The following is a 57,671-nucleotide window of genomic DNA, read 5'->3' on the forward strand; positions in this document are numbered from 1 at the left end:
GAATAACAATATTGCATATCCTTGTTCACCAAACTTACTTAATCCCATCCCAATCAAACCTCTTCGCCTTTCACATCCAAATACGGCTTTGCACCTTAAAATTGGGCACTGTTACCGAATCAGGCGTCGTTTTTTGTCCTTAAATAATATTCTTGATTTTGCAGTGCTTATAAAAATTATGATAAGGGCCCTCATCTTTCAAAATGGAATAAACGTAAACTGAAAAAATTATTATTATTCGTAATCCAAAGTGGAATAAACATTATTTTTTATCTAATTTAATATTTTCGAAAACCTTATTTAATTGGATGTGTTATTTAGTTTATACTAAATTAAATATATATGAATTCTTTAGATTTAAAAGGAAAATGGAACATCCTCAAAGGTAAGGTTAAACAGAAGTATGCAGATTTAACGGATGACGATCTTCTTTATGTTGAAGGAAAAGAAGATGAACTCTATGGAAGGCTGCAGGAAAAAACGGGCAAGACCCGTGAAGAGGTAAGATCATGGTTAAACGATTTGGATAAGGAAGCATAGATAACAGTTTAGAATCTGGGAGCCTAACCTTATCAGTTAGGCTCTCTTCATTAAAACTACTTGATTTGGTTCAAGATTTAATAATATTCCTAGATTTCTTAAATCGATATCCTGCCACTAATGACAGATGCTCGATGGATACATTTTTTCCATAGAATTGGATTTCTTGAAAATTTCAAGAGTAAAATAGATTCTATCGTCAAACCCAAAGGGTAACTACATCATGGAAAATTATTTGAGAGCATTCCTAACGTATTTTTTCGATTAAAATATTTTGTGGTATTAGTGACAGGATATAATGGTACATCTAATAGAATAATTACTGGCACCCTTGTTAATTATAGAAATTTGATGTAAAATTTCATCAATTATCCTGATCAAGATCATTTTTCAATCAGGCCCAGTGCTTTAGCTTTGGGTTTGTTTTTTAAATGCCCAGTGAACCAATTCAGTTTATGATGAGAAATCAATTTATCTTAGTTTGCCTAAAGTCAATGCTGGATGGTATTTTTGACTATTATGACATCAGCCTAACTAAAGTAGATACTAGACTCCATGCTGAAGAGAGCTGGCCAATAGGAACTGATGTTTATGTACTTTGCGGAATTTATGCCTCGCAGATCTATGTTCAAAGACTCTACATTGTCAGAGAAGCAACCGAAAACATGATCAAATTGCAGATTGAAAAACTAGCTGTTCGATTGAAAACAGAAATATCTAAGTCAAATAATCAACTCTCCCAAGGATAATTGGGAAAAGTTTGCCTTTTCCGGTCAAAGAAAAGGAAATTCCTACCTGATCCTTCTATTGGCATTGCTGCTGATGAACATTTCATTTTTTCCCTCAGAGATTATGGCCACAAATCTTTCATAATGCTTAAGGATATCAGCGATCAGTTCTTCCCTTGTGAAAAATCTCACATCATATCCCTGCCGGGCGTCCCCAAAATATGCCAAAGGAAAGTAGGCCTCCCCTTCCCCACTATCCGTAAGGTTTTCTTCACTCTGGAAATATTCAGGGACTTCCCTGGATTCACGCCTGATGCCGTAGAGGAAATTGTTGACAAGGTCATACTGAATCTCGATCTCTACGAACTTTGGTTCTGAACCCTGGGTAACCTTAGCTTCGACACCATTCTTCATGAATTCTTGCTGTAGCTCATGGATAGCTTCAGCAGCTATTTGGTTGATAAATTCATCTACATCGCTCCGGGCGTCAGCATTTACGATTTGTTTTAGCCGTTCTTTCCAGAATTTCCCCGACCACGGAACAGTCGATACCGAGAACTCTTGTTCGTAATACTTCTTATCGATCGATAGGGCCTTAACAAGGCAAACTATCATCATCAGTATGATTAACGAAAAGGGAAGTGCTGTGATCAGGGTCATGCTCTGCAGTGCCTCCAACCCTCCGGCATTCAATAAGAATAGTGCCAAAACGGCCAACAGCCCGCCCCATCCTGCAATCTGCCATTTAGGGGAAATCTTTGCATTCTTGGTTGCGATGCTGTTCATCACGAACATTCCTGAATCTGCCGAGGTTACAAAAAAAATCATGATGATCCCTATCACCATAAAGCTGATCAATTTGGTTAATGGCAGGTATTCCAAAAACCTGAACATAAGGGAATCTGGATCAGTTGCCAGTGCGCTCAATGCACCTTCCGCAACATGGCTGTCCAGCCATATGGCACTATTGCCGAACACTGACATCCACATAAAATTGAAGATAGAAGGAAGGATAAGCACCGCAGCGATAAATTCGCGAATGGTTCTTCCTTTTGATATCTTGGCGATGAATAGGCCGACAAAAGGGGACCATGAGATCCACCAAGCCCAGTACAGGATTGTCCAATTGTAGAACCATGGCAAGGATTCTTCTTCATAAACATGGGTATTGAACGTTAGGCTGAAGAAATTATTGATGTAATTTCCAATCCCTTCCGTGAAGCTCCCTATCAGATAGACGGTCGGACCAAGAAAGAGCACGAAAACCATCAGCAAAATAACCACCCCTATATTGATGTTACTCAAGATCCTTACCCCTTTATCAACTCCTGTAGTAGCTGAAAAAACTGAAATCGATACCAGGATAACGACAATGAAAACCTGGTAGATGAAATCGGTACTAGGAACGATACCAAGGATCTCCAATCCTGAATTTACCTGGACCACCCCAAAGCCTAGGGTTGTCGTTATGCCAAAGAAAGTACTGCATAGGGCAAAAACATCGATTGCATTGCCCCAATTACCCTGGATCCTATCCTTCAATAATGGATACAGACAACTTCTTAGCGATAGGGGGAGTTTATACCTATAGGCAAAATAGGACAGTGCTAGACCGACAAGCCCATATATTGCCCAGGCGTGGATACCCCAATGGAAAAATGTATACAGTTGGGCATTTTTAGCCGCATTGACATAACTCTTCTTGGCAAAAATCTCATTGGTATAATGTTGCATGGGTTCTGAAACACTAAAATACATCAAGCCTATTCCCATGCCTGCAGCAAAGAGCATAGATATCCATGAAAAAAATGAATAATCCGGAGAGCTGTCGTTCCTGCCCAGTTTGATGTCGCCAAATTTACTGACCATCAAAAATAAAAGGAAAAGTACAAAAATGGTTACCGACCAGACGTATACCCAATTCAGGTTTACAAAAATAAAGGCCTTAATATCATTTAGGATCTTGTTCACTGCCTCAGGGAAAATAGCTGATGCCAAACATACCCCTACAATAAATATCAAGCTTGGAATGGTGACTCCCATGCTGAAGGATGATCTGAAATTTTTCGTTTTTGACATAGACTGGTTCTATTTTTTAATCAAATTAAATTTATGCCTTTTCAGGCAATATTATCTGTTTTTTTTCTAGATCACACCATTGGTATTTTGACAAGGTTTTGAAACATGCAAATCAACCATTTTTCAAAAAACAGTACCTATTCTTCTGACACCAATGAAAAGTTAACAATAGGAGCATTCGCAATTGCACCATCATTAATTGCTCGATTTCCCTTATTACATTTTCAAATTGATCTACATTCTTTTGTTTTGATCCTTTACTTGGTTAGTGTAATTGCTCGTTTCAAGTTCCCTGACAAAATCCTCTCCCCAGTAATGAACATCATAATGTTTAATTTGTTGTAAGGACCTCTTGATCCGCAAAAGGGCTTCCTCTTCCGGCATGGTAAGGGCTTGGTGTAAGGACTCGATCATGCTTCGGCGATCATAGGGATTTGTTGGGACACAATATGGGAGTTCGACAGACGCACCAGCAAATTCAGAAAGTACCAGAACTCCCGATTGGTTCAAGATCCCCTGCGTTGCGACAAATTCCTTGGAAACAAGGTTCAGACCATCTCGCAAAGGTGTTATCCAAGCCACATCTGCCAGAGCATATTGGACAAGGACTTCTTCGAATGGAAGCGCTTGGAAGAAATATTGAATTGGAGTCCAGTCCAGAGTAGCGTACCTACCATTGATTTCTCCCACAGCCTGATTGACCTGATCCCTGATCTTGTCATAGATGCGCATGCCTTTCGATGGTGGGGTACAGACGTTTATCAGTTCGACCTTTCCCCGAAATTCGGGATATTCCTTCAGAAACTCCCCGAATGCCAATATCTTTTCCAAAGGTCCCTTCACATAATCCATCCGCTCAATTGACACAATTCGTTTCATATCTTTATTTTCTGCCTCCGCTCTGTATTTTTCGATCCGCTGCGCAATCCCTTCCTTAGTTATCAAGTTCTCAATCAACTCATAATTAACTCCAACCGGTTGTGCACCTAATCGAATAGTTCGTCCATCAACAGAGATTATTTTGGTCATCTCTTCAACACCCAACGCCATACTATAGGTAAGAAACTGCTTGGAAACATTCACCGATCTCATCCGCTTAAAAGGAGTGTGACTGCGCAGGACATCAATAAAATTCTCCACATACCTGGGGATATGGAAACTGATAAAATCACACATTAACAAGCTCCCTATGATCTCCCTTCGCCATGGAATCGTATTGAAAATATCTGCTGCGGGGAAAGCAGTGTGGTGAAAAAAACCAATTTTAAGATCTGGACGCATCATTTTTAGGAATGAAGGGACCATCCAAAGATTATACTCGTGAATCCATACCAATGCTTCAGGTTCGGCTTCTTTCGCTATCCGCTGGGCGAAAAGCTTATTTATTTTTAAATAATGAGCCCAGTCCAGGTGATTAAATTTAGCCTTATCGACAAAAGAAAAAATTGTTGGCCAAAATGCTTCCTTGGAAAACACCCTATAGAATTTATCAATGTCTTTCTGGGAAAGTGAGATAGCTGAGACATCAAGGTTAGGGTATTTATCGATATCAACCTTTTGCCTTACATCCTGATTTCCTTCCCCAAGATCCACTTCCTCACCAATCCAAATGCCGGGTCTCCCCTTTTCAAAGAGTCCTAATAAAGAAGGAATTATTCCATTGGGGCTTTGCGGGGGAACATTTTTCATGCTCCCTTCAACCATGATCCTTTCGAAAGGCAGTCGATGGTAAACCATTACCAACTGGCGATCTTTGGAAGATTGCCGAAGCAGGGGTTCTTCAATGAAATTATCAACGAAGGGGGCAAAAGATTCGATTTTTTCCATACATTCAAGAATCCCCCCAGCTCCCGGAAGACGTGCCTGATATACATTCAACAGATCTTCAGTAGCATCAAGAAGTGCGGTTTCAGACTCCCCAACAGCAACACCTAAAAATCCAGTATGGAACATGGAGAGGTCGTTCAATGTATCACCCGCAACCAAAACCTTGTTTTCTGGCACACCCAAATGAGCCACCAATTTTTTCAGTGAACTCCCTTTATTGACGCCTTTAGGAAGAATATCCAAATATTTTCCCAAGGATGTGACCACATCACAATTTCTCCCTTCAGCAATAGCGCGAACCTTAACTAAATCCGTACTTGCATCGTAATAATATGAGCAGCGTCGCTGCTGGGGGACTCTTTGATATACCAAACCGGGAATCTCTGAAAAATCCCCCTGAAGTTCATATACCGAAGGCCAATTACTTTCGATTTCATGTTGAATGGAGTCTATCGTAGTGAGTGTAGCACCCTCGCAAATAGTAGCCCCCACATCGGCAATTATAAAATGTGGTGTTGGGATCGTTGGATCGTTCAACAAAGGGATAACAGATTCCAATCCTCGCCCCGTAACGAAGACCAATTGAATATCCCTATTTCCCTTGATAATCTGATAGAGTTTTAGGCGATCTTCCATTGACCCCCCTAAAAATGTTCCATCCAAGTCAGTCGCTAATAGCATCATTTTAATTTCCCTTCCAATTCCTTAAATTTTGATCTTACGGAATGGTTTCCGTATAATATTTCATAAATAGATTCAAGGATGGGTAAACCCAATCCCTGTTCTTTCGCATAGCAAAAAAGCCCTTTAGTTGCCCAGTAGCCCTCAGCTACCATCCCTAATTTATCCATTGCTCCTTCTGCCGAATGCCCTTGGGCAACAAATTCTCCAAAACGACGATTTCGGCTGTTGTTCGAGTATGCCGTCACCAGCAAATCTCCAGCATAGGAAGAATTCAAGATCTCTCTTTGCGCATCCCTTTCAGTCCCTAGGATACATTGCATTTCGAAAAGAGCATTGCTAACGAGAACAGCCAGGAAATTATCGCCATAACCTAAACCTTTGGCCATACCGCTAGCTATACCTAATACGTTTTTATAGATAGAACCATAACCAACTCCAATTGGATCAATGTTGCTGCGCACTTTAACATAAGGTCTTTTAAACAAAACAGCTAACTTATCAGCCGTATCTGGGTTTGAGCAGGATAAGGTCAGGCAAGTTTGTTTGTTTTCTGCAATTTCTTCTGAATGGCAAGGTCCCGCAATGGTCACGATATGGGACTCTGGTAATTTCAAAGTTTGGCTCAGAAAACTGCTGGGGACTTCACAATTAGCTCCAACAGTACCTTTCATTGCGGCTAGTACAATCTTGTTTTCAAAAAGTGAACAATCTAGGTCATAACAGACCTGCTTAAGGGTGGCACTTGGAACGGCAAAAATGATAATCCTTGATTGAGCAACCACATGCCGCAGGTTTCCACTGGGAAAAACAAATATAGGATTGAGTTGAACTTGCGGAAGGTAACTAGGATTGTTTCCATTTTCCTTGACATGGTTTACCTGTTCTTTCCTTCGCAGGTACCAATATGTTGGGATCTTGTTTTCGGTTAATATTTTTACTAAAGCAGTAGCCCAACTTCCACCACCAACAACACTTATTTCAATCAAACTTTGGGGATTAATTTGCAGAATATTGGCTTAGAATTCTGCAGTTAAATAATTAATGAGCAACAAATGTATGAAATAATAAACTAATAAGCAATTTTTTTGGCAAAATACTGGGATTACATAGTTATTTATACCCAATTTAAGTTAATTGGAGGAGTTAAAAATGATACTTACTGCCCTAATTAGTTGAGGCTTCAAAATAAGCGTTTAAAATTCAATCCCAACTGAATTGCTTAAACTTCCTCATAACTTCCGCTGGATACCTTTCTAGTTTGGACAAGCTTTTTCCTTGACCGTTCTTACCTGGATAAGATCACCCCCAATTGGAACATCCTTCTGGCATTATGCTTCGCCTTCATGGAATTGATGGACTTTTCAATGAAACTCAAGCTATTCGGTCTGATGCCCTGACCTTTGAGTTCAGTTGAGATTTCCCCCTGATTCATACTTTGCATAAGGAATTCTATTATTTTATATTGGATTTCCATTATTCCATAAAGATAGAACAAGTGCTGCTATTATAGATATGATAAAAAAAATCCGGAGTAGACTTACTCCGGATACGCTTAACAAATTTATTGGCCGTGAGGTTGCCACTATAGTATTTTGGAGTTCCTAAATATATAAAAAAACAAGCTCTTCCAGCCACTCGAGGCGTTTTTTTTGCCAATTGACCTCACAATGTAGATACGTCTTAATTCAATCAATCGAACATTTCTTACATCCAGGGTTTTCAAATGACTTCATCTTCTCCATCCACGAGGATAACCCACTGAACAAAATTCAGGGAACTAAAGATTCCGTTTGCAATATAGATATCTGTTCATATTGACCAGTTCTGCTCAGAATTAAATTATTTATATAAATATCAGTTTATTGGGATTTTATCAACACTCCCAACTCCTCACTGATATGTTACCATCAGCATGGACCTCCCCTTTTAATCTTTACCCGAACAAGGGAATGAACCGCCTTCGGATATCTTCACAATTCTTAGGGTTGAATTTCTCGATCAGAGAAAGAATATTAAAAACCAAATCGAAACTGGGTAAGAAGGAAAGATTACCAAAAAAAGCCCACGGTTTGAATCTTTTCGATCATAACCATATATAGCATAGGTTAGAGAAACAAATCCGATAGTTCATTTTCTCGCCAACTTACTCCATTGCCCGTAGAGTAGATTATTCGGTTATGTTATTTCTGGAATTTCCGGATCAATGCAAAAAACATTTGGGAAATTTCAATCTTTTCTCACTCGTTCCTATATTTGACCCTAAAGCGTTTGAACTCTAACTAACGGGCCTAATGGATAGTAGCTATTGGGTTTTTTTGTGAAGAATCTTTTCATTAACTTTACTAGTCAATCATAGAGAGTTTATTCAATAATTCCCAATGGATAGGGTGAATCCATTGGGTTTTTATTTAAATCCTTAGATTTAATTCTATAGAAATTGCTCCAATTTGCTTTTCTAGCAAGAAGTCTTTGTTTTAGTCACAGTTGTCCTTATCATTCTCCATAATATCTATGGAAAAATTTGAAATGCAATTTTAAAGAATCTTAAAGGATGTAGGGTTAATGATGGTTTTAGCCAAATATTCCTGTGATAATTCATATTTGGAGAATTTTAGGTTCTGGAGATGTTTTTACCATTAGATAATTTGAAAGAAGGTTTATCAGTTATTGAAATTAACTAAAGTTTATATAAAGAATAGGAAAAAGCAATCACTTCTTAGTGAATCTAATTTTTTAAGCAGGGATGATAAATAAAAAATGCCAATCTTTCTTGATTGGCATTTTGTTAAGCACTCTAATACTATATTCTTTATTCGGCTTTGGAATTTAAGTTGGTATCGGCAATAGAGGTTAATTTTTCATCACAGGATTTTTCCTCCTTTAGGGTTGCCAAAAGCAGTTTTAACGCATCCTTATGCTGAAGGACCTTTGCGAAAGCTGCCAATGTTCCGTAAGTAGCGATTTCGTAATGCTCAACCTTCTGCGAAGCGGCAATTATTCCTGCATCACGGACAGCACCAGGCTCAGTTTCTTCCATTATGCCTTTTCCCTCTTCTAACAATCCTGCCATCGCATCACATTTCTCTGCTTTAGCTTTAACCCCGATTGACTTAAATACTTCTTCAAGCCTACTAACATGTTCCTTGGTTTCTTCCAAATGTGAAGAAATGGCAGTTTTTAGTTTTTGCGAGGTTGCATTTTTCTCCATTTTAGGTAACGCCTTTACCAATTCCTTTTCGGCCCAGTAAATATCTTTTAGACCGTCTTCAAATAGATCCTTTAAATCTTTAGCAGCATTACTTTTTGCTTTAATTTTAGTTTCTGTACTTGCTGATTTTGTTGTTGCCATAATGAAAATTTTTAGATTGTTTTAAATAAGAACAACCCTTATTTATAATAGTTCTATATTTTTTTATCTTCATTCCAAATAGAAATCCGAGCCCTAATCGAATACCTTAATCTTAGGATGAAATTGGCGTGATGGTTGTTCACGTACTCTAAAATTTTTAAGATATTTTATGACTTGGTTCAGTTTATTAAATTTGGGAAACGCTTTCGAAGTTCTCCTATTCACTATCAATTTCTGGCCTTTTGCCTGCTTGTATTTTTGTTTCCATTTTAATCCTTTCATTCATTTTTTCAATTTCGCGTTTGATAATGGCAATAGCAACATTCATTAGTTTAAAGCCTTAGAAAAATAATCATTTGATACCAACTGTTCCCAACTCCAACATTAGCTGTTAACTGGGCAATTTAGATACACCTCTGTTTTCTATTTTCCCCAGGAATTAATAAATAACAGAAAAAAACTTGGCTGAAACCAAAATTGAGTTATAAGATTATATTTTTGAACGTCACGGAAGTTATCTATAGTTTCTTTATTACATTCTTTAATTGGCTATCGTTATCCTTTAGGACTTCTTCAACATATTTAATGGCCAATTCCAATGACTTATGATCTCTTATCCATTCAGCGTGTGTCAGCACGAATTTTTCAATGTCCAATTTCAAGAGCTTTTCCATAAAATTTGCTTTTTTTACTGGACAAATGGTAGGATGAATAGGTTCTGTCTAATTTCAAAAAACCTTATCAAGCTGCAGTCCTCCCAATTGGAATTCTAGGAAATTTTTAATCTGTTCTAAGGAGCCCTTTTATTAAAATTAATGGAAAACCAAATAATTGACGGATAAAGGTCTTAAGGTATATTTGATTTTTTATTCATAATCTATATAATTATAATTCCTGGTCTTTTTTAAAACCATTATTAAAGACATTTGTTACTGACAGAGAGATATAAACATATGAAAATTATGTTTTTGTTTAATTAGGCTCCCCAGATCGTCAAGGTTTTGGGGATTTTTTTGTATATTGGATAATCATCTTTTAGCATGATGATTATCGTTTAGAGCCTCAATTGTATTTCAGCATTCGATTGGGGCTTTTTTTTCCGAAAAAACACCTGATTGGAAGGGTTTAAGGACTAAATTAATTTATCTTCACCACATGATTCTTGAATTTTTGATTTTGTTAAGGAAACTTTCCCATAGTACCAAGAATCCCTTTAGTAGAAAGTTAATGCATATTTGTATGAGATTCATCAACAACTCATCATAAAGGCTTTTATTTTGAGAAATTACTGTAGAATGAATTTATAAAATTTATTCATCAAATATTACAAGGAAAATAGTAGATTGAAATCCTTTAACATAACTTGGACAATTAGGGAAACACTGATCCTTTCCCTTATCTCATAATAGTTTTTTTAGGGCTTTGTCCAAAGCAAGTTTCATCCCAATTATTACCAATGCTACCATTAAATCACATAAAAGGTATTATGTTTGACAAAGATTTCAAGTTGTAATGCGTGAAAGTTAAAACTCACTTTATCCTAATGTATATTAACGATATCAAAAATGCACTTCTATGGATTACCATGGCCTTAATTAAATTAAATCGTCCTTAGAAAATCTAAGGACGATTTAATTTCAATTGTACAGTTAGGTGGATTACCATCCGGGATTTTGGCCAAGATCCGGATTTACAACTAAATCCGCATTTGATATTGGCTTCAAATATTTTTTATCATCAAACCTCCGATTCTCGTCTGCTCGCCAGATAATATGCCCTTTGGTTCCTTCAGTCAATTTCGCCGCTTTTCCATCAACAACAAAATAGGACACTCCTTGTTTTGGACTTGATGGTGTTTTGGTCACAAAGGATACATCAGGCGTTCCATTGCCATCTAGATCCATTTCTTGATCCATTCCCGGCACATAAATACCTTTCCATGGCATTTCTAATAAGGTTCCTTTTTTCCAACGCATCAGGTCATCATAACGTAAACCCTCATAAACCAATTCAATCCCTCTTTCTCTACGGACCTCCAACAAGTATTTATCAGAAATTTCCGGAAAATAAACCTGTTGCAAATAACGATCAACATCAGCAGGTGGTTTTGAACTGATTCCCGCACGCGCCCGCAACGCTCCAATGGTCTCATTCCACAGGGCAGCATCACCCGATAATTTACCCAATTCTGCTGATGCTTCCGCATAATTCAGTAAGATCTCCGCAAATCGCATCATCGTAATGGAATTGTACCCCTCCGTTACACCATCTAATCGCTTGTCATCCAAACTGAATTTCATAATATGGTAACCCGTAAAGGTATACCCAAAATTCGCCGGTGCTGCAGATCCATCTGAACGTTTATAACCCAATCCGCGAACCGTCTGTGATAATCGTGGATCGCGATTCTTCATCTCATCTACGAATAATAGCTCGTCATATCCTACTTGATCTGTAAAACGGCTTCCATCCACATTCAAATAGGTGTTGACAAATTGTTTGTTCAATCCCCATCTCGCACCAAATGTCGCTGAATTAAATTTCCAGGTAATTTCATGCCATCTCTTTAAAGCATTGTTATAAACATTGGACCACATGACCTCTCCTGAAACGGGATTCTCACTCGTAAATAGGGTTCGGTAATCCTTGCTTGGATTGCCGGTACTGTATAAGGTATATTGCTTTGAATCCACAAGCTCCTTGGAAGCATTCAAGGACTCTGTCAACCATTTTTCTGCCGTATTGGTCAACTTGATCTCTGGATGATATTTGCGATAGGTCCCTTCGAATAGACAAATCCTGGATTTCATCCCCAAGGCTACCCATTTTGTCATCATGGAAGAGGTATTGTCTTTCTTATCACGAATATTGGCTACCGCATAATTCAAATCCGCAAGAACAGAATCCATTACCGCATGTCTGGGATCGCGACCCTTATATAATAACTCTTTATCTTCTGTTGCCAATGGCTTTGAATACCAAGGCACATCCCCATAGTCTTTGACCATATCAAAATAAAACATGGCTCTGAACAACCGGGCAACCCCTGAATAATGCTTCCTTGCTTCTTCTGGAATGGATGGGTTATCGTATTTACTTAAGAAATAATTGATATTCCGAAGTTTCGTCCAACTCCATGCCCCTTGATCAACAGCTGAGAAATTTCCCGAGATAAATTTCGGAGAATTATTCTTGGAGGTATATTCACCCATTTCATCCGCCTGTACAATGGATAAACCAGATGGGATAAATTGTTGATAGAAGGAATTTGCATAAAGCTGTAAATCAGCCTCTGTTGTGAAATAAGTGTTTGGAACTAATTTATCAAATGGCTCACGGTCCAAGAAATCCTTGCTACATGAAGTAAATGCCAGCGCAGCCAATCCTAATATACTATATTTAATTTTTGAGTTCATGATGGTAGAATTAGAATGTTAAGTTAAGACCAAAAGTTGTTGTTTTTAATTGTGGATAGGCGTATCCCTCCCCTGATCCATTGGTTAATTCACCAATTGGCTTCTCTATAACTTCTGGGTCAAAATTCTCGGTATGTTTAAACAATCCTGAGAAAGTGAATAAGTTTTGCGCACTTGCAAAGACTTGTACATTGGCTAACTTAGTTTTCTGTAACCATTTTTGTGGCACATTATAATCAATGGTCAATGATTTTAATCGTAAATAAGAAGCATCTTGTAAATAACGAGTTTGAGGTGCTCCCAATGAACGGTCAGTACCCAAGGCGGTATAACCTCTATATCTAGGGAAATAAGCATCTGGATTTTCTTCTGACCACATATCCTCCATCATTTTGGTTGGCTGATATCCATAGGGTCTATTGTAAGGACCCCAGAACAACCCTGCTTCTGGTGAGAAATAATAATCACGCTTTGCAATCCCTTGGAAAAATGCCGATAATCCTATCCCATTCCATTTTCCGGATAAGGTAAACCCAAATTGGTAGCGCGGAGAATTATTACCAATAATGCGACGGTCTCCCGGATTATCTACTGTATTATCGCCTGAGTTTATGACACCATCCACTTCTCCGTTTTGATTTGGTAAGTCTGCAAATTTCAAATCTCCAGGTAACCAAACATTATTGTTCGAGTTACGGATAAAACTTTGATCCGCATGGTTGGCAACATCTTCTTCTGAAGTAAAGAAACCTAAGGTTTCATAACCCCAAATCTCACCAATCTCCTGACCTACATAATAGTTGTTCAATAATTTTTTTGGATTGTTGAAGCGAGTAATATGGGATCTACTATCCCATAAAGATCCATTGATTCCCCAGTTAAAGGGTTTTCCGGCTAATTCAAATTGATTATTGTAATTCACCGTCAATTCCCATCCTTTTGTCGATAAGTCCGCAAAGTTTCCATAAGGAACAGCGGCACCAAAAACATTTGGCAATGGCTCACCCACGGTAAACATATCGTAGGTCATCCGGTTATACCAATCGAAGGTAAAGTTCAAGGCATTATCGAAGAACCCTAAATCTGCACCCACATTAAACGTTGTGGATCTCTCCCAGGTTAATCCAGATGGAATAACTCCTGGAATGGAAGTATAACTTGGTTGAACACCCCCTAGGATTACTCCGGTTTTGGCCACCGACATCTGTTCAAGATAACGGTATGGTGCTACGTTTCCATTTCCTAATGAACCATAGGAAGCTCTGAACTTCAAATTACTAACCAATGGTTTTGCATCTTGGAAAAACGATTCATTGGAAACAACCCATCCCGCTGATACCGAAGGGAAGAAACCAAATCGTTGGTCTTCAGGGAACTTCGAGGATCCATCATAACGACCGTTCAACTCAATCAGGTATTTGCTATCGTAGGCATAATTGAAACGGTAGAATACACCCAAATATGCCCATTCATTTCCACCTCCTGTAATATTAAAATTCAAGCCATCCATTAAATTGAAATCCGGTTTGTTCGATAAAATTATACCATCACGTTGTGAATTCAAGCTTTTTAAAGTTTGAGTTTCTACGTTGTAACCTAATAAGGCATTGATATCATGCTTATCTGCAAATTTCTTGGTATAATTTGCCGTTAAGTTTCCACCTAGATATTTTTTACGCTCGCTCAATTGTCTCAATAAGCTACGTCCAAAACGATCTATTACGCCCGGTGAATTACTATAGTTGATATAATTATTGGTTCTTTGCTCATCTTCCCAAGTTCTGGAATAGGTGAAATCGCCCTTAAGAGTCAATCCGTTAACTGGTTTGATTATCACTCCTGCAGTATTTCTCAATACAGTATTATTCAGGTCTGAAGCATTGTTCCCTTCAATAAAGGATGCTATTCCGGTATAAGCAGCAGAATGCGTAAAGGTGCCATCTGGATTATAAATTACCGCCATGGGATATCCTTGGTGCTCAAACTGCCTCCAGATATTGCCATCGCCATCAGCAAACATAGGATAGTGATAATCATAACTGCTGATTTCTGTATTGTTCTGGAAAGTCAACCAATCGGTAACTTTGATATCTCCTTTTCCACGAATATTGTACTTGTTGAACTTATCTGGATTAAAATTGAATAATCCTCCTTGGTGAAAGTATCGGCCAGATAGAAAATACGATGCTTTTTCTCCCCCTCCAGATACGCTCATAGCTTGTTCGGTACTCGGCATATTTTCTCTATACACCATATTGTACCAATCGGTATTTCCAAAATACTCATAACGATTGGTCGCCTTATTGAAAACAACTTCCTCGCCTCCAGGATTCTCGGAATGCTGTTTCAAAGCTTCCAAATACTCCAATGAGAATGGATAAATGTTATTTACCGAAATTGGAGTTGATTTATAATCATACCAGGCATTAAAAGCTTCATTAAAGTTTTTTGCCCATTCATAACCATTGGTCACTAATTTTGGTTCAACTACCCGGTTATTCATCGAGAAGTTAGAGTTTAAGGTTACGGTTGCTTTTCCGGCTTTCGGGTTTTTCGTGGTAATCAATACCACCCCAAATGCGGCTCTAGATCCGTAAATTGCTGCCGATGAGGCATCTTTCAATACCGTTACACTTTCGATATCATTCGGGTTGATCATATTGGGGTCTCCTTCTACTCCATCAATCAACACCAATGCACTTCCCCCAGCACCAATCGAGGTTGATCCACGCACATTGAAAGTTGCTCCGCGCGTCGGACTTCCATCCACCATCTTTAGGTTTAAGTTGGGAAGTGCTCCTTGCAACATCCTACTTAAACTTGCCGCAGGACGGTTTTCAAGGACCTCTGAGGTTACCTGTGAAACGGCCCCGGTCAAATTGATCTTCTTTTGGGTTCCGTACCCGACAACTACGATCTCTTCAAGATCGTTCTTGTTGTCCAGCTGTATAACCACATTGTTCAAATCACCAGAAACCTGTTGGGTTTTGGTGGTAAACCCGACAAATGAGACAACCAAAGTCACATTGGATTTACTACTTTCCAAGGTAAATTGACCATTCTTATCCGTCGCTGTAGCACGATTGCTGCCTTGAATAGCAACCGTCGCGCTTTCAATTGGATTTCCACTCCCATCAACTACCCTCCCCGAAATAGTTTGCTGAAAATCAACTGAATTCATTAACTCAGTCCTCAATTTTGAAGCCGAGCTTTGGATTGGTAAGGACAAAACAGTCCCCGCCAATAGAAATATTGGTATGTAAGATTTCATAAAATTAGAATTCGCTTTTTACTTTAAATTGATGTCAAATTGTAAATGCTTATCGCTCCGAATAAATGTTGATATTATTTCATAGGTTAAATTCGATTGCCCTGCTTCGGCAGTCAAGATTTGAGTGGATTCTGGATATAAAACCAATCTCTTGGTGCCAGTCCCTCCTTTTAATTCCAACTCAAAATATAGATCACTATTGTTCTTAACTTCGTAATATTTGGTTCTTACCTTGGTTTTTACATTGGTTTTCTCATGGTAGGCTGGAGAAACTGAAATCGATGCTTTTACTAGATCTCTAACATTTTCTTCCTTTCCAAACAGGTAATTACTTGACCAGACTACCGTCCTACCAGCTTCCAATGCTTCGCGGATTCCGGCAGCTGTACGATCTTTCGCCATGACCAGTGTCATCGTTCTATGCACCCCCTGTTTCTCGATGTTATAATCATGAGCAATTAGGTTATGGATATCCGTATTTCCAATAATGGTTAAATTACGGTCCAAAGCCCAATCCAATGCTTTCTTATGAAAACCTAAGCCATTCACCACCTCAATTCCATGCAGCTTTTTCTCCTGATACATCTTTTCTACAAAATCAATCCATTCATAGGATCCAGGAATTGCTGTAGCTTTCCATCCAGGGTGATTCCAGAAAATAAATGCTTTTTGGACGTAAGCCTTGTAGATTGCTTCCTGATCTAAATTGGAATTGTTATCTGATACTAATTCGTTTGCATCTTGAATAAACAAAGCGTTAAAATGTCCTGGAGGCGTTTGTCTTGTCACTTCCGTTCCTTTGACCAAAACAATATTATTCTCCTTAGCCAGTTCAACAGCTAAGTCATGCGAACGATTGTGGTCTACCTTTACATCCGCACTGTGGGGGTTATATTCCATATGCTCGGTATATGAAATAGCATCCAACCCTTCACGCCAGGCTTCTTGAATTCTCACATTTGGCCATACATGACCATCGGTAAATACCGTATGCATGTGAAAATCACATTTCAATACTTGATAGCCATTGACATCGGGAATAGTTAGATTTTGCCGTTTTACTGGATATGCGAATTCTGTTAAACGCATAATGCCATCATCAGTCTGTGCTTGTAATAAGCTAACCGAAAAAAAGAAGATTCCAATTAAGGATAATTTCATTTTCATAGTACACACTATTAGGTTGATTTATAACGGCAAAAGTAATTACGGTTTATTAATACAATATTAAGAACATGTTTACGATTGATTAATAAAAAAAGATTTTTTAAACAAAAAAGTGAATTTTTAAAGCATTTAATCAATAAATAAAAATAAAACTTAATTGTTTTTTATTTACAATCATAAATTGAATTTAACTATTACCGATAAATCGAAATAATCAGCATTAAGGAAGAAAAAGAATTAGGACATTTTTCCGTACAGATAAATTATATCTGTTAGAATTTTAGGAGGAGTTAAATATGGTTTTTAATAAATACCAATCCATAGGGATTTATTAACCCAAATAAAAGAAAGATACTCTTTCCAATATTTTATATCAATATAGCTTGGTAAATGCAAGCCAACTCCTTGAAAATATCTATTTAATTATGCTATTTTTTTTGTAGTAATGAGATAGTTCAAAATAGGTTGAATCCACAACTACCGTTGTGTCATATTCAAGAAAAATACTAAACATATTTCCGAGAGTTATGTTCAAGAGTTCATTGGTATCTTCAATATAGTCTGGAGTGGTGATTTTCCTAACGGATTTATGCAGTACATTCAAATTTATAAGCTTTAAAAAATACTTTAAATAATTATTTAACTGAGCTAAAGCAAATATTATTTCACAACAAGGGGATATTTTTAAAAATTTATTCTAAAAAAAGAGTATTTTATCCGATATTGTTCAGGATTTGTTAAACCGAATAACTTTAAGATATACAGTATTTTAACCAACATCGATTAATTGATACTGTAATTGCTATAATACTTATATAATGGGATGTATTAATGACGTTAAAGTAACTTGGTTTGAAAAATAATTAAATTTTGCGTTAAATATAGATTGTGGAACCATCTTACTGGAAAAAGATAATTGAGGAATTAAAAACTTCCTACAAGAAATTTGAAAGGGTTTATATTGATGAAATTGAAGAGGAGGATTATAAAGATCCGCTCACATCAATCATATTTGATTTTTTCAAAATATCCTTTACGGTTATGTTGATGATTCTAGCATTTTTATTGTCATAGGAAGGAATAAAGCATGAGTACCAAACCAACTATTGATTTCTTAACCAGGGTTAAGGAAATGTTAAAAAAGATTAAGGAAACACTGTTAAAAGAGGCAGCTAATTTAGAGCCAGAAAGTAGGTTTATTAGAAGATTATTTTACCTTTTTGAAATAGTTACCATTTTTGCGATGTTTTCTTGCTTTTTTCTTCTATTTAAATGTAGTATTTAGAGCTGAATATGATTGATTATCATAAATATGATATTTTATCAATGAGTAATTGGAAATCCTAAAATTGCTAACAATTTAAAGCACATTTGATTGCAAATAAAATCCCCCATTAATGAAATGCTAAAAATCACTGTTTGATTCCACCAGTTAACGCCAAATACTTGGTACCTTTCTCTAAAACTTACTGCATACAATGATAGTTCCTTTTACGTTTTAAAGAAGATATTCAAATTTAACTTCAAGATAAAAACACAAAGTCTTCAGGCTTATTGGAAAAAGTGAATTGGTTAACATAAAAAAGTGACAACCTTTATTCAAGATTAAAAATCCGATAGTAAAAAATAACGGTTGGTCCCTGGTCATGCGCCGCCCAGAAACATTTTTATCTTCTCCTCGCCTACTTGGATTAATGCCTAGCTCCGTGAAGATAACACATATAGTTTTTTTGAAATGGAAAATTTCCCAGCAATTCAGCCTTGTGTGCCGAACTCAAAAATCAACATTTCATTTTAATTGTCTTCATCATTATATACTTTATGAATAATCAACAATCGAAAGGGCCTGAAGGACCATTCCTTCCAGTACTAAATATTAAGATACACTATAAATCTTAATGTTCGGCTTGCCCTTTATGTATGGTTTCAGGGAGGTAACCACATTTTTTTTAAAAAGGTTGCTCATCAGGTATTCCTGTCTTCTACACACTCAAAACCGTGCAACAGCAGCACATCGTCGATATGGTATAATAGTTCTTTCGACAGAGCACCTTTTATTGTCTCTAGAAAGGGATGTTTATACAGGCAATAAACTGCCGCTGCACCCGCTAAATCCATACCGACAATCGTAAGTGTAATCTCTAAATATGCCGTTGCCATAGGTGTAAAATTTTGGTTAACAAAAGTCTTTGATTTACAACTTTTAAACAATGAGCAAATAGAAAAACAAATGGTAATTTTAAGAAATGGACTTTCTAAAATCTTTCGGTGAAACACCTGTATATTTTTTAAAATATTTTACAAAATAAGAGGCATCTTCAAAGCCTAAACGGTAAGCCACCTGATTGACATTGGAGTTGGAATACAATAATAGACGCTGAGCTTCCAAAATAATTCGCTCCTGAACCATTTGGGAAGGAGTTTTATGGAGCTGTTGGTGGGTGAGGTCGGACAGACTCCTCGAAGAGATATGCAATGAACTGGCATACTCGGCAATGGTATATCCTTTTTTATAGTTTTCGTCTATCAGATTGATGAACCTCATAAGCACCAATCTTTTGTCGTTGAAAGTTGGAGACCAGACCTCAGAGCCCTGTTCAAAAATGTTCATCTTGCGCTGTACCTGAATAAGGAATGATTTGAGGTAGCTGCCCAAAATCAATTCCTTGCCAAATGTTTCTTCATTGTTCAATTCATCCTTTATCTGTGAAACATACCTATCCAAGGTATCGACGATCCCCGTACTGACGTTTAAAGAGGATTGATGGAGGGAATTATTAAATAAATTGAAATGCAGGAAAAAATCTAATGGGCTTTGTTCCTGTAACAGGAATAACCGGTTAAAATGAAATAGCACACCTTCATAATCGTAATTTTCATCAAAGTGATGCACCTGATTGGGTCCAACGAAAAAAATCGAATTATCAAAAACATCGTAGGTCTTGAAATCGACAGAATGTTTCCCTTTTCCTTTTTTAAACCATATGACCTGATAAAAGCTGTGAATGTGCGGTCTTACTACTTGGCATTGATTTTCCATTAAATGTGTCTTCAGATCATATAAAGCAAACTGTAGACATTCAGGCTTGTGCCTATTTAGATGATATTCATTGATTATGTTCGACTTTTCTTTTGCCATAGACACTCAACTGAGAACACTGTACCTTTTTGCTAATTTACAAATTTGGTGTATACTCCAAATCCACCAGTATATAGATTCGCTTTTTTTTCCTATATGTCCCATTATTTTTCCGATTTGTCCACTGATATCAAAGGGATAAAAATGGAAATTTGAAGGTTAAAATCAAAAACGGTTCCATAAGATGAATGAAAAGCAACGTATTGTTATCATAGGAGGTGGATTAAGTGGGTTAACTTTGGCTTACCTGCTAACAAAAAGGAATATAGATTTCATTATTTTGGAAGCATCTTCCAGACTTGGCGGAAGGATACAGACCGTCACAGGAACCTTACAGACTCCTTTGGAATTGGGCGCAACCTGGTTCTCCGACCTGCATTCGAATCTTCTGTTTTTAATAAATGAATTGGGACTCCGAAAATACCCACAGTTCTCAAAAGGTTTAACATTGTTTCAGACCAAATCGTTTGAACAACCACAGAAATTCTATATCCCCGAGGCTGAAAAACCATCTTACCGTTTAACCGGGGGCACGCAAATGTTGATCGATACTTTGGAAGCTAAGCTACCCCAAGACCGTATTTTTTTGAATTGTAAGATCAGATCGATAAAACAAACAGGAGAAGGTATGATGCTTGAAAATGATATGGGCAAAGAAATAGAGGCTGACAAAGTCATCCTGTGCATTCCTCCACAGTTAGTATCTAATATAATGTTTTCACCATTGTTACCTGAAGAACTCACTGCCCTTCTTCCCAACGTACAAACCTGGATGGCAGGATCAATAAAGTTCACATTGGAATATGACCAACCTTTTTGGCGGAACCAGGGATATTCAGGAATGCTGTACAGCCATGCAGGTATCATTACTGAAATGTACGACCATACCAATTTTGAAGAGGATAGATTTGGCTTTACGGGTTTTCTAAACACAGGGGCTTCAGCTTACATGCCCAAAGTGAGAAAAGGGCTTGTTTTACAACAATTAGGCGAATTGATTGGGAAAAAGGCTCTCACCCCAACTGCTTATTTTGATAAGGTCTGGTCAGATGAATTTATATTGACTGGTAATCTGACAATCCAACGTCCGCATCAAGATAACGGGCATCCGCTGTTACATCACAGTTATATGAAGGGTAATTTGTACCTCGCAGCAAGTGAAACGGCAACCCAATATCCCGGTTATATGGAGGGGGCGGTTATTGCGGCTCGATCAGTATCCGAAAAACTGATTGAATTTATAACCTAGCGATTTTTGATCATTAATTAAAATATCTATTCAAAGTTTCAGTGGAACGTTTGATAGGGAACTCTTTTCAGTAATCAACCAAATTACACCATTAAATTTAATGTGAATCCGCACAGCAAAGTTTTATAGAAAATAATATCCTTATCAAAAAATGTCTTGGTTCATTAATTGGTGGTTATATCAAGTATCGTCCTCCGAAAATCATATCGTTTTATTTTTATTTGAAGAAATCTGGTCATGAAAGAAAAAAACTCCTAAATGTTTTATGTATTGAAAGAATTTATCCTAGGGATGAATAATGTTACAGCAGAAATGTTGTTCGCCAGCCAACAAACATTCTGCTATTTTTTGCTTTAAGTAGCAATTAAACAAAAATATAACCAAAGAATTATACAGTCATATTTGCCTTTAACCAAATTACTATATATTTGCGAACCATACTTAAATCATTATATGAAACTTCTATTAGTTCATTTATTTATTCTATATCCCATTGTGGTTTTGGGCCAATCCGAAACCTCAAACATTATTATGAAAACGGAGTACGGTTCAAAGAATAAAGAATTGAGAGAACTCTTGCGTTTTGAAAATATTGACCATTATAATGTGGTTTTCTCTGGGAAGGAGCTAAAGGGAAGAAATTTTTCCTTGATTTCAAAAACATATTTGGATGGTGTTAACACAAATATAGATACGATCGTGAACTCTAAGCAGACCGGAGATCCGAGGATCGCCTCTGATAGTCTCAGTTTTTCAGTTACCGGAAAGAAGATGGAGGGAAGGCTTAAGGTATTTTTTAAATTCCAAGGCCAAGGAAATGAAAGGTATTTTGAGGCTATTCAGTCTGATGATTATTCTATGCGTGACATTGGCGTGGATTGGAAAATAAAAGTAGGTGATCCATTCCCTGCTTTTGCATATATTTTACCCTATGAAAGAAATGGCCAAAAGATGTACTGTGAAGTGGATAAACACGGAAAAGATATAAACTCATGGGGAGCAAAATTTGGTATTAAGCATTATATAATCTTTGAGATTAAATTTGATTAAAATTTCTAAAAAGTATAACCTCATTAGCAAGATCTAGCAAGCTACAGAATTCAATAATGTTTATTTCGCAATTCATCAGTATTACCACTGAACTGAATTCTTACTTACATAAGGAATAACATGTGAAATTTAACGATATAAAACATCTCCTCAACCCAAGGTCTTGTTTTCCTGTTCATATGCTTAGATTTTATGAGTAAACCTTTTCAGTTCGATTTTGAACTCTATTTAGACCGTGGTGGCAGTGGTAATTTTACAAATCGCTTCAATCAATACTTTTCTCTTTTAAACCTGATGGACACGCAAAGAATGGTCCTAATCCCTATTCATTTCCAATCTCCTTCAAATGATTGATCTATTAGACCTTAACCAATGATAAGCGATTGTAGAAAGATCAATCAAAGGAAAATAGTATGCCAAACAAAATAAAATTTGAACTTTTTTCATACATAGTACAGAAACTTTAGTCTTTAAATTTCTTTAATACAATTAATACATTCGAATATGAATAAAGTTATTGATGGATCATGGCCGTGGATGATTCCAGATTTCAAAAACTTAATAATATCACATATTATAATAGTTTCACTTTGATAAAAAAATAAGTAAAAACTTATTTATATTTAAATGTTCATAAAGTAACATTGTTCAAATATTAAAAGCCCTGATTTGAATTTTCAGGGCTTTTACTTATATTTAAGTTCTCTTTGTACAACCATTAAAGGAAAATCAAAAAAAACCTAACGGATTAGCCTCATGTTAGGTTTTTTTATTTTCCGATCTAAATTACCAAAAATGATTCCACTGTTTCATTTTAAAACTTATATTAAACGGATGTGGGAATAAATGGTTTTGTATTTTTCAAGGATTTGCTTATCCGACCGCGATCAATACACTGTATTATTAAATATTGGTTTTGAATTGTAATCCTAATAAAATTCCTAAAATATCATCATTTACCTCTTGAATTGATTTGCTGGAAGCGAATTTTTGATATGCACAAATAATTCTATTCCTTACTCTTCAGATTGGTTTAATTTTCTTTCCTTTTTAGGGTAATTTGAAAATGATTTTTTTCGTATCCAATATAAAATATTCCCGATTTTCCTGTTTTTTTAATCTCAAAATTGAAATTTTGAATATTCCCAATACCTTTTTGGGAATAGGTTATCCAAGAGATGTTCGCTCGTAATTTTCTTGAATTGAATTGCAGGATTTTATACAATCATTAATTATGAATAAACCATAATATTCCAAAAGACAAGTCATATACAATAAGAATCCTGTGATTATTCCTATTAGTTTTCAAAAATCACAGAATTGTATTTGAGATATATTTACCTGAGAGAAATTATCCTTTAAAAACAACTTATCCTAGTATTCAGCTTGTTCAATATATTGGATTGGTATTATTAAGGTTTTCTAATATTATTTTTGATTTTTCAAATGCTTGATCCATCAGAGAGTCTCTCATATCAATTTCCTTTCTCAATTGATCTGTTTTTTTTATCAGAAATACATTTAGTCCAATGGAAATCAGTAGAAAGAGTAAAAGTGCAAAGGCAGCAAAAATGAGGTTTTGTTTCATCCTAATATGCCACCAAATTAATATTTTTTCACTACTTGTCCAAAATAGTTATCGACATAGGCTCTCTTGATCAAAGACAAAAGTTAAAACTTTCCTTTCCATGTCCTCATAAGAATTAAATTTTTTCAACAGAAGCTAGAAAAAACAATAATTATTTTCAAGGCTAATGGTGGTGACTCCACTTTACCACAATTTATTAAGTTTAAATGGATATGGAAACAAACGTCATTCTCATTCATTCACTAATTTGGAAAAATTGTTCAGGAAGGATTTTCCCACATTTGCTAACTTTATAATTTACAGATAACAAAATAAATGCCTTCCTTATCACGAAATTTCATTGCTCGGAATTCTGTATGCCGTGAAATTTCAATGATCATATTTTCAAGAACATTAGGATCCAAAATGCTATTTAGTTCATTTGACCTGAACCTGAAATTTCTTTCTGCATATCTCTTCTCGTAGAATTCTGTAAGGAATTCTATTTTATCTTTTTTTTGTTCCATTGACAAACATTTGGATGAAATTTAATTCAATTTTAAATAATAAAAACGATAATTACGCGCTTAATATTTGCTTAATTGTAAGATTAAATCCATTAGAAGTATCCCCTATATTTTAAAGAAAAATTTTCACTCGAAGATGAAATACGTGAGAAAAGAAATATTGTATTTAACAATAATCATAACGACTAAAAGCCAAAAAATGAACTTCAAGGAATTTCCCAATGGACATTAAAATCAAATCCTATGTTAATCTTCATAATTTGTGACCAATTTTCTTGTAATTTATAAAACCTGTCGACAAATGGACAGAACTTGGTAAAAATTGATAAAAATTTAGAAATTAACCTCGTCACATTGCATAGAAGGTGTGTATACCGTCTGTTAGTTTCGGGTCTTTCCAAAGCGTCCATAAATAACTGCTCCGTTTGGATTCTATCAGTTTATTTCAATTTTACCTTCGAAATTCTTTTCCTAAAATTTAATTGATATCTATTATTTTTTCTTTTCAAGGTCAATTTCTGAATAATTCACCCAATGGACCTCAATTGTTGAGATTTTTCTATTTGCAACATTCACATTACCGTGATTTATTTCCCATATTATTTGATACATTTATAAAAATGCTTTAAAAAGCGAATATTAAAATAAATTAGGTCCGGATCTTCTGCCGGAATGTTCTGGTTTTAAATTTATTCCATAATTTATGCTCTTTTAATGTATCATAAAATGTAGTTTGTTTTTTAGTTTGGCCCATTGGGAAAATTTCAATGGGCTTTTTTAGTTTCATTGCCTAATTTGATCTCTATTAAGGTTTTGTCCAGAAGCCTCCACAATGTACAATATATATTATTGGACTCTTTGATCTCTATTGTTTTTGCTTCTCTTAAATTGTCTTCCAAAAAATAGCTTGTTGATAATCATTCCCAATGAATTGGATGAATCCATTGGGATTTTTATGTGTACATCTGATCAGGGATCCCTTTTATTTTTAATCTTACAACAGACCCCTCTACTATATTCTAAAAGCTCAATGCCGTGGATACGGTTGTTTTTTTTCATTGGATGATTATTTCCGGTAACTTTTTATTTTTAATTCTATTTACTCCAAATCTCTTCTATCATTTTGTTCTTAATATTTCCGTCGAAAATTTCAAGAAGGAATGAAAGAGAAAAATTCGTATTCTATATACTATTCGATAATGACAACAAAGTATTCGTCCAAATATTAATTCACATTTCTATATGCCATTCATCAAATTTTAATTTAGATAAAGGTTAATTAGATTTAAACAGACTGTCTTTTTTATTTTCCAGATTGGACAATCGGTATTTACTTTCTTTTAGTCTATTATTATATTTCAACCAGCTGAATAATTACCTATACGGACCATTCTTACGTAATATTCAACTTCTGCAAAGCCGAATTATTAAAATCTCTTTATCAAGCCTAATTATTATATTACATATCGGTTTATTTACAATCCTGACTAGAACAAACGTTATTGCATGGGATATATATAATTGGTACCTTTAAGCTCCTTAATTCTAGAATAATTGGTTTGTGCCCAATGGCGTCCCCCGCTATTGGGCATTGTTTTATTTATAAGTTAATTAGTAATTTTAAGTAACTCATAAAAGTCAGCACCTAATCTTCACAGTGGAGAGGGATCACCGCTGGTTTTTTGTTTCACCAAGATTTTTTTCAAGAAAAAAAAACAGGTTACAGATTATCTCATAATATCACAGATAGTAAAATTAGATTTTTACCCAATAGCATTTCCCGCTATTGAATTTTATTTTTATTTGTTATCTTTAAGTATTAATTCTACAATAGATCGGTTTGTGCCCAACTGCTTTTGCTTTTGGGCTTTTTTATTCAAATTATTTCTCCTAGCTTTATTGTATAATCATAAATACATTTTATTATCAATCTTACCCAATGGAAAGGGACGTTCATTGGGTAAGATTGTTATATTTGACAAGTTCAATTTTTTACATTTGATCAAATAAGGCTAACCAATAACTTTTTCGTTATTGGTTTTTTTAATTATTATCCTTAACTTAACCTTTGCAATATGCAAACCTCTCATAGGTTTTTAATCTCAGGTGGCTCAGTGATTTTATTGCTGAGCTTTTTATTGCACTTAGGTCATGTAGGCTTTCTTCTCCCCTAACTTTATCCATATTCAAATGGTCATGAAAAAATTCTTGATTTCTAGTTCCAAACTATATGTGTTTATTGGCCTTTAATAAAGAAAATTAATAAAATTCATCTTTCTCCCTGCATTACACTTTCACAAATGTCCAGCTTATTCACAAAGAAAAAACACATATATTCTTAGTTAGGTAGAATCATGCGATAGTACATGCCGAGCACACCTAGCTATGGACTCCTCAAAAATGCTCTACTCCAAGGCTAACTTAAATTGCCCCATACTGAACTTGGCTGAAAAAAGAATTTTGCTTGGGCTGCTTGGCCGAAGGACGCCAACATTCATATTATTATTGATGATTTGAGATTCTATCTTTAACAACCACTAAGACCACAACCTATTGACGCTCCTTTTAATTGACTAAAATGATAATTTTAATTCGCGACAATGAAGATATAATTTTTATCTAAATCAAATCTTTAATTGCAATTTTCAACGTTTTTTAGTAAATTATGATAAATCCTCTATACAACCATTTAAAGGAAAATCAAGAAACCTGATGGGATATTTCCTATCAGGTTTTTTTGAGGTTAAGAAATCAAATGTCAATAGATTATTGGATAAATTTTACATTAGTTTCGCAAATTACCCTAATTAATAGGATGTGTTAATTATCAATTTGCTATAACCTCCTGAATAAGAAATTCGTTTGGGTATATTTCTGCTTGCAAAACATAATAAATTGTTCAACACGTATCCAATGTTAGACTAAAGTGAAAATAACTGCTTATCAATGACTGATATTATATAAGATTATCAAAATACTTAATAATCCCTATTTCCTCTAAGAAATAAACCTCTGGAACGACCTAAAGATTAAATCTACTATAAGCCGATCTATAGGTTAAAAGTCGAGCACCAGAATCCAATCATTTCCACGTCCTCTTGAAGGAGCAGAGAATTTGGCAATGTCATTTCCTTTCAACTTCTTTTTAGTCAACCAATTACCATTGCGTGGGTTATACCAGACAGTCTCAATCTCAATTCGATCAAGTACGGGTAAATTCAAGATCACATCCGTACCATTGGGTAGATAAACCATAGCGAAATCATTTCCCGTTGAAGCAACTGTCCAATCAGTATCTGCTCCATCAGTATTCAGAATCAATTCTGGAAACGGTTTCATTTGGTTAGCTTTTCTCGAACCTAGGAGATTACGTGCATGGATGATATCCCAAGCCCCTTCTAGATCTAAATCGTCAGTCCAAAAACTTCTTGCAAAACCAACGGGTTCATTGGACTCATCACGCATTTGCCAGATCGAATGGCATCCGTATGTATAACCAAACCCACCAGAAAATATTGACCAGTATAGCGACTGCCTCACATCCACATCATCGAACCAACCTAATTCATTAGGGTTCCAGTTAACAGGATGATTTTCATACCGAGGTTCTGCATCCATGATAGGTTTTACAGGTACGCGATGATAATCAGGCACTAAGATACGCCTATAAATTTCTGATGTGCGTTTGGCATGGCCAGTCTGAACCATATTAAAATCCAACCAATCCTCATTATGAAACCATTCAGCAGAACTTCGTTCACCTATTGGGTGATAGGTCATTAAATGTTCGTTATCCATCGATTTAATACCTTCCGCCATGGAGCACCAAATATCAAAGTTTTTCCCGCCTCCAGACCTATCACCTCCCATTATCCATATAATGTTAGGGTGACTTTTGTATCTCTGGCCCAAAAATTCCCCATATTCAAAGGCATTTTTTTCAGTGAATATTTCTGGACCTATCCCCCATTTTTTATCAACCTTATCACCCCAAGTTGGTAGCAGACCAATAAAAAGCCCCTTTTCACATGCACGTTCCACAACCCAATCAATATGTTTAAAATAATTCTCGTTGGGGTGACTAGGATCTCTTCCTAAAAGAGGTACATTCCCCTCACTATTTGGAACAACCAATCCATCTAATTCCGCAAGAATTACCGCTTGAATTACCGTAAATCCTTTCTGTCGCCGATTTTCTAAATACGTTTCCGTACTTTTCTTATCAAGTCGATGAAATAATTCCCATGCAGTATCACCAAAATAGGGAAAATGGTCCCCATCTTCAAAGGCCAAAAATCTCCGGCTAGAATCTACTACTAATTTACCATGTGAGAAATCAACGGAAGGTCCATTCCATTTAATTTCTTGAGCGAAGATGGAAGGTAGTATCGATAAAGTTGATATAATGAAGACAAAATAGGTTTTCATGGTTTTCAAAATATATGTTTAATTCTAGCGGAAAAACTTTCTAATTCAAATAACGGTAAGATTCGTTTAAACACAACGTTGTTAATATTTATTATCTAAAGATTTTCTGAAGACTGTTAATGAAAATCCTTTGTGATTCGCACGAGGGTCATAAGTAAGCTAAATGCTGAAATCCTAAAAAAGTAGTTGGTTCAATTCCTCCATTTGACCAATTTTAAGAAATGAGCTTGAATTAAGACCATACAAGGGGGCTTCTTTTTTAGATATGTTACTTATATTAAATACCAGGAAAGTATTTGGAATCTGTCCCAGTACATTCAATTATCCCTTGCAATAGGCTTTTCCAAACCACCTTGAAAAAGGGATGATTTGGATTTCGATCATAATCCACCTGAGCTACATGGAGTTTACCATTTGCATCAGGGTTACTGTCGTTGATAAAGAATTTATTGGCAATAAATGATAAGATCCCTTTTTTACCTCTACCCTTACCTGGATCCTTAAGTAATTCAACTTTCAGATGGTCATATTCAAAATTGAATTCCCCCCAATTCTTGGTGTCATTTCCTTCCATGTCAAAGGTAATTGCTTTTAAATTGCCTTCCGTCAAACGAATGTTGAGAAGTGGTTCTAAGATTCTGTTATACCCTGAAACCTTCATGGCAGATAATTTGCCTGCATAAGAATAATTACCGATATCGCTTAGCATGTCAAAGGAAAATTGGACTTTCAGCTGACCTTGACCATAAACACTTCCTTGCAAATCGACATTCATATTTCTATTTTTACGTAGGACAGATCCTACATTACTAACATTCTGAAATGTCCCGCTGATATTCTTGAAATCAATTTTCCCCTCTCTGAAATATTTGTCACTAATTTGCGCATAACTCAGATCAATGTGGCTAACCTTGACGCCTTTAATGGAAATGGGAACGCCGACCTCAAGTAATTGCTGAGCAGGAGATTGACCAATTTTAGAGACATTTTCCTTTTGGTATCGTTTATCTTTTGCTAGTTCAAATAGGCCCCCTTTAACATGCATACTGTCAGCCTCAAAAATCTTTCCCAACAAAAGCTTTTGGCTATTTACACCAGTAATATGGATAGAATCGATTTTCATATCGATCCTTGGCTTATTGAGTTTATCCTGCTTGGCAAAATTCTCCAAATTTAAAGTAGGCTGAAGCGCTAAATTACCAATATTCATCATTCCGTCCTGAGAACTAAACCTGAAATCTTCTATTCTAAATTTATAGGGAGCTCTCTTCAAATCGGTAGTGAATTCTGGAATATGAATTGCAATGTCCTTAGCATATAAAATACGCATGCTGTCTTTGAGAGATTGTTCATCAAGCAAAAATTTCGTCACGGTCAGATTTGCCCCATTGACAGTAATTGAATTTCTCTTTTCATTATTTAGATTCACAAACTCCAAATCAATGGAATTCACCCGGAATTCATCTAAAGCAATGGACTTAAAACGATTTTTTATCCTATCATAAAGATTTTTCTCTGATTTATCCATGTTGTACGAACGACTCCTTAAAATAGCTTTACACTTTAATGAATCCAGCTCAATAGAACTTATTTGGATTCTCTTCTTTACCAAAATATCCCAAAGATTCAAGCCGCTTACTCTCAAACTATTTGTTCTTCCTTGAAATCTGGTGTTTGGAGCTTGCTTGGAGATGTCCAGATTCTTGTATATAATACTGTCGTGGACAAGCCTTACATCCTTCAAAGACAAATAACCACCAGCAATGTTTAGATCCAGATCGCTATATTTTATGCTGTAAAGACCTTTCGAATATTCGGCGATAGTATCCTCCAACCTTTTACCTAGCAAAGGTTTTAACTTATGAGAAACAAAATATGATCCGACCAACAACAATAAAACCAGAGTCGATAGAATAACGATGCTGATTTTCCAAATTTGCACTTTTTTTTTGTTCCTCATCAGATAAATAACAAGCTAAATGAGGATTTTGTTTGTGTTGCAAGTTGAGAGGTGCCTGTTTTTACAGAATTGGTACAGTTCTACCAAAATAATAATCCATGATTAGACGGTTGAAAATTTTCATCGTTATATTCATCAGCAGTAACCTCCTTGGTAAAACTATGGAGCCCCTAGAAAATGCGGAAAATGTCGGAGGTTGAACAATTCCGGATCTATTGGATAGCGAACCTAATTCAAAAAACCCAGACTCAATTAAAGAGCCTGGGGAGGTACTAATTATGTTTCCAAGGATAGAATAAAATGTTAAGTGTTATCAAAAAAGGCAAGGGGATTAGGAATTAAAACATTCTCCTAATGCAAAAGCTCCCTGTTACTAGAAATCAAACAGCAACTTATCAATTGGCGTAAATTCCGGTTTTGTCCAGATAAATTTCTTTTCTTCCATTTTGGAAAACCTCATTAATTGGAACGAAAACATCAATAAGATCCTCTCGATAACCTTCCAATAATAATTCTATACTTTCTGGACTAACCTTATACATCGTATAAATTGCATCATTGTCCAGAAAACTGATGTCAGATTTGAGCATGTTGACCTGAAAACTATTAAATAATTCATTTGCTGAATCCCTATCAACTTTGACAAGGTTTTGTGCTGCAAGATCATACCTCTCCATTTCTTTCTCTAATTTATCAGCATATTTTTCTGTTAGATATTTTAAATACAAATTTCTATCCCCACTTCGCAAAGCTTCATTTCTATAGGCAATTTTCTCCGGTGAGATTTCAAACTCGTATAGTTCAGGACGTTCTTTATAATGAAAATATTCGTTAAAAATTTTCAATCTTTCATCTAAGGTCATATGTTTTTCATTAATTTCTTGCTGCAAATTAAATAATATTAAATCAATATTGTTGAAAATTATAGGATTGGAATAAGAAAACTTAATGAATTGTTCAAATTGGATCCCAAGAACCCATATAATCATTCATTTCGCTTTGATTAATGGTTGTTTTTCATTACAGAAGATTGGACGTTACTATATATAACGAAAGAAGGGGGATGATTTTTAGCGTTAATTTCCCGCTATCTGTGATCGATAATAATTTTGATTTCTACTAATTCCATGCATTAGCGTTTATTAAAAGTTATTAGTCTATATTTCATTTTAATAACTATTTATGATTTAATAAACTGTAGCCCAAATTGAAACTCTAAATAAAAATTTGACTTATCTTTTATTTCAATAAGCGTTCAATATTTTTATTCTAGGGTTAGGTTAAATATGAACCGCTTTAAAAAAAAGTCAGATTGACCTTTTCCCATTTCAATGGTTTCTGGTAATTTATAAAATTTAGATAGAGTAAGATCAAGCACTTTAAAGTTACTACATAGTACCAGAAAAATGAAGGGATGATTTTTAGCATTTCAACAAAACTATAAGAATGCGTAAAATATCAATCAACTATCAGCTAGGTAGTCAACCGAAGGCCCCTCAATAAATATTATGTTATTTCTCAAACGACACTGGACTCTTAAAGATTCATGGAAACCAAAAATAAGGCAAAATCCCCCATAAAACCTCCATTTGAAATTTAAAAATAATTTGCCCCCATATGACTTATTTTATCAACAACATTTACTATTCCTAACCCAGAAAGGTTCTCAATCTTTCCAATTCATTGAGCCTTACAGGTTTTGTTAAATACTCCAGGACCATTCCATTTTCCATGGCCATTTTCCTATCCGATGGACTTAGGGACGAACTGACCATAATTACAGAAACCCTTTTGCATAATCTATGCCTTTTAAGCCGTTCCATCACTTCCCATCCATCCATAATCGGCATCATGATGTCCAAGAAAACAAGGTAGCTATGGTCATGGTCTTGTTGAAGGTCTAACCAGTTTAGGAACTCTGACCCATTGAGAAATTTTTCGAAAACATTTCCCATCTTTAGGTATTCCAACATCTTTTCCAAGAGAAAGGATGAGATTTTGTCGTCATCAACCAAAATGATCCTAAACATCTTTCTCTCCTTTTTGCTCTTCTCGATCAACTATTTGACGTATTATCCTATCCAGTTCATTTGCTGAATCTAATAAAGCCTCAAGTAAAAATTCGGATCGCTGATCATGGCTACCTTCTCTCCTGAGGTGTTCAGCCAGGCCGATGATGCGGGCAAGGGGAGCCCTAAGTTCATGGTTATGGAGAAAGTACATTTCCTTTAGTATATTTTGGTCCTCATGCTGCTTGGTAACATCTATTGCAGTACCATGGATACCGATGCACGCGTCACCCAAATGATCTGGTTTTCCCACCACCTTAAGCCGCCTCAATTTTCCACTCCGGGTCCTTACGGAAACAAAAGTCTTAAGTATCCTCTTGTTTCTAATTGCTTCAAAGAGCTGTGCCATGAATAAAACTTCATCGTCAGCATGGAGATAAAATTGTTTCACGTTTTCAAAATTTGGCAGAAACTCTTTTCCTGTCTCAAACAGCTCATTCATACCAACCGACCACTTGATTGTTCGTTTCTCGATATTGATCCACCAATTTCCAAACCTTACGTCAAACTGCGCCTCGCTCAGGAGTCTCCTGTCTATAATATAGTCAGTTACATCAATTAATGAACGAACAATAACCAATGCTTCTCCATCCTGATCAAAAACAGGGAAATGGGTTATTTCGAAGTATTTCACATTTTCAATTGATGTCTTCTTTTCATGGGGATCTAACCAGGTCTTAATTCCCCTGGAAACAAACCGTTTCTCCTTGAGGACTTCATCAAAAAGTGTTTCCCATTCCAATTCGTCTATAAATTCTGAGATAGGGAATACAGAAAAAAAACCTTTTGAAATCACATGCTGACTATTAAGATCGACCAAGTCGAGGTACGCCTCATTGGCGTCAATGATGGTGAATTCAGGTACATTGGGAAGAATGATCACGCAGGGCACTCCCAGCCATTTGAACAAGTTCGAATACTCAAAATTCAATATATTGCTTAGTTATGTTAATGGATATATATCTTAAAAAATCATTAGAAAGCATATCTTCTAAAACTAAGGGAAACAATTCCTAAGGAAGTTCCTCCAAGCCTTATTTGTAAATTAATATTGATAAAACCGCTATTTGACCGCGACAAAGAAAATATTTACAAATAATAATCAACAAAAATTAAACCTCTGTGGTTAAAAAGGCAAAGCAGCCATAAAATCGCAGATATCAAAGGGTTTTTCAATAAATGCATTGGCTCCCGCTAACATGGATGCTTCTTTTCCATTGTGCGATGCCGAAATACCGAGAACAAATACATTGTTTAAAATCTCAGATTTCCGGATTAATCTTATTAATTCAGAACCTGAGACAATTGGCATCTCAATGTCACAAATTAGAACATCAGGACGGATAGTAATCATTCTCTCCAATGCCCTTGTACTATCCAATTCAGCGATTAACTCAGCTCCTGTCACCGAAAGAACATCCATAATTGCATTAAGGACATGAATATTGTCCTCACAGATAAATATTTTCTTGTTCATATCCGTATGAATAATAAAAAATAAAATGACGCATGGCGATTATTTGTTATCATATATGCACCTAATAATTAATTATAGTTTTTGAAGTATTTTTCAATTTTACTTTTCTAAACCATCAATCGCGTAAATTAGTTAAATCTCAAATTAACCATTACCTAATAACTATTGATAATAACAAATTGCTTAAATCAAAATCTGCGTCAAAAATTACTTTTCAAGAAAACAAAATTAAATTGCTTATCAATGTATTTATATTCAATTTTCCAGAATAGTTAATTGATTTTCCGAAATCTGTACGCCCTAAGAGTCTTTTCATGAGCTCGGGAATTCAATTTGAAATTTTTTGTACGATCCGCAATATAAACTTTTAACCTATATCAACTCATATAAGCCCCTTAATTACCTTAACTAGAAAATACTTTACTTCTCTAAATACCTAATTGATTTCAAGACAACATTGCAATTTTATTTGAGAATTGTCGACAATTAGATCTAAATTATTTCACCTATTAATAGAAGATGAAAAGTTAGGTGGCATTTTTCATACAAAATTTTGGCCAGAACGGGATGTTAAAGCCAAATAAAATAAGTATTTAGAAAAACAATAAACATATTTCACATAAAAAATATGATATCGTAAAATAAATCTATCAGGCTAGATTTTATAAATGGGGCTGGTCTCCTAGCATCCATTTTCTATATGTAGAAGGTGGATTTCCATATATTTTTTTAAAGTACATGCAGAATCCGTTGGGTGAGATGAAACCCAATTTCTGCGAAATTTCCTTAATAGATAATAATGGATCTTCGAGCATTTTTTTTCCTAGATCCATGATAAATCCATCTATTATTTCTTTAGGAGTACAATTAAGGACTTTTTTCGTAACGGATGACAATGTCCTAACGGTAATGTTAAGAGACTCTGCATAGAAATGAATTCCTTTATGCCTTGTTGAGTGGAGAGAAACGAGTTTTTTAAATTTATCGGCAATATTTACGTACGTCACTGAGACCATATTGACTTCAGTATCGTCCATCCTCCAACTTTTTTGCTTTTCAAATGTATGCTTCAAATGAAGAACGTTGTTTTTTAATAGGTTAGATATAATCAAATACCTGGATTCCTCATCACTTCGCTGATAGGTTTTGATCATATCATTCATAGCCCTTAAGTGTTGGAACTCCTTTTTGGATATTCGGAAATAATGGACATCACTTTCCCTGCCTTTAAAAATCGCTTCTATATGACTGTCTTGGAATAATGCAATATCAAAAAAGAAATACTCGGAAATAGGACAGATACTTTCCCTTTCAAGAATGGGTGGACAAAAGATCCTAGAGTCGAGCACATATTGGGACGGAGCAGTTTCCAAAATTTTTGAAACCTCAAGAATATCATATGTAAGGAAAGTAGCTAGATTACTGTCCTCCATTTCAATCAGGTCTTTTCCATTTACCAGAAAACATAGGTTCTTTTTACTCATAAACAGGCTAAACTTAATTGCTAACAAAAATTTAACCAAAATTGATCTTTAATATAAAAGTCCAGTCAATCCTCCGTATAACATATCACCAAGACATGATAACTTTACCAATAGTTTGAATAGATTTCTAAGTTGAAAAATAGAATGCAGTTAAGATTTTTAATTGATTATGGGGTTTAAAATTTATCCAACATTAAAAATTGCACCAGGATATTATCATGGAATTAGAATTTTATTTAGATTTATTATAAGCATTTTTTAAGTAGGACAATATTAAGATATTTTAAAAGAATGAACCTGGACGTATGGCTCAAAAAATTAAATAATCAATAAACCCAAATTGATAATGGTTATTAGTTTTGGAAATCAACTATGACTTGAGTATTTAAATAACGTCAAATATTTGCTGAGATTTAAAGAATCCGACCTAAATTGAAATCATATTAAATGAAATCAGAAATTTATATGTTTAGGCTTGGCTATTAGACTATAGAAGTATAAACTATGGTTATGTTTAGATATAGCTAATTACACTACCAGAGTTCTTTTAAAGAAAATCCAAAACCATTTCATTAAAAATGCTGTTTTATTTAGAAATAATGATGTATTTGACTCCAATGCCACCTAAAACCCCAAAAATAGGTGGCATTTTTATAGAACTTGCACATGGTGTTAGTTTTTTTTATTCTTAGTCCCATAAATTAAGATAAATATATAATCGTAAGGTTTTGTCTGATTTATGCGATATGGCAGAAATATTAAATTTCAATCCAATGAGAAACTATTAATTTAGTTAAACCAAATTATCAAAAATTATAGAGACATACCTGCAGCGACCTATTTCCCGTCTTGACTAAGTGATATTAAGTTTGCCTGTAACTTTTTAACCTCTGCTTCAAAAGTTTCCGAGCAGTGTGTATTCGAGTCTTTATAGTTCCTTCCGGCAATCCTAGGTGGTCGGCGATTTCATAGTATTTATACCCTTCAAAAAACATCATAAATGGTATGTAGTATTTTTCTGGAATCGATCTTAAAACCAAATTCAAATCTTCTCTCATAAAATTATCTAAGCATTTGTTATTGCTTTGTTGCTTTAATGTTTCTCCAATAGATTGAACTTTTGACAAGTAATTTTTTTCTAAAACCTTTTTTCGACACCCATTAATAAAAATGTTCTTCATAATAGTATAAACCCACCCTAACAGGTTAGTATTCTTTTCAAAGCTATCCTGGTATTTCAAAACTTTAATCAAGGTTTCCTGGAGTAGATCTTCAGCTTCTTCTTGATCTTTGGTAAATTTGTTCGCATATTGTAATAGGGTGTCTGTATGAATCAACACCTCATTTTTAATAAAATTTTTGTTCATGATAAAAAAGATTATTTAAACCTGATGCAAAACATCCCTTGACAGGGATGGTTTTGATTATTCAACACTAAAATTAAACTGCACGTACAAATTCCAGTCAAAAAAAGTTTTTAATGGTTGTATAGTAAATACTTTTGCAATCTATGTGCCAAAAGAAAAAAACCTGCAGTTCAATCCCTTCTTAATCTTTGATAATATGAATAACATTATTCATATTATCATTTGTTAACAAAGAATATTGCCAAGGAAGAAAGAGGGTAAAATGAGCAATCTTATTAACTTGATAAACGATTATCCCTTCAATGATAAAAAAAGGTATGAAACAAGTCTGATTTTGATATTGGTCGAAGTTAGGAATTAAGACGATTATTATTAATTGACCACTTAATTTTTTTAATAATTAGGCCTTGGGCAAATTCCACCACCAGGGTAAATAAAAGATCGCAAGAGGATAGAGTCAAAAAACAAGCAGGAAATGGAGTAATCATGGCACTTTCCTAAGCTTCAAATAAATCTCCCTGGACAAAATTTTATCCGATTTTAGACTACTTACCCTATCAAATTACACCTTACAAAAGTATTGAAAATACAAATATCAACAATTTTTTGTTCAGGAATTCCCGAATTCCAATTATAAACTTCGTTACCCTAAATAAATAGATTTAGTATTTCCCGTTTTTCGATGAATTATTAACAATATTAAGGAAATAGTAGCCATTGGACTACACGGTTAAAATACTATTTAGGCTTGTATAGAGTATTCTCTTATCTTTCTTAAATTAATAAAGCTTGAATTCACTATAAACATAATTTAGTAACTCTTTGAAACTCCATCCCAAATGGTGTGTTTCAAGGTTTCTTCAGCCCAACAATGGTCCAGGTGTTGGGCTTCTTTGTATATTTTTATTAACTTTAATGACTTAATCGTTTATCTGATTAAGCTCTGTTTCGACCCAATGGATAGGAACTCCATTGGGTTTTGTTATTTATTTCCTATATTTAATAACGTTAATTATATTATAATTGTTGGGAAACCAATAGCGTCCCCTGCTGTTGGTTTCTTTATTTGAATAATAATTTATATCTCATATTTTCTTTGATAATATATGATTCTTAAAATGCAAGCATAATGTTATGCTAACTTACAATAGATCTGATTATCTTAATTCATTGAAAACCTTCCATCATTTTTTTTTCTGATACCTTTAAATGACATTCATATTTATAGTTTATTGTAAGTCATGCCCAATGGAACAGGGTGATCCATTGGGTTGATATTTGTTATATGTATCCTTGCCATTTCCCCAAGGTTTTTTATCTTTGAAAAAGATAAGGCAGATAATATGCCGATATTCGGTTTGAATTCCCAGTGGAGAGGGAAAACCACTGGGTTTTTTATTTTATGTTGATACCTCTCAAAGGTCGAGCTCTTAATCACCTTACCCTCTGCTCTTTATGAACACAATCGTTTTCACCAAGTAGCCTCATGATACTGTCCAATAATTTAAAGCGTATATTATTTCATAATGGAATTAGTAGGCTTAAGTTTATGATTAGGCTAGGACTCATCTTAATATGATCATAGTACTTTTGTTATTTCATTTATTTGCCTTATCTTACTTCCATATAAGATTATTCCATAGTCTCATAAGTACCAGAATTGTTTTTATTAACCCAATAGATATATTTCTATTGGGTTTTTGTAATTTATCTACATCTTTTTCATTTAATCCCCCATCAATTGATAAGATTTAACTAGAAACATTTTCAATAGTTAGAAACTTAACAACCCTTCACCTACAATAGGACATTTTGAAAGTATATTTTTTGCATCTAGATAGGGCAAAAACCCCAGATTATCATATTGAAATTTGACAATAAAAATACTTTTTAATATTAATGGAGTAATGGAAAAGATTGGATTTGAACTTATTTCACATGCCAAAAATTTCATAGGTAAATTTCCCTTGAACAGATTAAATGATCCTTGTACATTCAAAAAGATTTTTTAAACAGGAACTATTACTATTGATACCATATTTAAGTATTTCTTTAAGAATGTTTATATTGACCGCTAGTTAATGCTTGGTAGCTCCTATCGCAGGAAAAATCCAAAAAATATCCCAAAAGCTTATGAGATGCAAGATGATTACCTGATTTTTAAATGATTTTTCGGTTTGATTTAATTAACCCAATTATACACATATTCCTCTTAAATCCTCGTATAGTTTAAAACTTAAATTGAAATTGGTGAAATCCTATATGTACACTCAATTTATTAATTTTGACAAAAAAAATATGATTCCTAATCGATCTGATCAATTCTTAAAATTGTTCAAGCCTTGTTATGTCTATTTCTGTACTGTTTCTTAAAATACACTTCAATTTGGGGATTCAGTTGATTTAAATTATCTTTTTATACAAGTTTAAGGTTTATAAAAAAAATGGAAAAACTATAAAAACCAAATAAATCAATAAAAATTCATCTGATTGCTCAATTTTAGAAATATCATGAGACGTTAAGGTTAATACCTCTTTTCCTTCGGGAGTAAAGGATTCGAATTCATCAAACTATTTGCGATATATTGAGAATTTCTCTAGATTAAAACGTGATGATTTATTACAGTCGCCAACAATCTCACTCATATAAAATCAAAAAAGAAATATGTGGAAATCCTTCTCACCATTTACTCTTGGAAAAATATGTAAAGAAATATCCTATCCCGTTTATGGACCTTATAATTTACAGATCACAAAATAGACTCCTTCTTTATCATAAAATTTCATCGCTCTAAATTCTGTATACCGAGAAATATCATGAATCATTTCCTCAAGAAGAATAGAGTTAACATTTGAGTTAATTTCTACCGGTCTAAATTTAAAATTTCTTTCCTCGTATCTTGTTTTGTAAAAATCATTAAGGAAATCTATTTTTTGTTTCTTTGAACCATTTACAAACATCTCAGTATATTTTGATGCAATTTTATAAAATAATTATCGATTTTTTCTTCGTTAACAATTACTTAATGTACTGATGTTTAAACATGTAACCTAGATTGTTGATTATCAATATTATTATTTTTCAATTAAATCACTTTAAAAAAATCACGTAAGCTACACTTTATCATCAAGAGATAAAAATTCGAATTTTCTAAAACCTATTTGGATTTCTGATTGTTATATCTATTAAATTAATTTTAAATAAGCAGTACAAAATCACATATTAGCCCAATCAATTTCCCCGGCTAGGTCATAGAGCTGGGGCTTTTTTGTATATTAATTTTAGAGTTTTCGGACATGATCAATTTTTCGTTGACTGCCATAGGTTGTTTAAAAACAATTTAACTGCTTTTTTATTCCTAGAAATAGTCAAATTCCTCAAATCCAAATTTAACCCGAAAATTGGTAAGGATAATATTCTATTATCTTTTTTAGTAGTTTCATTAAAAACCCTTAAAAAAATATCATAACAGAATTCTAGCAAAAGCTGGCAATAAGCATATATTAAATTTTGGATTCTCAATTAACTTTTTTAGCTGTTTTAATTGTAGGAGAATGGAATTTCGAGCGCAAGTTATTAGCTAATAATCTGTAAGGTAAAATAGTTTTTTTGCCTTATTTTGCCTTCCGACTTAAATTGTATTGAACTGGATGCGAAACATCTCCAACCCTTTTCGAGGACAGTAAATACATGAATACAGATAAACTTACTATTCCCAACAATAACCATAGAAAATCTACAATGAACAAATCCATCTTTCCACTTATGAAATTATCCCAAAACCAACATCCGGTTTTTATTCCATTAACAATGGGTACTAGTATGGCTGCGACAGCCCCTAGAAACAAGGTTTCTCTATTCGTCCGGTTCAAATTCCTGCGAATGATATAGTATAGAGAAATTATTAGCCACGATCGAAAATAAAATGCATATATAAATTCCTGTGTAACAGGAGAGGCTATTTTTATGGCAATAAAAGTAAAAGCCGTGACAGGCAGCATACTCAAACAAATGGACAAAAATACATTAGCGGTCCAAAAATTAAATTTTCTCTTCCTTGGGATCACATTATTTTTATCCCGGGCTACTAACCATATCAATATCCCGGATACTATCACTAAGCACCCCAAGACACCCAATATAAAATAGACAGCTTTTACAGGATATCCTCCAAAATCCCCAAAATGTAAACGATAAATCAAACTACGGACTCGATTGATGTAGTTAACATCTGTATATGGAGATTTTTCTTCCAAAACCTTATTATTGAGAACCTGAATAGCCAGAATGCCTGAGCCAGCAAAACTCCGGTTATAATGCGGTTCAACCTCAATTACTAGGTACATATTTTCATCTCCAAAATTCTTGATGCTTATACGTTTATATTCACTCAGGGGCCATTTTTTCTTGGCTTTTTCCAAATAATCCGACAGCCTAAACTCTTTTTCCAATTTTTTATAGCTGTATTCTAATGGATAAGTATGGATGGTTTCTAAATCCTCATACAATTTATCGGTTTTCTCTTCATATAAAACGTTGGCAAAAGGGGTAATTAATACTGTATTTATGATCAAAACCACCCCAGTAACCGCAAACATGAATTGATAAGGAAATCCAATCACGCCCAAAGCTGTATGCATATCTGTCCAAACTGTTTTCCATTTATTAAACGGACGGAAAACAAAAAAATTTGAGACAACTTTATCCCAATGGAGCAATAATCCAGTGATTAGAGCAAATAGAAATAGGAAAGATGTAATTCCAGCGATTAAATATCCAAAAGGAGCTATTCCCACTCGAATAGGGACCTCATTTAATTGAGCCAAAAAATGTAGGCGGTACAGGAATTCGCCCATATCATAGTTTGCCGAATAGTCACCGGTTTTATTATGTATAAAATCATGATTTAAATACTTACTATCACCATCTCCCCCACGGCCGCGCCTTCCTTTACCTTTAATAGCTCCTTCCGGTTTCTTCGCTTGTGCAGCTAAGTTTTCCTTATTAATAATTGTATCCTTAGATGCACTAAAATTGACATATCCCTTTGCCCCATTTTGTTGAAGATAAAAGATAATATCTCTACCTTGTAAATTGTAACCATTGGAAACAGAATCTAAAAAATCACTGTATTGCTGAGCTTCAACTTTTTGATTATAAAAACTGATATTGTTTTGCCAGGCTGAAATTTCCTTCTTGAAAAATGAAAATGAACCTGCAAAAAAAATAACATACAAGAGAGCACAGATGATTATTCCTGAAATGGTGTGTGTATTAAAATAGATATTATAGTTTCTAATTTTCATTTTGAGATTTACTTGATTAAAAATGGAAGATAAAATAGTGTTGCTAGCAGAAGATATAGAAACCATATTTTCCAACCATTTTTAGCTAAAAAAGCAATTAAAAGTAACGTGGCCCACAATATGTAACCTGTAATGCCTGCTGTAACAATGACATTCTTCTTCTCAAAGAGATAAGTCAAAAACAAATGAAAGCTAATCATCACTAAGTATCCACCAATAAATCCGGCGGAAATTTTTAGAAACCGTTGGAACGGACTACTTAAATATTTTTTATTTGCTGGCATGGCTTTATTGTGATGATATATAGGTAAAGGTTAGTTCAAGAATAAGGCAAAAAATAATTAGAAAAAGCACATGTTTATACTTAATGTATTGATAAGGAAAAAGCAAGACTACTAAACTGAGTAGTCCCATACAATAAATTATCCAGGCAAAAATACCCGCCCCAATGCCTTGTAGACAAACAATGAATAGTAGACTAAAAATAGTTAGTATTGTGCATATAATTTGAGCTCTCCTCCTATTGGATACTATTTTTTCGAGCCATGCTGTACGCTTAGGAAACTTTACCTTTTTACTCGTATTAAACCAAATAAAAGCGGCAACTAAGATCATTCCTAAAATAATGCTATACATAATTGATAGAGAATAATATTGCCCATCTATAAATTTTAGTCCTTACAGATAGGCAATAAATGATTGATAATTAGCTTAATTTAAATGTTCTATTGCGGTTAATGTACCACCCTCAATTTTTAGACCTTGTGTTGCTGTTGCTGAATTTACATCCACTTTATATACATAACCTATTCCAGAAGTTAAGTTCACACCGACATAGCCAAATCGGCCAGCTCTATCTGAATAATTATTACCTGTAATTCCCTTAACATCTGTAGTCTTTGGTAATCCGGTAACTGCTTTCCAAGTTTTTGCAGATACATCAAGAACACCAATAATATTTCCTATATTGTATGCACCTTTAGCATCTTTAGTATTTGAAAAAGTAATGAACTTGTTATTCCCAACATATAACCAGTTAGTAATATTTAATCCGCCGGATAGCTCTTCGAAATTGATATAAAATGATTTGTCAAATTCTGTACTTCCTGAATTAATTCTCGTTACTGCCGAAGGTTTTGTACTGTTCATCGTAGCATTTGTTCCCATAGATGTTGCTACAGATGCAGAGAACGCATATATATCTCCATTTTCTACAAGTTCCAAACCATCCGTAAAATACCTTCCAATAAAGCTTGTTCTATCATCTTTAATAATCTTCTCAAGCTTCATGCTTGGATAGGAATAAACTGCTACCCAAGCCTGATTAGGATAATCAGTTCCAAAGGTCGCTGAACAACATCCCTTTACAGAAAAATAAGGAGCGTAGACCTTTGAACCTACTTGCTTAATCCAACTGAAGAAAGCAAGTTCACCATTGTTATTTAACTCCGCTGTATTGATATTCCCTTGGCTGGAAATGCTGAGCGTGTTTGTATTAAACTGATACCAGTTCGTTACTGGATTAGTAATACTTCTTGAAATCTTCATCATCAAGATATCATCATTTACTGGAGCAAATGCTTGTACTGTTTCCGTGACCGAGTTTGCTAGCTTGGTCAGATTACCATCCAGGATATTGTAAACCGTAACAGCTCCAGGATTCCCTTGTCCATAAAGCATACTAAAAAACTTGTTGTTATGCGTAACATAGTATCTATAGGTTCCGTCTTGCTCAACTCCTCTGCCTGCAGTGGATACCTTGCCGGTATCTAAACTACTTGTTGTAAGTAGATAATCTGCAACACCAGTTTCTGCAACAGGTGTCACAGCAACAATAAAATTACCTTTCGCCGCAGGTTCTGTTTTATCCTTTGTACAAGCAACAATGGTACTTAGTGTAAAGGCCGTGAATAATAAATTTTTAATTTTCATGTGGAATTATTTTTTAATTAGATTGTTATTTTTTATTGATAAAGTATCGTAGATTCAGATAGAATGCTCGTCCTGGTTTTTGCATACTAAAATTGTCATATAATCGCTCGTTCGTAATATTTCTTGCTTCAAGCCCTATATTATATCGGCCTTTTTTAAAGCTGTAAACAATATTAAAATCATGACTCAACTGTTGAGGAATCGTATTTTTGGTCTCTCCTCGACTAGGCCAATACAGATAAAAATCATGAATATATTGTAGGTTGTATCCGGTTTTAAGCATATCTCCAGAACCAGAAAAAACTGGCAAATGAACGTTTAGATCTAGGTTCCCAAATAAGTAAGGTATATTAGGCATTTGATCTTTATAAACTGGGCTCACCTCAGTATACCCATTCTCATATTTCTGCATATTCTGCAAATATTGATAGGTCCAGCTTGTAGATGCTGACAACCATTTTTTATGGAAATATTGCAACTCAAAATCTGCACCTAATGTTCGTACTCCTTCACGGTTATCAGCCATGTACTTACTCTGATTCTGATTTAATCTCTGGTAAATAAAATTCTTGGAATTTCTATATAACACCCCGGCAGTGATCCCAAAATGATCGTCCCTATCTATATCAAATTGATACATAATACCAAAGTTGATATTATTGCTGCTCTCAGGTTTTAGATTTGTATTCGCGTCTTGGTTTTCCACGTCCCCAAACAATTCATATGGCGTCGCCATTCTGTTGGTCAACTCATAACTTGCCTTCAATTGTAAGTTGGTATCTAAGAAATAGGATAACGCAGTTCCGTAACCGAACAGACTTGAATTGACAGAACTTGAATTACCATTCTTATTATTTTGAGATAAAAATTTTCCAAAAATATTGGCACTCCAACGTCCCTCTTCATTTATTTGATAGCCAAAACCTAATACATTCTTTTGTGATAGCTTGGCATATTCATATTCATTGTTTTGAGGATTTAATTCATCGGAACCACTTCTATTGAATGTGTTGAATACATTATTGATCGTAAAAACATGCTTATCACCTAAATTATAATTTGCGTTTGCCGTGATAATACCATCCCTATTCTTGTATTTATACATGGTCCTTGAACGCTCTCCTGATGTGGATGGAAGGTTTGCATGTGTGTCCCCAAACCAATCAAATCGCTTTGCAACTGTGTCTATAGTTTGTTCCGCTCCCAGGTTTATATTCGCATTCAACATAACATCTAATCCCTTGATAAGGTTATTCTTGCTATATCTCAAACTCGGCATTACAATATTTCCTTTTCGATGCCAGGCTCCAAATACCGACTCCATCCTGGCGCCAGTTTGTATATCTTTATAGTTATGACCAAGGGTAATCCCAAATACCAACCGATCTGCAAATGATTTGTTAACTAAACCAAAATTTGCAATGATAGATTCGTTATGAAATTGATCATGAAATCGCTCTACCTCAGTATCATTTGCGTAGTTGTCTCTCCTGTTATTATGCTTTTCAATGAATACTTTGTAATTGTTGTCAGAATAATTCTGAAAGGCATTTAATTCAAAGGTTAACCCACTCTTATTCGTTACTGCTGTATTGATTGTAGTCCTATGGGTATTGAATGATCCATATGAATAAGAAGCATCAATATAATTCCTGTTAGATTTATTAGTTACTATGTTTATAGCACCTCCAAGTGCATCTGATCCTAACCAAATTGGAACTACACCTTTAAAGACTTCAATATTCTCCGCTAAATTGATTGGAATGGTGTTCATTTGAAAGGTGGATCCCATGTTATCCATTGGCACGCCATCAATAAAGAAGCGAATATGATTTCCTGAAAATCCATTTATTGCTAAATTCAGATTTGACCCTAATCCTCCTTGTTCTCGGACACGTACACCAGGCACTTGATCTAAAGCATCAGAAATATTTATAGTACTGTTATAATACTTTTTAGCATCAATGGATGTCACGTTAAAGGCCATGCGATTGGTAATCTGGGGCTTGGTTAACCCAGTCACTGATACTTCTTCAATTTTTTGGTCTTTTTCAAAAAGTAAAATATCAAGATGATTATTTCCCTCTTTAATCTCAATCTTCCTCTTAAAGATATCATACCCAATCGCCTTAGCTATAATCTCAAAAGGGCTATTTTTGATTTTTTCAATTTTAAAATTGCCGTAACTATCGGTTAGGACCGTATGCCCCGCTAATCGAATAGTAACACCTTCAATGGTTCGATTATGATTATCCCTAACGGTCCCGGTTAGGCTGAAGTTACTCTGTGAGTGGACCATATTGCTTAAGAGCAAAAATAAGAGTAAGATAAGCTCTCTGCGAAATCGATTAAGCACTTGTATATTAAGATTAATATCAGTGATTAACAGCGACGTTAAACCAAATAAATTCATTTGTTAAGTTTTTAGAAATTCGTGCTGTTTGTGTTAGTTAACAAGAATTAATGAAGTGTTTGTGCTCCAATGCTTATCGATGGATTTGCTACACCTGTTTTTCTTTGTATTCTCCGTTTCGGCAACCTCGTACTTTCCGGCTTTTAGAGATTTAAAGCAGATCTTTCCTTTGCCATTTTCTTTGAACTTTTTAATCCATCCACTAGGAAATACCACATCTCCTTTAGCATCTAAAAATGGTCCATCTTTGGGTTTAGTTTCTTGGAAAACATCCTTTATATAGTGATACTTTGGTTCAATATCTAAAGTCGACGATAGCTCGTTGAGAGTTTCTGACTTTCTCCTTTCTTGAATTATTAAATTTACAGTAGATTCAGAAGCTGATGTTCCAAAGACCTCTTTTGCTGGATGTCCAACCTTTAGGATATAAACAGCTTCTTCGGTTGGAGAAATAGTTGCGCTAAAATAATCTGGATGTTCAGTTGCTTGGATTGCTGTTGTTTGCTGGCTTGGTGAAATTGGATATAATTTAAATTCGTGAACATCTGAATGCCAATTCTCGATTGGGTCAATAAAATTATGAATGAATTCACCGAAATAAACTCTAACATTTTGGGTTTTATTCTTCTCGCCAAAAGGTGTTGTTTCAATCCACAGGGAGTGGGCACTAACCATTTTAAATCCGAAAATGGCAAAAAAAATAATTAATAATTTTATGGTTTTCATGTTTTATAAGAATTTGTCGTTCTGTAATTTTTAAAAAAAATGCTTTGGCATTCTTTTACGTTTAATTGTTAATTATCTGTTCTCTATTCTTCATTGAGATTATCAATAATCGATCTGAAGAATATGAAAGGACAGCATACGACAAATTATCAAACAGCTATAGATTTGTTTGAATTTTCCTATATTGCATGTCCTTCCATAATTGCATGTTGAAGGTCCCATACGAATGAGTATGGATTCTTAAACTAGTTACCGCTGGTTTAAGAAGGCGTCATACGAAGATTACCGTCTTACGTATGGCGCTCTTTTGTTTAAATAGGAATTGTATCAATCTTATTTTACATTCAAATTACCTAATAAATGAAACAATTGTTTTTATTTAGACCAATTATAAACAGTTGCAAATATAAAGTATTATTTCAGCAAAATTCAAATATTTTTTACGATTTATTAAAATCTTACGAGAGCCGTAATCCGTTAAAACTATAGAATTTTGGGAGTTAGAATAGATGAATAGATATAAGACTAATTAATCCTAAAGCCTTATGGCATAATTTTATTAAAACAATACACATTAGGTTTAAATAAAGAACTATGCGGCAAATTCCATTCAGTTTATCAATAATCTGAAACTTTGACAAGATGAAAGTAGAGGATTGAAATCAAAGATTATTTTAAGTTTTGCATATATTACCTACTTAGGTTGTCCAGTTTTTGTTTAATCTTATCAACTAACGGGAATATAATTAAAATAGATAGGACTTTTTACTAAAGATATTATGTTGTATTTTTTCTATATTTAAATCTTCAAAGCTTTCTGATTATTTCAGTTTAGGTCCAATATCAATCCAGTTATTGGACCTTTATTGTTGTTTTTCTTTAACCTTAAAATATATGTGCATTAATAACCAATTATTTCAATTGAAAAACAAAAGAAGTTAGCCTTTTTAGATTCACCTGAAATATCAAGAATTAATCAAAACATTACAAAAATACCCAATATAAACACTGAAAGTTCCTATTACTCTTTTTACCATCCATGATCATTTATTTTCTTGAATTTTTTCAATCTTAGCTCCACATCAATCATGTAATTAAATCTAGTTTTTTACCAACCTTCAGGGGCCAATAGTTATTTTCATATGGAATAAACACGTGACAATATTTTTGCTAATGGTAGTGAAGCACCTTCATTGGGAACTATTAGCTAAGTAATTAGATAAATTTTTATAATTGAGATGGTCTACTTAGGATCTTCAAAAAATCACTATATATTTTAGAATATATATTCTTTGAAAGTTTGAAGTTTATATTTGATAACGAGTCGAATAATGACCCATACCACTATTATTACGAAAATATCTTGTCCAAAAATATGAACGGAGCCATAATCGTTTTAAATTCCGTCAGCAGATTATTTAATAAAATGCATGAGAAGACCGAATACGATGAGAAAAGTTCCTATGAACAAAAGAGTTGCTTTACAATTCCTATATAAAAATCTTTTCATTCCAATAAATGTAATACCTACGTTTTAAAAATCCGAAGATAAATATTCTTTTTTAAACTATGTTAAATATTCACTATAATTCATAAAACATAAGTTATTTCACAGAAGTGGAATACTCTCTCCATTTCGCTGCATGGACTCTTGAAACCTATGAACTTCAAATCTAATTAATTCTGGCCACTTTCCTAAACCTTCAATTATTAATTTTCCCCTTCTAAGGATCCTGCTAACTCCCCTATTTTCAATGCTTGAATCTGTAAAATATCCAAATAATCTTGGTTTGGAGGGGAGTAAACCTTAGAAAGATTTTGACCCTTATTGTAATTTTTCATAACTAATTAATAGTTTTATTAATGGTGATTTCTTTGCAAAATAAATAATTGCGAACTGATTATCAATATTTTTGCAAAAAAAGCAAAAAATATGGGGCAATGGTGAAATTTAACCAACACACACCTTAGCTCGCTAGTAAGAAAATTCAAATGGTATCTTTATACTTTGATATACAAAAAAATTGAAAATTACACTTGGTAAAAATGTAACACCCTCATATTTTTAGAGTTATTTTATGGAAAATATCCATCAAAATAGTAAGCCAACAAACTCTTCTTTAAACATTAAGCCACGTAATTATCAGGCATTTTGATGACTAGAATATAGTTCTGTGAATCGGGTTGTAAAAATTTAATTGACCCACCTACGGATAATACTTGGTGCTTAGCTATGAAAAAATCCACGGTCATTACTTCTTTTAATTTTTCTGCCGCAACATTATAATTATATGGATCCATTTCAGATTGGTTATTGGATTTGATATGGAGTTTCAGTGTTTTTTCAGATTCGTTAAACAATAGCGATGCCCTATTCTCACTACCCGTTTCCTTTATGCTGCACAAAATGACATATTTAAAAAGAGTTTTCAAATATTTCATTGGGAAAAAAAACATTGTGCGTTGTGATTGTTTAATAATATTGAAACCACTACATTTTATTTGCTTTTCCAATTCATTTACAGAGTCCTTAAAAATAGAATTAACTTCATTCCATTTAAACTTATGATCCAAGGAATCCAAACTTTCCAAAAAATCAATCATCCTACCCAAATGATTTTTGAATTTGTTACCACTCAATAAAATCATGTCTAGGTACTTCCGATCCTGCCTAGACTTAGTGCCAGTTTTTAATTGTTCGGTAATCATTTCAATATTTGCAAGAGGCGACCTTAAATCATGTGCAAGCACTTGGTTTATCGTTTCAAGCTGTTTAATCTTTATTTCCAATTCAAAATTTATTTTTTCAAGGGCCGAATTCTGGAATTTTAATTTCTTCTCAATTTCCTTGAAATCAGAAAGATCCTGGATTTGACAAATAAAATAAGTTACCTGTCCGTCTTGATCTTTTACAGAAGAAAAAGAAATTAAGCACCATAAGTATTTTCCATTTTTAGTACAAACCCTAGTTTCAACAACAGCTTTATGAACAATTCCCAACCTTAAATCCGTAACTGCGACCATTAATTCCTTAATATGGTCTTGATGGATGTAATCAGAAAATCCCTTGTGCCGGAAAGTCTTTTCATCCTCCATCCCTAACATTTCCAAAAGAGCTCGGTTCTGTTCGACAATTCTCATTCTTCCGTCCAACAAGAGCATTCCAATGGAAGAATGCATAAAAGCTTGATTGAACTTCTCTTCTTCCATTTCAACCTCGTATTGAAGTTCGATCTCTTTGGTAATATTAGAAATAACAACCATCACTTTTCCAGGAAAGTTCTCCATAAATCTAGTCTTCAATCTGAACCAACTTCCCTTAAAAGCCTCTACAGGCGATTGATAAATTATTTGGTGACTCTTCTTCGTCCTGATGGTCTTTTCAAGTATATCCACCATAGTTGAGGCAAATTCTTCCGGAAAAAGGTCTTCAATCGGAATGTTCAAAATTCTATCACGGTCAAAAAAAAGTTCCTGTGGTTGAAGAGTCCAAGAATCCAAAATTGTACCGTCACTAGAGACCACAAAAACTATATCATCAAAGCAGGAAATAATTGATTCTAGCTCAAGGATCCTCTCCCTTAATTTATAATTTTCTAGACTATAATTTTCATCTTTCATAATTTTTGGAATTTCCACGGAAAAGCAAAAATATATAAATTTTCAGATTTAATGCCAAATTCGGGCTATTCTAACGAAAGTTTGGTCCTTTCCATAGAAATAAATAAGGGTTAAAGTTTTAGTTCAAAATCCTTCCAGAAAGTATTTCTTTTAAGGAATATTAACCAGAACGAGATTAAAATTTCAGATTGTATTCAATATCAAATCTAATAATCAATTCATTCAGCAGTACCTCAGGGTTCCGATGGTATCTCAATTTTATACAGAGAATTAACAAAGTGGCTAATTGAAGAAAAGTCAAAATGATCATATGATTAATTACAACAAATCACAAACATTATTTTAAAATGAATTAATTAATTATAGAAACCAAAAGAGAAGTGTGTTGAAAATATCTTATCTTAACCACTATTTAAACCAAATCTTATAAACTTTTAATTATTCTGTGCCATTCAATTGGACACATTTAATGCTTGAAAAAGTTGCTCTGCGGTAAAGGGTTTTGTCAAGTACCTCTCTATGTAAGGAATTTTATTTGCACGAGCTAGGTCTTCCTGGCTTACAGAAGAACTTACGATAAGGACCCTTGGTACATCGATTCCAACAAAGATTTTCATGCTTTCAAGCTCTTCCAAAAACTGCCAGCCATTCATTAGTGGCATATTAATATCCACTAATAAAACATTTGGAAACGCGACTCCCTTGATATGGAGCGCATTTAGATGGTTAAGAGCAATAATTCCATCTGAAAAAATTTTCAGGTCAACCTTCATGTTGGTAAATGATTGAATCATTTTTGAAACAAGGAAGCAAAATATACTATCATCATCAATCAAAATAATTTCGAAAATCTTTTCCTTTTCTGCCGATAACTCTGATTTTTCCATCATTAAACACATTAAGTCTTACCAATTTTTTAATAAAAATGACTTTTCAAAAACTCATTCTTTTCTAATTTATAAAGTTTTAAATATATTGAATTCTTACGATACATATATTAAAGAAAAGTTAGGACAAAAGATCCAATGAAATATTAATCATTATTTCACAAATTATAACTATACTTTTTTGTTCACAAGCTCTGTTCTCAATAATGGAAATGTTAACAATACCTCTGTAATTTTATTTATATTTGTATAAATAGCTAGTTGCATAATTTACATTTGGTAGGACCCAATGGAGTAGTCCATTGGGTTATTTTTTATAATTTAATTTCATTGGTCTTTTATATTTATTATATTTAGGCTCCTTTAGAACGACATACTCTAAATATTACGCCTTAGCCTGACAATTCCTCGATCTGTCAGGTTTTTTTTATGTATTAGGTCATTGAATGAAACAATCCTCATAATCCGAATTAAGTATTAGTAGGAACGAAAATTATTAACAATGAAAAATCGATTTTAGAAAAACTATTCATGATAATTTACATACCTTTCGATTCAAATTCATTTTCATAAAAGAAGATCCAATGCTGAGTTTAATAAATTATTTCCAGATTTTTAAATATTAAGAACACTGCCATCAATCAATTAAAGGAAATTTCAAATCAACAATTTATATTTTATATAATCGGTCTGTATTGGTTCAATTTCCTGTTTACGAAGTTCAGTAGCAATTTGAGCCCTGTGGTAGTTTGAATGGTTAATAATGTGAAACATGATATCCTTAATCATGCAACTATAATCATTATTGTCCTTCATTTGGAAATCAATCATCTTTAAAGAATTATCCTTTAGCAGCATATCTTTTGATATCGAATGATTAGATTCATCTAAATCACCCATCATAGGTACAGAGTGTATTTGCCAGATTTCCCAATGTTCATTATTTTGCATTATTCTGTTATTCCAGATTCGATGTGCATTCAATATGTGACTTAAAAGTTTTATTGATTGTTCTGAAACCTGATCTTGATAAAGCAAGAATAATTTAATCAATTCATGATTACAATGACGATTATAATCAAACATTTCATTTAGAAAACAATCCGAAGTTTGATGTAAATGCATTAATAAATATAAAAGATATTACTCAATAAAATAGTCATGATAATGAATTTACCTTATTTTACATGGAATTTTCAACTAAGTTGGTCAAGTTTTAATGGTATAAATTGGTATAAATTTCAAAAAAACATAGCTCATTAAAATTTTATTTGTATAATCATATTCGTCGTTCGTTACCCTTTTATTGTAAAAATGGATAATATGGTAAAATAAATCATATTTAAAATACTATAAAATACATCATACTTTTATTTCAATTCATCTTCTTTTAAGGTATAACAAACATTTAGAGTAAAAAGTGCATTTAGTAGTTTCATTATTATTTTTTAATATTGTCTATATCAATTGCCAATAATTATATCTTTTTGTATTTGATAATTAAGTTCATTAACCTCAATATATATTTAATAAAGGGACTGATGTTGAATTAATTGTTTTAATATATTTTGTTAACCTTTATATTTGACCTTAAAAATAATATACATGGAAAATAATTTGGACCTTCAAAATAAACAAAATGATTATTTAAGCCCTGATATTGAGAATAGAATTTTAGAATTACTAAAGGATTGGGAACAAACGAATGGATTTATACAAAGAGATATTAAATTAGCACATTTAGCAAAAGCCTTAGGTTTTAATAGAAAATATATCTCTTATGTTATCAATAAAAATTTAAACAAAAGCTTCCCAAATTACATAAACGACCTTAGACTTAGTTTTATTGAGAATATGATTGGTGAATTTGAACCAAATTCAAAATTAAATCTGACCTCATTGGCAAAATTGGCAGGTTTTTCAAGCTATTTTAAGTTTGCTCACTATATAAAAAAAACCTATGATATGAATCCAACCTATTATTTTAGGAGAAAAAGATAATGACCATTTTTTCTACATTAATAAAGTATTTTTAAATCTTTTTTTTAAATCGGAGACCGGTTAATATTAAAAAGTAAAAGTAATTTAAAAATTAAATTACACACATATATTATTATGAATTAAATTTGACATCTCTAAAAGAAACTTTATAGAGAAATATATTGATAATTTTTAGGAAAGATAAAAATCCTTTGGATTGAATTGATTTTCTGCTTATTTTTAGCTATCCAAAATATTGATTTGTAAAATTACTTTATTAATTAGTAGTTTAGGGTTAACACATATCCCTCGTCTAATACGAGGGATTTTTTGCTGTTTAATATATACTTATCTATTCCTTATTTTGAGATCATTAATTCCATAATTAAATAACTGAATCATTTGGGTTTTCCTTTATGTCACCGAATCCAAAGCAAATAATTAAATTTAAAAATGATTATTTAATTGTTCCTAAATTAATGAATAATCATTTTTCACTATGACTTATGTCTTTGAATATTTTCCCATCCTTCATGATAACAATAAACTTCATTTTTGGTTGAGTCAGCAGCGACAAGTCCTTGAAAGGATCTCCGTCAACCAATATTAAATCTGCCAAAGCATTTTCCTCAACTACACCTAATTTACCTAAATAAGGACTTCTCAAACCAGACATTTGCAATAACTCGGCATTATCTTTTGTGATCATTTTTATTATTTCTGAATTTTCAAACCATTGCTGCAATCTTAAAATATAATGATTTTGTTGAGCGTTTAATTCCGGTTCAAACAAGAAATCAGTTCCCCATGCCAATTTTACACCTAATTTCTTTGCCATGGGCCAAACTTTGGCCTGTCCCTCCAGCACAGGTTTCCTTTTGGCTTTTCTTTCCTCACTCATGTCATCGGTATCACCCACCAAATTTTGAAGGCTTAACCAAATTTTTTTATCGGCAAGAATTTTAAGTGTTTCTTCATCTAACATTTGCCCATGTTCAACGCATTTCACACCCGCATTAATTGCTCGCTGTACAGCCTTCGGGGTATACGCATGAACCGTCACATAAGTTCCCCAATCTTCAGCAGCTTCTACAGCCGCTTTCATTTCATCAAAGGTGTATTGAGTTACATCAATAGGGTCATATGCCGAGGAAGTGCCGCCACCTGCCATTAGCTTTATCTGGCTTGCACCAAATCTCAAATTCTCTCTAACAGCTGTAAGTATTTCATCACGACCGTCAGCAATAAAAGTAGCTCCAAATCTTTCAGCCCGAGAAACCACCCCCGTAAAACGTCTAGAAGGTTCAGACGCCGAACGGAAGTCTCCGTGTCCAGAGGTTTGGCTTATTGTTGCTCCGGAGGGCCATATCCTAGGTCCTATCAATTTTCCATTGTCTATGGCTAACTTAAGAGGAAATATTGGCCCTCCAGCGTCACGGACACTTGTAAAACCTCTCATTAGCATTTTTTCCGAAGAAGAGCCAATTTTTTCAATAACAAACTCTTCAGAAAGGTCATTTGTCATCATTTCTCCCATGGTTAAAGATCCAAAAACTAAATGAACGTGAACATCAATGAGCCCTGGAATTAATGTTTTCCCCTTTCCTTGGATAATTAAAGAATTATTACCATTTTCAGGAATCTTGCTACGACTAATTTTTTTTATGGTATTTCCTTCAATTAAAACGTTAAAAGGTCCTGATAAAGCGCCCTTCTCATAATCGTATAAATTAACATTTTCAAATAATACATTTGCATGTTGTGAAAATGCTGGATAGATATTAATTATCAGGAATAAAGTTATAATAATTGCTTTCATAAAGTTAAGTTTTAGATGGCTTACGCAGGAATCCTGCTGTCAGGAATAATATAATAAAATTCACATTTTAAATCAATTATTTGATTAAAATTCATTTAAAGCGATTTTTTTATAAAAAGACTTTTAGAATTATTACTTATATTTTTAATTCTGATCTTTTAACTCTAAAATCAGCCTTATAAATGAACAATACTACTATAAAAATATTTAAGAAGTATGAGGGCTATAAACTTTATTGACAAATTAATAGTATTACCATAATGACCATAGAAAATAATGTTAAGATGATAAATGCATAGAAAAATAATCTTACTGTCCTATTTTCTCTATCCACTTCAAAGCCTGCGGACCAAAAATATTCTTTCAATTTGCATAGGTAATAGTTAAATTTTGAGCCAATTCTATCAAAGTATTTCATTGATTATTTTTATATTATCTCCACTAACAATTGATATTCAATATTTATTGAGGTATGTAAATTGGGCCAAAATTAAATGAACTATCTAACAAAGAATATACCTACCCTTAGGTATATTCAAAAAGGATTACTAACTGGATAACGATACACAATCGAATTTATCTAACCTAAAAGTAAGAAAATGCTTGTGTGATTTAGTTCGAATTAAAAGAACTCATTTTTAATGATTCGTTTTCTAATTTGTATTTTCAATTCTTTATATATAATTTAGATTACTAGCTTGAATTAAAATTTAATATTAAAATATTATTTAACTATCACTAGCTATCGAATCCCTGGTCAAATTTAAGTTGTGACTTCTTAAATAGACTAGGGATTCAAATATGTTCTTATTTAGAAGAATTTCCAAAATATCAAATGGCTCCTATGCACAATGGATAAAACAATTTCTAAACAAATTATTAATATTTTTGTAGTATTAATAAGTAAATAAAAAAACAGTTAGAATTTAATGCCACCATTCTAAAGAAATGGTGGCAATTTTTATCAAAACAGTTTTCTTTGGTACAGAAGAAAAAACTCTACATAAAAAGAATTTCATACATACCAACTTCCTTCAAAATGATAATTTATCATTTACTTTCGAGAAATTCTAATATCTTAATTTCTTTACCGTCACTTGGAAAATAATATTTCATCATAAAAATAATATTTCATTAAGCAGATTATTTATTCCCCACCTTTATTATTTATTCATGTATTATAAAATTCCCCAACCTAACTAAATATTGAACCCTTCCAGAAAAAACAATATTGAATTAATAATTTCACTTTTATCCTCATCATCTCCACAGGAAAATAAGCTCATCGAAAGATGGGCTTTTTTTGTGGGCCGCAGGGATGAGAAATTGTGAGGGGCGGGTTCGACCCGTAGGGGTTTCAGGGATGAATGCGGGGTAGCGGGGCTGAAACAATCCCTTCGGATTAAATGTAACCCTTAATTTTTATAACCTAAAGCTTAAATAGATTTTATTTTTTGTGATCCATCCAAATCTTGAATAATCAATTTACAATTGATTAAATAGCGTTATTAAACTTTTACGAGCCAAATTTCTATATTCCATTAATAAAATGCTCCCTTTATTTCCTGCAACATTTAAAATTCCAATCTGATTTGATATCACAAACTC

Annotated in this window: 33 protein-coding genes (1 of these 33 running past the window's edge); 5 read left to right on the forward strand and 28 right to left on the reverse strand. The window is 33.8% G+C overall.

Translation table 11 applies throughout. From position 1 onward, the window contains the following. The first annotated feature begins 342 nt into the window (after positions 1–342). Positions 343–540, forward strand: coding sequence for a CsbD family protein (locus tag ACWIB3_RS11790; RefSeq protein ID WP_313258334.1), 198 nt, complete (start codon positions 343–345; stop codon positions 538–540). A gap of 455 nt (positions 541–995) precedes the next feature. After that, positions 996–1,289 (forward strand): hypothetical protein, encoded by a 294-nt coding sequence (locus ACWIB3_RS11795; protein WP_185216963.1) that lies wholly within the window; start codon positions 996–998, stop codon positions 1,287–1,289. Between the two features lie 42 nt (positions 1,290–1,331). Here ACWIB3_RS11795 and ACWIB3_RS11800 read toward each other — a convergent pair whose 3' ends face one another. The 11 genes from ACWIB3_RS11800 to ACWIB3_RS11850 form a co-directional block, all read right to left on the reverse strand. Continuing rightward, positions 1,332–3,347, reverse strand: a complete 2,016-nt coding sequence (locus ACWIB3_RS11800) for a BCCT family transporter (protein WP_313258338.1) — start codon at positions 3,345–3,347, stop codon at positions 1,332–1,334. A gap of 234 nt (positions 3,348–3,581) precedes the next feature. Further along, positions 3,582–5,858, reverse strand: coding sequence for a glucosylglycerol-phosphate synthase (gene ggpS, locus ACWIB3_RS11805; protein ID WP_237219485.1), 2,277 nt, complete (start codon positions 5,856–5,858; stop codon positions 3,582–3,584). Continuing rightward, positions 5,855–6,844 carry an NAD(P)H-dependent glycerol-3-phosphate dehydrogenase gene (locus tag ACWIB3_RS11810; protein WP_454291666.1) on the reverse strand — a complete coding sequence of 330 codons (990 nt, stop codon included), beginning with the start codon at positions 6,842–6,844 and terminating at the stop codon, positions 5,855–5,857. The genes ggpS and ACWIB3_RS11810 overlap by 4 nt, the downstream gene beginning before the upstream one ends. Positions 6,845–7,143: 299 nt before the next feature. Next, entirely contained in the window at positions 7,144–7,299 is a 156-nt protein-coding gene (locus tag ACWIB3_RS11815) for a hypothetical protein (RefSeq protein ID WP_157739441.1), read from the reverse strand. Positions 7,300–8,667: 1,368 nt separating this feature from the next. Then, positions 8,668–9,207, reverse strand: a complete 540-nt coding sequence (locus ACWIB3_RS11820) for a YciE/YciF ferroxidase family protein (RefSeq protein WP_093095687.1) — start codon at positions 9,205–9,207, stop codon at positions 8,668–8,670. 518 nt (positions 9,208–9,725) lie between these two features. Continuing rightward, positions 9,726–9,881, reverse strand: a complete 156-nt coding sequence (locus ACWIB3_RS11825) for a hypothetical protein (RefSeq protein WP_157739439.1) — start codon at positions 9,879–9,881, stop codon at positions 9,726–9,728. Between the two features lie 984 nt (positions 9,882–10,865). Continuing rightward, positions 10,866–12,623 carry a RagB/SusD family nutrient uptake outer membrane protein gene (locus tag ACWIB3_RS11830; RefSeq protein ID WP_313258351.1) on the reverse strand — a complete coding sequence of 586 codons (1,758 nt, stop codon included), beginning with the start codon at positions 12,621–12,623 and terminating at the stop codon, positions 10,866–10,868. Positions 12,624–12,633: 10 nt separating this feature from the next. Next, positions 12,634–15,804 (reverse strand): SusC/RagA family TonB-linked outer membrane protein, encoded by a 3,171-nt coding sequence (locus tag ACWIB3_RS11835; RefSeq protein WP_454291667.1) that lies wholly within the window; start codon positions 15,802–15,804, stop codon positions 12,634–12,636. Between the two features lie 108 nt (positions 15,805–15,912). Further along, positions 15,913–17,061: an Sb-PDE family phosphodiesterase gene (locus tag ACWIB3_RS11840; RefSeq protein ID WP_454291668.1), complete on the reverse strand. Its 1,149-nt coding sequence runs from the start codon at positions 17,059–17,061 to the stop codon at positions 15,913–15,915. Between the two features lie 1,965 nt (positions 17,062–19,026). Then, positions 19,027–19,221 (reverse strand): hypothetical protein, encoded by a 195-nt coding sequence (locus tag ACWIB3_RS11845; protein WP_313258357.1) that lies wholly within the window; start codon positions 19,219–19,221, stop codon positions 19,027–19,029. A 79-nt stretch (positions 19,222–19,300) separates the two neighbouring features. Further along, on the reverse strand, positions 19,301–20,101 hold the full coding sequence (locus ACWIB3_RS11850; protein ID WP_454291669.1) for an AraC family transcriptional regulator: 801 nt from the start codon (positions 20,099–20,101) through the stop codon (positions 19,301–19,303). A 283-nt stretch (positions 20,102–20,384) separates the two neighbouring features. On the opposite strand from ACWIB3_RS11850, the gene ACWIB3_RS11855 reads away from it, so the two are divergent. Then, positions 20,385–21,449 (forward strand): flavin monoamine oxidase family protein, encoded by a 1,065-nt coding sequence (locus tag ACWIB3_RS11855; RefSeq protein WP_185216976.1) that lies wholly within the window; start codon positions 20,385–20,387, stop codon positions 21,447–21,449. Between the two features lie 453 nt (positions 21,450–21,902). Further along, positions 21,903–22,499 carry a hypothetical protein gene (locus tag ACWIB3_RS11860; protein WP_185216978.1) on the forward strand — a complete coding sequence of 199 codons (597 nt, stop codon included), beginning with the start codon at positions 21,903–21,905 and terminating at the stop codon, positions 22,497–22,499. Positions 22,500–27,650: 5,151 nt separating this feature from the next. On the opposite strand, the gene ACWIB3_RS11865 is transcribed toward ACWIB3_RS11860, so the two are convergent. The 15 genes from ACWIB3_RS11865 to ACWIB3_RS11935 all read right to left on the reverse strand — a co-directional run bounded on the left by ACWIB3_RS11865 (position 27,651) and on the right by ACWIB3_RS11935 (position 53,389). Then, positions 27,651–29,021 carry a glycoside hydrolase family 140 protein gene (locus ACWIB3_RS11865; protein ID WP_093095666.1) on the reverse strand — a complete coding sequence of 457 codons (1,371 nt, stop codon included), beginning with the start codon at positions 29,019–29,021 and terminating at the stop codon, positions 27,651–27,653. 277 nt (positions 29,022–29,298) lie between these two features. Further along, a complete protein-coding gene (locus tag ACWIB3_RS11870; protein ID WP_454291670.1) occupies positions 29,299–30,963 on the reverse strand; it encodes a hypothetical protein in 1,665 nt (554 codons plus the stop codon). A 413-nt stretch (positions 30,964–31,376) separates the two neighbouring features. After that, complete coding sequence (locus tag ACWIB3_RS11875) at positions 31,377–31,871, reverse strand: hypothetical protein (protein WP_139185418.1); 495 nt, start codon at positions 31,869–31,871, stop codon at positions 31,377–31,379. Positions 31,872–32,630: 759 nt separating this feature from the next. Continuing rightward, entirely contained in the window at positions 32,631–33,011 is a 381-nt protein-coding gene (locus ACWIB3_RS11880) for a response regulator (protein WP_454291671.1), read from the reverse strand. After that, positions 33,004–33,981 carry a histidine kinase dimerization/phospho-acceptor domain-containing protein gene (locus tag ACWIB3_RS11885; protein WP_454291672.1) on the reverse strand — a complete coding sequence of 326 codons (978 nt, stop codon included), beginning with the start codon at positions 33,979–33,981 and terminating at the stop codon, positions 33,004–33,006. The genes ACWIB3_RS11880 and ACWIB3_RS11885 overlap by 8 nt, the downstream gene beginning before the upstream one ends. A gap of 195 nt (positions 33,982–34,176) precedes the next feature. Next, positions 34,177–34,527: a response regulator gene (locus tag ACWIB3_RS11890; RefSeq protein WP_454291673.1), complete on the reverse strand. Its 351-nt coding sequence runs from the start codon at positions 34,525–34,527 to the stop codon at positions 34,177–34,179. A gap of 662 nt (positions 34,528–35,189) precedes the next feature. Beyond that, positions 35,190–36,011 carry a helix-turn-helix domain-containing protein gene (locus ACWIB3_RS11895; RefSeq protein WP_254529241.1) on the reverse strand — a complete coding sequence of 274 codons (822 nt, stop codon included), beginning with the start codon at positions 36,009–36,011 and terminating at the stop codon, positions 35,190–35,192. An 863-nt stretch (positions 36,012–36,874) separates the two neighbouring features. Next, positions 36,875–37,378 (reverse strand): RNA polymerase sigma factor, encoded by a 504-nt coding sequence (locus tag ACWIB3_RS11900; RefSeq protein ID WP_313258371.1) that lies wholly within the window; start codon positions 37,376–37,378, stop codon positions 36,875–36,877. Between the two features lie 3,615 nt (positions 37,379–40,993). Further along, positions 40,994–42,685 (reverse strand): PepSY-associated TM helix domain-containing protein, encoded by a 1,692-nt coding sequence (locus ACWIB3_RS11905; protein ID WP_313258373.1) that lies wholly within the window; start codon positions 42,683–42,685, stop codon positions 40,994–40,996. Positions 42,686–43,396: 711 nt separating this feature from the next. After that, positions 43,397–44,617, reverse strand: coding sequence for a DUF4374 domain-containing protein (locus tag ACWIB3_RS11910; RefSeq protein WP_313258374.1), 1,221 nt, complete (start codon positions 44,615–44,617; stop codon positions 43,397–43,399). Between the two features lie 25 nt (positions 44,618–44,642). Continuing rightward, positions 44,643–46,916: a TonB-dependent receptor gene (locus ACWIB3_RS11915; protein ID WP_313258375.1), complete on the reverse strand. Its 2,274-nt coding sequence runs from the start codon at positions 46,914–46,916 to the stop codon at positions 44,643–44,645. A 147-nt stretch (positions 46,917–47,063) separates the two neighbouring features. Continuing rightward, positions 47,064–47,756, reverse strand: coding sequence for a hypothetical protein (locus ACWIB3_RS11920; protein ID WP_454291674.1), 693 nt, complete (start codon positions 47,754–47,756; stop codon positions 47,064–47,066). Positions 47,757–49,883: 2,127 nt separating this feature from the next. Beyond that, positions 49,884–51,377, reverse strand: a complete 1,494-nt coding sequence (locus ACWIB3_RS11925) for a PAS domain-containing protein (RefSeq protein WP_093095645.1) — start codon at positions 51,375–51,377, stop codon at positions 49,884–49,886. Positions 51,378–51,829: 452 nt separating this feature from the next. Further along, entirely contained in the window at positions 51,830–52,267 is a 438-nt protein-coding gene (locus ACWIB3_RS11930; RefSeq protein ID WP_454291675.1) for a response regulator, read from the reverse strand. A gap of 654 nt (positions 52,268–52,921) precedes the next feature. Next, positions 52,922–53,389, reverse strand: coding sequence for a DinB family protein (locus tag ACWIB3_RS11935; RefSeq protein ID WP_093095642.1), 468 nt, complete (start codon positions 53,387–53,389; stop codon positions 52,922–52,924). A 480-nt stretch (positions 53,390–53,869) separates the two neighbouring features. Between ACWIB3_RS11935 and ACWIB3_RS11940 the strand changes: the two genes are divergently transcribed. Then, entirely contained in the window at positions 53,870–54,265 is a 396-nt protein-coding gene (locus tag ACWIB3_RS11940; protein WP_093095640.1) for a helix-turn-helix domain-containing protein, read from the forward strand. A 466-nt stretch (positions 54,266–54,731) separates the two neighbouring features. Here the strand turns inward: ACWIB3_RS11940 and ACWIB3_RS11945 are convergent, their stop codons facing one another. Together ACWIB3_RS11945 and ACWIB3_RS11950 are read right to left on the reverse strand one after the other, a co-directional pair. Further along, positions 54,732–56,063 (reverse strand): metal-dependent hydrolase family protein, encoded by a 1,332-nt coding sequence (locus ACWIB3_RS11945; RefSeq protein ID WP_185211765.1) that lies wholly within the window; start codon positions 56,061–56,063, stop codon positions 54,732–54,734. Positions 56,064–57,548: 1,485 nt separating this feature from the next. Beyond that, positions 57,549–57,671 carry the 3' portion of a YpsA SLOG family protein gene (locus ACWIB3_RS11950; protein ID WP_185211764.1) on the reverse strand. The gene runs 336 nt beyond the window's last position, so the window shows 123 of its 459 coding nt (coding positions 337–459); its start codon lies off the right edge, out of view; it ends in the stop codon at positions 57,549–57,551.

This window comes from Sphingobacterium sp. NPDC055431 (assembly GCF_053644255.1).

Bases quoted from the DNA above. Each gene is read 5' to 3' on its own strand.
- ACWIB3_RS11930 (WP_454291675.1), bottom strand. From the start codon at position 52,267: ATGATGGAAAAATCAGAGTTATCGGCAGAAAAGGAAAAGATTTTCGAA.
- ACWIB3_RS11845 (WP_313258357.1), bottom strand. From the start codon at position 19,221: ATGGCAACGGCATATTTAGAGATTACACTTACGATTGTCGGTATGGAT.
- ACWIB3_RS11825 (WP_157739439.1), bottom strand. From the start codon at position 9,881: ATGGAAAAGCTCTTGAAATTGGACATTGAAAAATTCGTGCTGACACAC.
- ACWIB3_RS11820 (WP_093095687.1), bottom strand. From the start codon at position 9,207: ATGGCAACAACAAAATCAGCAAGTACAGAAACTAAAATTAAAGCAAAA.
- ACWIB3_RS11895 (WP_254529241.1), bottom strand. From the start codon at position 36,011: ATGAGTAAAAAGAACCTATGTTTTCTGGTAAATGGAAAAGACCTGATT.
- ACWIB3_RS11890 (WP_454291673.1), bottom strand. From the start codon at position 34,527: ATGAACAAGAAAATATTTATCTGTGAGGACAATATTCATGTCCTTAAT.
- ACWIB3_RS11790 (WP_313258334.1), top strand. From the start codon at position 343: ATGAATTCTTTAGATTTAAAAGGAAAATGGAACATCCTCAAAGGTAAG.
- ACWIB3_RS11835 (WP_454291667.1), bottom strand. From the start codon at position 15,804: ATGAATTCAGTTGATTTTCAGCAAACTATTTCGGGGAGGGTAGTTGAT.
- ACWIB3_RS11945 (WP_185211765.1), bottom strand. From the start codon at position 56,063: ATGAAAGCAATTATTATAACTTTATTCCTGATAATTAATATCTATCCA.
- ACWIB3_RS11850 (WP_454291669.1), bottom strand. From the start codon at position 20,101: ATGGAAAATCAATGCCAAGTAGTAAGACCGCACATTCACAGCTTTTAT.
- ACWIB3_RS11880 (WP_454291671.1), bottom strand. From the start codon at position 33,011: ATGTTTAGGATCATTTTGGTTGATGACGACAAAATCTCATCCTTTCTC.
- ACWIB3_RS11840 (WP_454291668.1), bottom strand. From the start codon at position 17,061: ATGAAAATGAAATTATCCTTAATTGGAATCTTCTTTTTTTCGGTTAGC.
- ACWIB3_RS11860 (WP_185216978.1), top strand. From the start codon at position 21,903: ATGAAACTTCTATTAGTTCATTTATTTATTCTATATCCCATTGTGGTT.
- ACWIB3_RS11910 (WP_313258374.1), bottom strand. From the start codon at position 44,617: ATGAAAATTAAAAATTTATTATTCACGGCCTTTACACTAAGTACCATT.
- ACWIB3_RS11865 (WP_093095666.1), bottom strand. From the start codon at position 29,021: ATGAAAACCTATTTTGTCTTCATTATATCAACTTTATCGATACTACCT.
- ACWIB3_RS11830 (WP_313258351.1), bottom strand. From the start codon at position 12,623: ATGAACTCAAAAATTAAATATAGTATATTAGGATTGGCTGCGCTGGCA.
- ACWIB3_RS11940 (WP_093095640.1), top strand. From the start codon at position 53,870: ATGGAAAATAATTTGGACCTTCAAAATAAACAAAATGATTATTTAAGC.
- ggpS (WP_237219485.1), bottom strand. From the start codon at position 5,858: ATGATGCTATTAGCGACTGACTTGGATGGAACATTTTTAGGGGGGTCA.
- ACWIB3_RS11935 (WP_093095642.1), bottom strand. From the start codon at position 53,389: ATGCATTTACATCAAACTTCGGATTGTTTTCTAAATGAAATGTTTGAT.
- ACWIB3_RS11795 (WP_185216963.1), top strand. From the start codon at position 996: ATGATGAGAAATCAATTTATCTTAGTTTGCCTAAAGTCAATGCTGGAT.
- ACWIB3_RS11800 (WP_313258338.1), bottom strand. From the start codon at position 3,347: ATGTCAAAAACGAAAAATTTCAGATCATCCTTCAGCATGGGAGTCACC.
- ACWIB3_RS11920 (WP_454291674.1), bottom strand. From the start codon at position 47,756: ATGAAAACCATAAAATTATTAATTATTTTTTTTGCCATTTTCGGATTT.
- ACWIB3_RS11855 (WP_185216976.1), top strand. From the start codon at position 20,385: ATGAATGAAAAGCAACGTATTGTTATCATAGGAGGTGGATTAAGTGGG.
- ACWIB3_RS11905 (WP_313258373.1), bottom strand. From the start codon at position 42,685: ATGAAAATTAGAAACTATAATATCTATTTTAATACACACACCATTTCA.
- ACWIB3_RS11815 (WP_157739441.1), bottom strand. From the start codon at position 7,299: ATGCAAAGTATGAATCAGGGGGAAATCTCAACTGAACTCAAAGGTCAG.
- ACWIB3_RS11900 (WP_313258371.1), bottom strand. From the start codon at position 37,378: ATGAACAAAAATTTTATTAAAAATGAGGTGTTGATTCATACAGACACC.
- ACWIB3_RS11915 (WP_313258375.1), bottom strand. From the start codon at position 46,916: ATGGTCCACTCACAGAGTAACTTCAGCCTAACCGGGACCGTTAGGGAT.
- ACWIB3_RS11925 (WP_093095645.1), bottom strand. From the start codon at position 51,377: ATGAAAGATGAAAATTATAGTCTAGAAAATTATAAATTAAGGGAGAGG.